Annotated in this window: 46 protein-coding genes; 19 read left to right on the top strand and 27 right to left on the bottom strand. The window is 52.5% G+C overall.

Translation table 11 applies throughout. From position 1 onward, the window contains the following. Both FJ146_10945 and FJ146_10940 read right to left on the bottom strand, forming a co-directional pair. Positions 1 to 2198 (bottom strand): hypothetical protein (locus tag FJ146_10945; GenBank protein ID MBM4252478.1); only part of this gene is annotated, 2198 nt, incomplete at its 3' end. A 14-nt stretch (positions 2199 to 2212) separates the two neighbouring features. Then, positions 2213 to 4930 (bottom strand): hypothetical protein, encoded by a 2718-nt coding sequence (locus FJ146_10940; protein ID MBM4252477.1) that lies wholly within the window; start codon positions 4928 to 4930, stop codon positions 2213 to 2215. Between FJ146_10940 and FJ146_10935 the strand changes: the two genes are divergently transcribed. Beyond that, a complete protein-coding gene (locus FJ146_10935) occupies positions 4653 to 6413 on the top strand; it encodes a glycoside hydrolase family 5 protein (GenBank protein ID MBM4252476.1) in 1761 nt (586 codons plus the stop codon). The genes FJ146_10940 and FJ146_10935 overlap by 278 nt on opposite strands. Before the next feature lie 5 nt (positions 6414 to 6418). Here the strand turns inward: FJ146_10935 and FJ146_10930 are convergent, their stop codons facing one another. Continuing rightward, a complete protein-coding gene (locus FJ146_10930) occupies positions 6419 to 7915 on the bottom strand; it encodes a cryptochrome/photolyase family protein (GenBank protein ID MBM4252475.1) in 1497 nt (498 codons plus the stop codon). Between the two features lie 93 nt (positions 7916 to 8008). On the opposite strand from FJ146_10930, the gene FJ146_10925 reads away from it, so the two are divergent. Genes FJ146_10925 through cobS form a run of 3 tightly spaced genes read left to right on the top strand, consistent with a single transcriptional unit; the run spans position 8009 to position 10852 of the window. After that, on the top strand, positions 8009 to 9022 hold the full coding sequence (locus FJ146_10925; protein ID MBM4252474.1) for a TerC family protein: 1014 nt from the start codon (positions 8009 to 8011) through the stop codon (positions 9020 to 9022). Beyond that, a complete protein-coding gene (gene cobT / locus FJ146_10920) occupies positions 9015 to 10079 on the top strand; it encodes a nicotinate-nucleotide--dimethylbenzimidazole phosphoribosyltransferase (protein ID MBM4252473.1) in 1065 nt (354 codons plus the stop codon). The genes FJ146_10925 and cobT overlap by 8 nt, the downstream gene beginning before the upstream one ends. Further along, entirely contained in the window at positions 10079 to 10852 is a 774-nt protein-coding gene (gene cobS / locus FJ146_10915) for an adenosylcobinamide-GDP ribazoletransferase (protein MBM4252472.1), read from the top strand. The genes cobT and cobS overlap by 1 nt, the downstream gene beginning before the upstream one ends. A 48-nt stretch (positions 10853 to 10900) precedes the next feature. Here the strand turns inward: cobS and FJ146_10910 are convergent, their stop codons facing one another. Beyond that, positions 10901 to 12139, bottom strand: coding sequence for a ferrochelatase (locus FJ146_10910; GenBank protein ID MBM4252471.1), 1239 nt, complete (start codon positions 12137 to 12139; stop codon positions 10901 to 10903). A 246-nt stretch (positions 12140 to 12385) separates the two neighbouring features. On the opposite strand from FJ146_10910, the gene FJ146_10905 reads away from it, so the two are divergent. Then, positions 12386 to 12604, top strand: a complete 219-nt coding sequence (locus FJ146_10905; protein ID MBM4252470.1) for a hypothetical protein — start codon at positions 12386 to 12388, stop codon at positions 12602 to 12604. A gap of 3 nt (positions 12605 to 12607) precedes the next feature. Here FJ146_10905 and bfr read toward each other — a convergent pair whose 3' ends face one another. Next, positions 12608 to 13084 (bottom strand): bacterioferritin, encoded by a 477-nt coding sequence (gene bfr / locus FJ146_10900; GenBank protein ID MBM4252469.1) that lies wholly within the window; start codon positions 13082 to 13084, stop codon positions 12608 to 12610. A gap of 324 nt (positions 13085 to 13408) precedes the next feature. Between bfr and FJ146_10895 the strand changes: the two genes are divergently transcribed. Further along, a complete protein-coding gene (locus tag FJ146_10895; protein ID MBM4252468.1) occupies positions 13409 to 14155 on the top strand; it encodes a nucleotidyl transferase AbiEii/AbiGii toxin family protein in 747 nt (248 codons plus the stop codon). Continuing rightward, positions 14152 to 14766, top strand: coding sequence for a hypothetical protein (locus FJ146_10890; GenBank protein MBM4252467.1), 615 nt, complete (start codon positions 14152 to 14154; stop codon positions 14764 to 14766). Before FJ146_10895 ends, FJ146_10890 begins: the two co-directional genes overlap by 4 nt. Before the next feature lie 979 nt (positions 14767 to 15745). Here FJ146_10890 and FJ146_10885 read toward each other — a convergent pair. The 8 genes from FJ146_10885 to FJ146_10850 form a co-directional block, all read right to left on the bottom strand. Then, positions 15746 to 16480, bottom strand: coding sequence for an ATP-binding cassette domain-containing protein (locus FJ146_10885; GenBank protein MBM4252466.1), 735 nt, complete (start codon positions 16478 to 16480; stop codon positions 15746 to 15748). A gap of 201 nt (positions 16481 to 16681) precedes the next feature. After that, a complete protein-coding gene (locus FJ146_10880; protein MBM4252465.1) occupies positions 16682 to 16999 on the bottom strand; it encodes a hypothetical protein in 318 nt (105 codons plus the stop codon). A gap of 136 nt (positions 17000 to 17135) precedes the next feature. Further along, the gene (locus FJ146_10875; protein MBM4252464.1) at positions 17136 to 18311 is read right to left on the bottom strand and encodes a class I SAM-dependent rRNA methyltransferase; all 1176 of its coding nucleotides are present in this window, start codon (positions 18309 to 18311) and stop codon (positions 17136 to 17138) included. After that, positions 18311 to 19015, bottom strand: coding sequence for an RNA pseudouridine synthase (locus tag FJ146_10870; GenBank protein MBM4252463.1), 705 nt, complete (start codon positions 19013 to 19015; stop codon positions 18311 to 18313). The genes FJ146_10875 and FJ146_10870 overlap by 1 nt, the downstream gene beginning before the upstream one ends. Further along, positions 19012 to 19662 carry a uracil phosphoribosyltransferase gene (locus FJ146_10865; GenBank protein MBM4252462.1) on the bottom strand — a complete coding sequence of 217 codons (651 nt, stop codon included), beginning with the start codon at positions 19660 to 19662 and terminating at the stop codon, positions 19012 to 19014. Before FJ146_10865 ends, FJ146_10870 begins: the two co-directional genes overlap by 4 nt. A 54-nt stretch (positions 19663 to 19716) precedes the next feature. Next, positions 19717 to 20961, bottom strand: coding sequence for a DUF1688 family protein (locus tag FJ146_10860; GenBank protein ID MBM4252461.1), 1245 nt, complete (start codon positions 20959 to 20961; stop codon positions 19717 to 19719). Positions 20962 to 20964: 3 nt separating this feature from the next. Beyond that, positions 20965 to 22242 carry a GTP cyclohydrolase II gene (locus tag FJ146_10855; GenBank protein ID MBM4252460.1) on the bottom strand — a complete coding sequence of 426 codons (1278 nt, stop codon included), beginning with the start codon at positions 22240 to 22242 and terminating at the stop codon, positions 20965 to 20967. A gap of 60 nt (positions 22243 to 22302) precedes the next feature. After that, positions 22303 to 23796 (bottom strand): aldehyde dehydrogenase family protein, encoded by a 1494-nt coding sequence (locus FJ146_10850; protein MBM4252459.1) that lies wholly within the window; start codon positions 23794 to 23796, stop codon positions 22303 to 22305. A 172-nt stretch (positions 23797 to 23968) separates the two neighbouring features. Between FJ146_10850 and FJ146_10845 the strand changes: the two genes are divergently transcribed. After that, positions 23969 to 24619 (top strand): uridine kinase, encoded by a 651-nt coding sequence (locus tag FJ146_10845; protein ID MBM4252458.1) that lies wholly within the window; start codon positions 23969 to 23971, stop codon positions 24617 to 24619. A gap of 27 nt (positions 24620 to 24646) precedes the next feature. Here FJ146_10845 and FJ146_10840 read toward each other — a convergent pair whose 3' ends face one another. The 3 genes from FJ146_10840 to FJ146_10830 all read right to left on the bottom strand — a co-directional run bounded on the left by FJ146_10840 (position 24647) and on the right by FJ146_10830 (position 27349). Beyond that, positions 24647 to 24952 (bottom strand): hypothetical protein, encoded by a 306-nt coding sequence (locus tag FJ146_10840; protein ID MBM4252457.1) that lies wholly within the window; start codon positions 24950 to 24952, stop codon positions 24647 to 24649. A gap of 106 nt (positions 24953 to 25058) precedes the next feature. Continuing rightward, positions 25059 to 26363, bottom strand: a complete 1305-nt coding sequence (locus FJ146_10835; GenBank protein ID MBM4252456.1) for a hypothetical protein — start codon at positions 26361 to 26363, stop codon at positions 25059 to 25061. Between the two features lie 38 nt (positions 26364 to 26401). Next, positions 26402 to 27349, bottom strand: a complete 948-nt coding sequence (locus FJ146_10830) for a hypothetical protein (GenBank protein MBM4252455.1) — start codon at positions 27347 to 27349, stop codon at positions 26402 to 26404. A 124-nt stretch (positions 27350 to 27473) separates the two neighbouring features. Between FJ146_10830 and FJ146_10825 the strand changes: the two genes are divergently transcribed. After that, entirely contained in the window at positions 27474 to 28247 is a 774-nt protein-coding gene (locus FJ146_10825; GenBank protein MBM4252454.1) for a hypothetical protein, read from the top strand. Here the strand turns inward: FJ146_10825 and FJ146_10820 are convergent. Next, complete coding sequence (locus FJ146_10820; protein MBM4252453.1) at positions 28244 to 29122, bottom strand: isoaspartyl peptidase; 879 nt, start codon at positions 29120 to 29122, stop codon at positions 28244 to 28246. The two genes, FJ146_10825 and FJ146_10820, sit on opposite strands and share 4 nt — an antisense overlap. A gap of 95 nt (positions 29123 to 29217) precedes the next feature. On the opposite strand from FJ146_10820, the gene FJ146_10815 reads away from it, so the two are divergent. Next, entirely contained in the window at positions 29218 to 30699 is a 1482-nt protein-coding gene (locus tag FJ146_10815; GenBank protein ID MBM4252452.1) for an aldehyde dehydrogenase family protein, read from the top strand. Here FJ146_10815 and FJ146_10810 read toward each other — a convergent pair. From FJ146_10810 to grxD, 3 genes are all read right to left on the bottom strand, one after another. Then, on the bottom strand, positions 30696 to 32201 hold the full coding sequence (locus FJ146_10810; GenBank protein ID MBM4252451.1) for an FAD-binding protein: 1506 nt from the start codon (positions 32199 to 32201) through the stop codon (positions 30696 to 30698). The genes FJ146_10815 and FJ146_10810 overlap by 4 nt on opposite strands. Positions 32202 to 32216: 15 nt before the next feature. Further along, entirely contained in the window at positions 32217 to 33362 is a 1146-nt protein-coding gene (locus FJ146_10805) for a PLP-dependent transferase (protein ID MBM4252450.1), read from the bottom strand. A 66-nt stretch (positions 33363 to 33428) separates the two neighbouring features. Beyond that, positions 33429 to 33752: a Grx4 family monothiol glutaredoxin gene (grxD, locus tag FJ146_10800; protein ID MBM4252449.1), complete on the bottom strand. Its 324-nt coding sequence runs from the start codon at positions 33750 to 33752 to the stop codon at positions 33429 to 33431. Between the two features lie 135 nt (positions 33753 to 33887). On the opposite strand from grxD, the gene FJ146_10795 reads away from it, so the two are divergent. The 8 genes from FJ146_10795 (at position 33888) to FJ146_10760 (ending at position 46865) form a co-directional block, all read left to right on the top strand. After that, positions 33888 to 35294 (top strand): amidohydrolase family protein, encoded by a 1407-nt coding sequence (locus tag FJ146_10795; protein ID MBM4252448.1) that lies wholly within the window; start codon positions 33888 to 33890, stop codon positions 35292 to 35294. Further along, positions 35291 to 36967 (top strand): hypothetical protein, encoded by a 1677-nt coding sequence (locus tag FJ146_10790; protein MBM4252447.1) that lies wholly within the window; start codon positions 35291 to 35293, stop codon positions 36965 to 36967. The genes FJ146_10795 and FJ146_10790 overlap by 4 nt, the downstream gene beginning before the upstream one ends. Before the next feature lie 83 nt (positions 36968 to 37050). Then, positions 37051 to 37719, top strand: a complete 669-nt coding sequence (locus tag FJ146_10785) for a hypothetical protein (GenBank protein ID MBM4252446.1) — start codon at positions 37051 to 37053, stop codon at positions 37717 to 37719. A 27-nt stretch (positions 37720 to 37746) separates the two neighbouring features. Then, complete coding sequence (locus tag FJ146_10780; protein ID MBM4252445.1) at positions 37747 to 39264, top strand: hypothetical protein; 1518 nt, start codon at positions 37747 to 37749, stop codon at positions 39262 to 39264. 155 nt (positions 39265 to 39419) lie between these two features. After that, positions 39420 to 41726 carry a hypothetical protein gene (locus tag FJ146_10775; GenBank protein ID MBM4252444.1) on the top strand — a complete coding sequence of 769 codons (2307 nt, stop codon included), beginning with the start codon at positions 39420 to 39422 and terminating at the stop codon, positions 41724 to 41726. Further along, positions 41723 to 43990, top strand: coding sequence for an adenylate/guanylate cyclase domain-containing protein (locus FJ146_10770; protein ID MBM4252443.1), 2268 nt, complete (start codon positions 41723 to 41725; stop codon positions 43988 to 43990). Before FJ146_10775 ends, FJ146_10770 begins: the two co-directional genes overlap by 4 nt. A gap of 70 nt (positions 43991 to 44060) precedes the next feature. Further along, complete coding sequence (locus FJ146_10765; protein ID MBM4252442.1) at positions 44061 to 45395, top strand: M20/M25/M40 family metallo-hydrolase; 1335 nt, start codon at positions 44061 to 44063, stop codon at positions 45393 to 45395. Between the two features lie 1167 nt (positions 45396 to 46562). After that, the gene (locus tag FJ146_10760) at positions 46563 to 46865 is read left to right on the top strand and encodes a hypothetical protein (protein MBM4252441.1); all 303 of its coding nucleotides are present in this window, start codon (positions 46563 to 46565) and stop codon (positions 46863 to 46865) included. On the opposite strand, the gene FJ146_10755 is transcribed toward FJ146_10760, so the two are convergent. Continuing rightward, positions 46816 to 47784, bottom strand: a complete 969-nt coding sequence (locus FJ146_10755; GenBank protein MBM4252440.1) for a hydrogen peroxide-inducible genes activator — start codon at positions 47782 to 47784, stop codon at positions 46816 to 46818. The genes FJ146_10760 and FJ146_10755 overlap by 50 nt on opposite strands. 160 nt (positions 47785 to 47944) lie before the next feature. Next, positions 47945 to 48967, bottom strand: coding sequence for a GNAT family N-acetyltransferase (locus FJ146_10750; GenBank protein ID MBM4252439.1), 1023 nt, complete (start codon positions 48965 to 48967; stop codon positions 47945 to 47947). A gap of 306 nt (positions 48968 to 49273) precedes the next feature. Between FJ146_10750 and FJ146_10745 the strand changes: the two genes are divergently transcribed. Then, positions 49274 to 49978 carry a queuosine precursor transporter gene (locus FJ146_10745; protein ID MBM4252438.1) on the top strand — a complete coding sequence of 235 codons (705 nt, stop codon included), beginning with the start codon at positions 49274 to 49276 and terminating at the stop codon, positions 49976 to 49978. 635 nt (positions 49979 to 50613) lie between these two features. Here the strand turns inward: FJ146_10745 and FJ146_10740 are convergent. From FJ146_10740 to FJ146_10720, 5 genes are all read right to left on the bottom strand, one after another. Then, positions 50614 to 51816 carry an ATP-binding protein gene (locus FJ146_10740; GenBank protein ID MBM4252437.1) on the bottom strand — a complete coding sequence of 401 codons (1203 nt, stop codon included), beginning with the start codon at positions 51814 to 51816 and terminating at the stop codon, positions 50614 to 50616. A gap of 251 nt (positions 51817 to 52067) precedes the next feature. Further along, entirely contained in the window at positions 52068 to 52775 is a 708-nt protein-coding gene (locus FJ146_10735) for an RraA family protein (GenBank protein MBM4252436.1), read from the bottom strand. Positions 52776 to 52778: 3 nt separating this feature from the next. Next, positions 52779 to 53861 carry a 4-hydroxy-2-oxovalerate aldolase gene (locus tag FJ146_10730; GenBank protein MBM4252435.1) on the bottom strand — a complete coding sequence of 361 codons (1083 nt, stop codon included), beginning with the start codon at positions 53859 to 53861 and terminating at the stop codon, positions 52779 to 52781. Further along, on the bottom strand, positions 53862 to 54824 hold the full coding sequence (locus tag FJ146_10725; GenBank protein MBM4252434.1) for a hypothetical protein: 963 nt from the start codon (positions 54822 to 54824) through the stop codon (positions 53862 to 53864). It lies immediately after the preceding gene. Between the two features lie 218 nt (positions 54825 to 55042). Then, positions 55043 to 55588 (bottom strand): hypothetical protein, encoded by a 546-nt coding sequence (locus FJ146_10720; GenBank protein ID MBM4252433.1) that lies wholly within the window; start codon positions 55586 to 55588, stop codon positions 55043 to 55045. Positions 55589 to 55727: the final 139 nt, after the last annotated feature.

The following is a 55727-nucleotide window of genomic DNA, read 5'->3' as shown; positions in this document are numbered from 1 at the left end:
TACAGGAAATTACGTTGCGCAGTGCTACTGCCGACGATCCGAAGTCCATGTGTAAACGTACCCTGCTCCTGTCGACTCCACCTAACCTCGACTACGACTGTGCGGAGGAAGTATGCCGCGAGCATACGCTGGAGCTCTATATTGTTTGTGACGAACTCAACTGTCAGCACGCTACGTCGCCCGAATAGTGATCCACTCGTGGCGCGAAAGCCGTAGCGCGAAAAGTCGACGACCGAGAACTCAAGATCTCCGTACATGAGTCTTAGCGACTCGCTAGGCACAACCATGTGGCGCTCGTCGCCGCGTCTGATGCCTAGTTGTTCAAAAAATAGGACTTCTGCCCTCTGTAGGGAATCAGCGTCACCGATACTCGGATCATGTTCAAAGGCGTTATGCAGAGCACTATGGTGCTTGATCGATAATTTAATGGGTTCAAAGAGTTGAGGGGCGATTTTATGACGCGTTAGGTGATCGACTGTTTCGGTGCTTAGATTGATTTTGAAGGGACTGGCAGCTGTCTCAAGACGACTTGCAAAATTGACACCGCTGCCGATCATAGTGAAATCAAGGTGCCGATCGTCGCCCAAATTGCCGATAATCACGTCAGCTGAGTGAATGCCAATGCGCACTGGCATGATTAACTTGTCCGGATGAGTTAATGCGGCCGCGATAGCGTTGCGCTGAATGGTGATGGCCGCATCAAAGGCCGCCACTGCGTGGTGTTTTCTAAGTCCAATCTGATCGTTGGAGAAGTAACATAGGACCCCATCGCCGAGAGATCTATCGACACTGCCGCCCTCAGCTTCGATGACTTTGATGATCTCGCTCAGACGCTCCGAAAGAGCCTTGAAGATGGCCGCTGTCGATCTTCCTGCCGCCAGCAGAGAAAAAGATACGGCATCGATAAACATGATGGTTACCTCCGCCTTTTTGATGTTTTCAATGTTGTCGTAGGACGACGTCAGGAGCCGGTTTAGTTCGGCCCGGCTGTCCCTCTTGGCCAAGGCGCTGCGAATACGTTTACTGCGTGCCTCGATAAGACGCAGGCGCATGCCGCTTGCAATGAGATTGGTCGCGCCCATCCAAACGATGCCAATGTGAGCCATAGATTTATTCAGGAGATTGTCGCTGACGATGTCGAGTACCGTGAGTGCCGTGACAATCATTGCCGTAACACCACCTGATTGGCTTAGGAACGCGATGAAAATCGACCGCAGATTAACAAACCGGATGTACCTTTTAATCATCAGCCCAGAGCCTAGCCACGTCACCACTATCGCATAACTCAAGCCAACGGCAAAAGGCGTCGTGAACACAACGACCGGCGAGATTAGATAGAGTGCTTGAATGGCTCGGTAGCTGCGTGTCAAGTCCTGGAAATTACGGTCAATAAGTAAATGCCGGCGATAAAATGCGGCGATGAAAAATAATGCCATCATATAGGAGCTAATGATCATGCGTGCAAGGAGATCGGGATCGTCACCGATGTTAGGGGTGATGCGCTTATAGTACCCCTCGAGAAAGTAGACAACGACTAGCAAGAAAATCTGAGCGCCGATATCCATCAGGTAAGTGATCGATTCTTGGGATGTGAGTAGCAAAATATTGACGAAAATGATCATGAGCGAGAGGCCGAATAAAGTCCCCATGACCTGATCTCTCAGCTGATTCATCGATGCAAATGTATGTCGGTCGTACAAACGAAATTTAGGTACGCCCGTTCCTGGATTTTTGGCACGAATAAATAGCGATTGATTATGATTCTTGGTGTTTACTGGGAAGTTAAAATATAGTCCTTTATTCCTCTCGAAACTCCCAGGATGGGCATAGCCCGTGTGCCATTCATCTACCAGCCGGCCCTCGTCTACTAGATAAAAGTCGAGATCTATGAGGAGAGGAAACCGGGTCTCAACGTACAAAGGTTCGTTGGTCGCTAGTCCTGGAACTTCGATTTTGGTCCATGTGATTTTGGGGGCTATTTGGGGCAGATTGACCACGAGGTTAGGTCGCGCCTGCCAGGAGGTATGAGAGAGAGCCGCGGCTAAATTGGAGGGCGTTGTATCAGTCGCCACTAGATCACTGATGGGTAGTGAGTTGTCTGACTCGAATACCTGTGTGAAGAAGGCCGCAGCTACCACGATGGCCCCTGGCAATACCGAGAGGCATGTTCTTAGTAGATTTCGTTTGCCAAAGTACATAGGAGTCTGCCGTATTATGCTGTCTTTTTAAGGTCGCTAACGATTGATAAAAACTGCGCTACGCGGAAGTGACATTGCTCCTCGTTTGCACCCACGACTTTGAATCCCTGCATGATTTTCCCATCTTCGAGGTGGCTCCATCGGACCTCTAGCGTGAGCGTGTGTAGGTGTTTGTTGCGCAAATTGCCCATGATCACCGGATCCATTAGGTGTAACTCGGCCTCAAATGAAGCATTTTGACCGAGAATGACATCCGAATGGACGCGAAACCCCTGAAGGGAAAAATCCAAGATTTGATGTTTTCCGTGAGCACTGATCAAAGTCATGGAGCCCGGATCTTTTACTGAAAATCGCCGTTCTCTGTTAAGAACGCCGAGTTGTTGATAATGGAGATTCAGTGCTTCGTTTACGGCACCTTTGTGATGGGCGAAAGGGCTGTGGCGGTACGCGTGAAATAATTGATGCTTGTGTTTGACGGCAATATGGATCGGAACAAATGTGACCATTCCGAGGTCGCTCCGTGTCAACTTATCGTGTACCTCTTTACTGACGACAATTTGAAAGGGACCACAAGCCTGCTCCAAATTGCTGGCATAGTTGACGCCGTTACCGACCATAGTAAAATCAATCTGATAGGAACCAACGACATTGCCAATGATCACCCTGTCCCTATGAATTCCGATGCGCACCGGCATGAGCGCACGTTTGGATTTTCCGGCATTTATGCGCTTGGCATCGCTGATGATAATTTCATGGATTTTGACCGCAGCTAAGAATGCTCTAATCGTGTGGTCTTTTTCGCCCCCAGTGAAGAAGCAAAGGAGACCATCTCCCAGTGAGCGATCGATAGTCCCACCGTAAGATTCTATAACATCAGTAAGTAGGCGTAGGCGCATTGACAAGTCGTTGAATACCGTCTCGCCCCCGAATTTTTCGGCAATAACAGAAAATGACATAATATCAATGAACATAATGGTGACATCGAATTCCTCGTGCTCCCTCATTGGGTTGTGTACCGATGTCTTCGCGTCCTGGAATGCCAGGGCATCGGCACGAAGTAAGGAAACAGCCTGGAGACGTTCCTGATGGAGGACTCTAATGCGCCTTGAAAAGTCTATAACCAGCATCGTGGCAACGATAAACTGACCAGCAATCAGCGCGTTTTCGATGTAGATCGAATTGCCAAAGTTGCCGGTAACGCCAGCAACCGTCAGGCCGAAAGCGCTCCAAAAACTGGAACCAATGAGAGCTATTTGATGCAAGTGGATGCTTGGTTCGGGTTTGGTAGTCAGAAATAAGGCGGCTTCAAGTAGTGATATGGCTATGAGTATCACGACAATCGCGAACTGCAGTGATTCCCGTATATAAGGTAGACTCGCGACGAGGATAAAGACGACTGTAATTTCCCGGATCCAGCGGCTGCGGATCTTTTGCGTCTCGGCAAGGTGGCGTGTTAACTCAACTAGGCAGAGACCAAAAAATTGGATCGCTAGGACAGAGGCGAGGATTACGAATTGTTGGTATAAGTCTGGTCGCCCGGCTAACCAAGGCAAGTAATCGAGGATATCGCCATAGGCTAGCATGACGGTGGTGGCAATGAAGACCTGAAAGGTCACAGAATAGAGATAAATGAGATTGCGTAGGGATACGAGTAGTGCCAATCCGAATACGATGAGGAACGCGCTACCACCTCTGATCAAACCCAAGGCAACGCGAAATGAGTTCTCAAGATCCTGGTGTATCGATTCTGGCTGGATGCGCAGGGCTGTCTTTAGCCCCCTCGTTGGGCGTAGTGCAACATAAACAGTCATGGTCTGATCGGGAGATGACGTGACCTTGAGACTTGGTTGATGTGGATCGTACCACTGGTCCCTAGCGCTACCGGCTAAAGCTAGGTGCAAGGTGCCATTCGGTGAATCCTGGGTATAAAAGTTAATACTTTGCACGAACAGAAGTGGGATACTGAAGATTTTTGCCTGTGGCGCTTCGGTAGGTGGCAGGCGATGACGTAGCCAAATGGTTCGGAGAGTGAGCGAACCACGTATCAAGCTTTCTGGCTTCGACGCGCCTCCGTGCCGCCGCGGATCAACTGGCAACCAGGAATGTTCGGGTAGGTTGCGGATGTCGTCTAGGCTAGGCTCACCTTTTGTATCCGGGAATATGACGTATTCATAGGCCTGCTCCAGTGGCACGCCACCATCAGTTGCCTGGATGTACCACGCAAGCCCCAAAGCTAGGGCTACGGGGAGTAGACTTAGCCAAATCAGTCGGGCCATGGGAGAGCGATGCAGGTGCAAGCGATGTCCTCTATCCTGTTGAGTCCACAAAGCTTTTCGGTAGCAGGTGGCAGAAGTTGAGGGGTGGGGAGGCGTGCAATTTGTTCTTGTAATTTTGGCGGTTTCCGGTTTCCATATAATAAACAAATTTATTGCATAGATTCTCGCGGGGTAACCGATGCGCCAACTCCTGATGACGTCTTCCGTTGCCGCCTTAATTGCAGCGTGTTCCGCCAGCACACCGCCGCTAAAGATGGCATCCATTGCCGATCGTAGCAGACATGCGGTGCAGCTGCTTGATGCGGAGCCGCGAGAGTTGCCCCTTCGGACTTTGGGACGCTTTATTGTGGATGCGCGCGGCAAGCGGCTGAAGCTAGCCTCGGTCAACTGGTACGGCGCCAGTGATACAAGTCTGGTGGTGGGAGGACTCGACAAGGCTCCGCTCGGTACCATCATCGAGCAGATCAAAAAACTGGGGTTTAATTCGGTCCGGCTGCCGTTTGCCAATCTCATGCTACATGCAAGAGAAGTAGACAGTGCAGCGGTGGCAGCTAACCCTGAAATGGCTTCTCTGACTCCACTCATGATTTACGATCGCGTCGTCACGGCACTGAGTGAGGCTGGGATCTACGTCATCATCAACAACCACACGACGCACCCCATGTGGTGTTGTAATTTTGATAGCGACGGTCTTTGGTATACGCATGATTACACTGAGGATGCTTGGCTTGATGATTGGGCGATGATGGCCAGACGCTACGCAGGTAATTCCATGGTCATCGCCGCCGATCTGCGCAACGAGGTCCGTATTGCTAACTTCAAGGGGCGCCTCTTACCTAGCGTCCCCAACTGGGCTAAGGGTGGAAATGATTGGCGCGTCGCAGCTGAGCGGGCCGGAGCTCGCGTACTTGCCGAGAACCCAAACCTCCTAGTCATAGTCGAGGGTATCAATTTCCCACGCGAGCATCTTCAGGGTGTGCAGAGCGATCCGATCCGGTTGCCGTTGCCAGATAGGTTGATCTACGCGGCCCATAATTATGGATTCATTTCACCCAGCACGCTCGGTCAGAAGTACGGTGACATGGAAGAGGCGCAGCTTCATGCTCAAGTGAGCCGCGAGTGGGGTTACGTCGTGTCACCGGCACGACACTTTACGGCGCCCGTATGGGTCAGTGAATTTGGTGAGGCTTACAATGCCAGCAGCCAACGATGGTTTACAAACTTTGTCAATTATCTGCGGGATCAGGATCTAGATTTTGCTTATTGGGCGCTGAATCCGGGGCCTAAAGCCTCGGGCGAGGAGGAGCTGTTTGGTCTCCTGCACGAGAGCTGGCAGGAGCCTCTAGCGGATTGGCGCACGGAGCAGCTACGTAGCATTATGACGCCACGCCTTGGCCCTGGAGTTGAGCCGGGATGGGACAGCGTGCCGCAGCATCATTTCACATCGCTAATATTCAGTGATTTTGATTCTGTGCTATCCACGGACCGTAGTGACTGGATGCCATCAGCATTTAAGGCCCGTTGTCGCGAGGGCGAGCGTATCGTTGGTCTAAGTTCGGCGCAGCGTAGCGGTAGTCGCGCCAATCACGGAGTGCTGTGCTCTGACTACGGACCAAGCCGTAGTGCAACCAATGTGGTTGTCGTACCTGATACTGGAGCCGGGCGCCTCGCGTGTGCGGGTGACCATTATCTCGTCGGGCTGGCGCAAAACCGTGTCAATGGTCGATACAGCGTTGCGGGCGCACTTTGTGCTAGGTCAAGCGTGAGTCTCGGCACGACTTGCCGCGAGGTAAACTTTGAGAAAAAAGACGATCGGCTCTCGCTCATACCAGGTGACTGGGATCCCTTCGCCCTCAAAGGGCAATGCGATCTCAGTGAGTATATTGCCAGTGTGGGCTTCATTAAGGGGATCGCAACGACGCTCACCTGCTGTCAGTAAGTCCTTTACAATGTGGTGTGCGTCGCCAAGAAGTTGTCGGCCGCGGCAGCTAGTTTAGCACGGCGCGCCGGCGCGATCTTATCGTATTGCCGGACCGCCATCGAGGTGCGCGGGTTACGCAGGTAAAACTCTCTCTTGCGATCGATAAACCGCCAGTACAGTCCGTCGACGATATCTGTCCAGTCGCCGCTCTCGTAATCGCTCATCTTGAGCAGATAATTCGAGCCACAAATATAGGGTTTGGTCGCAAAGATACCACCGTCGGAATGCTGACCCATACCGTACACGTTAGGACCCATCACCCAGTCACTCGAGTCGACAAACATCTCCATGAACCACTTGTAGACGTCGTGGGGGTGAATTTCGCTGAGTAGCATCAGATTGCTCAGAATCATCAAACGTTCGATATGGTGGGTATAGCCAAACTGCAGGACTTTTTTGATAGAATCGTCGAGTATGGGAATGCCCGTCGAACCATCATACCAACTCGCAGTGAGACGGCGCTCGTGACCAAAAAAATTAGTCGTCTCCTGTTTGGGGCCGAAGTTTTGGTCGATGCCCCGAATAAATTCCCGCCAGCCTATGATCTGACGAACAAAGCCCTCGACTGAGGCGATGAGGCTTGGGTTGCGTGCGGTCTTAAAGGCCTTGAGCGTGGCGTCAATCACCTCGCGCGGTGTGATCAGACCAAGATTCAAGGCTGGGCTGAGAACGCTATGAAAGACGAAGGCCGACGATTTGGTGATGGCATCCTCGTAAGGACCAAAATCCGTCAGCTTCTCGTCCAGAAACTCGCGTAGCCACCTGAGGGCCTCGGCGCGACTCACGGTGTGAGAAAAATGCTTGAGTGAACCCGGATGATCACTAAAACGCTTGCCGACCAAAGTAAGGACCTCTTGGGTGGTCTTACTGGGCTTACTTGTCGGTACGTCTGGCAGCCGCATGCCCTTGGGGAGGCGCTTGCGATTTTCCGTATCAAAGCTCCAACGACCGCCGACCGGGTCCCCGTCAGTGGTCATCAGGATGTCGAGGCGTCGCCTTTGCCACTCGTAAAAGGTCTTCATGAAGGGCTTTTTAGTGCCCTTCAGATAAGCCTTAAAATCATCCCGCGCGGTGAGAAACATAGGCGACTCGTGCCACTTAATGGCGATGCCAGCCGCCTTGAGGGCCGCAGTGAGGCAGGCGGCAAAGGGGCGGTCCTCAATCTCAAACAGATCGACTTGCTTCAGGGACTCGGCCTTCAGGAGCTTGATGAGACGCGCTTCGTAGCTTTGGTTGTCGTCTCCAAGCTCCTGATAATAAACGGTAAAGACGTCTTCGCGCAGCTCGTCCCGGCGCTGCCTCATGGCTGCGAGGAACAGGGCAATCTTAGCCTTATGGAAACGAAAATAGGTGCAAAGTCCGAGATCCTCGGCCATATAAACGGGTTGATTCCGAAATGCTGCCAAGGCAGATTTTGGAAACAATTGATTACCTAAAAGAACTAGTACACTCTTTGTCATTTGGACCTCAGGTGACGGGCGTCGCGGTGCATACGCCTCCGATCCTCGATGGTATACTCAGTGACCATTCAATATATGCCTTAGGACTAGACGGTGCCGACAGTAATTTTTCCATTCGCTGACTATTGGTGGTTTTACCTAGCCTTCACTGCCTTTGTGCTGATGCTGCTGGTGATCGACCTTGGCGTCTTCCATCGCCATGCGCGAGCCGTATCCATCCGCGAATCGGCCGGGTGGAGTGTGGTGTGGGTGAGCTTAGCACTGCTGTTCAATGCGGGGCTTTATGCCTATGTGCATCATAAGTTTTCTAGCGATGCGGCCATGGCCGCAGCCACGGGTATGACGCCGGATACGGCGGCGAGCCGCGTGGCTCTTGAGTTCTTAACTGGATTCATCATCGAAAAGTCGTTGGCCGTGGACAACATTTTTGTGTTTGTCGTGGTCTTTTCTTTCTTTGCGGTACCGTCCATCTATCAGCATCGTGTCCTCTTTTTTGGCATTATGGGCGCCCTAGTATTTAGGGGGATTTTCATCGCCCTCGGTGCCGCTTTGCTGAAGTTTCACTGGGTGATGATGTTGGTCGGTGTGTTCCTGATTTTCACGGGGATCAAGATGATCTTCAGTCAGGATGAGGATCCAAATCCGGCAGATAATCCGATCATCAAGTGGGTCCAGCGTGTGCTGCCTGTCACTCCGGAGATCCATGGCCAGAGCTTTTTTAAACGGATAGATGGCAGAATTTATGCCACCCCGCTACTACTCGGCCTGATCTTTATCGAGGTGTCAGACATCGTTTTTGCGATCGATTCCGTACCGGCCATCTTTGGCATCACCAGAGAGCCGCTGATTGTTTACACGTCGAACATCTTCGCAATCCTCGGACTACGCTCACTCTACTTCCTGCTCGCTGGCGTGGTGGATAAATTTCATTACCTCAAATATGCCATCGCTTTGATTCTCGTATTTGTGGGATCGAAGATGACCTGGATCAGCAAGGTCATTGGTGAGGAACTGTCGATGGGATGGTCGCTGAGCATTATAGGTGGTTTCTTGGCTGGTGGGATTGTCGCGTCATTATTGGCTACGGCGCGTCAACCTAATGAGTAAGACACCCGGTCACTCGCTACCAAACCTGCATGCATGCGACACTTTACTGGCAGAGAAGACGATGCCGGCGGGTTCTCTTGGAGTGATCGAAGACATAGCGCGACGTCTTGCCTTCATCCACAATACGTTGAAGCCTGAGGTACTGCGCCCGACCATCATTGTCTTTGCTGCTGACCACGGCATTGCAGCGGAGGGGGTCAGCGCTTATCCGCAAAGTGTCACGGCGTCTATGGTGACCAATTTTTTGCGCGGAGGTGCGGCCATCAATGTGCTGGCGCGCCAGAGTCAGGCAGAACTTTTGGTGGTCGATGCTGGCGTCAATGCCAAGCTTGCGTCCCACTCAGGTCTGATCAGCGCCCGCGTCGGTAGTGGCACGCAAAACTTTCTCCACGGCCCAGCGATGAGCAAGGCTCAGCTTGAGACGGCTATGCTACATGGGCGCACATTGGTTAATGAGGTCTATGAGCAGGGGTGCAATACGATAGGCTTCGGCGAGATGGGCATCGCCAATAGTTCAGCAGCCGCTGTGATCATGAGTCAACTGTGTGGTGTTCCGTTACGCCAATGTGTGGGGCCGGGGACTGGTCTTGATGATCGGGGCTTGCAGCACAAGATCGCGGTGCTGGAGACGGCTATGGCCCGTGCTCCCAAGCTGAGTAAGCCCGAAGACGTGATTGCTTATTTTGGTGGCTTTGAGCTGGCCATGATGTGTGGCGCGATGCTTCGCGCAAGTGAGCTACGCATGGCGCAACTCGTAGATGGGTACTGTTCCACGGCAGCGTTCTTAGTGGCACACGCCATCGATCCGCATCTTGTTGACTACAGCTTTTTCTCCCATCTCTCGGCAGAGCCCGGGCATGCCCTGGCTTTGGAGCATCTAGGCGTGAAGGCTCTATTGCAGCTATCCATGCGTCTCGGTGAGGGCACCGGATGTGCGGTTGCCTTGCCGCTCCTGCGGATGGCCACGGCACTGGTGCGTGAGATGGCAACCTTTGATGAAGCGCAGATTGCGAAGGTATCACGCGCGGCAAAAGATGCGGGGAGCCAGCAAGACTGATGGTGACTTGGCTCCATCGCCAATTAGTATATCTCGCAGCTGCGACGATGTATTTAACGCGCCTGCGCATGCCTCGTCGCTTGACTGACGTCAATCCTAGCCTAAATCTTCTTGCACCATATTTTCCCCTCGTAGGCATGGTGGTCGGCGCGATCGCTGCCATAGTCTACCGCGCTACTGCAGTGGTCCTGCCAATTGATGTGGCAGTGATGCTCAGCATGGCTGCCACCATTTATGCGACTGGAGCCTTTCACGAGGACGGTTTTGCCGATGTGTGCGACGGCTTTGGTGGCGGCTGGAGCAAGGACAAGATCCTCATGATTATGAAGGACTCGCGTATAGGGGCCTTCGGCGCTGTTGGTATGGTAATCATTCTCGGACTTAAATATCAGGCGCTGTCTCATGTGAGCGATCACGAGATGGTATGGACTCTAGTAACAGCCCACGCATTGAGCCGCGCGATGCCAGTAGCGATGTCCCATTTTCTTATCAATGCGCGCGAGGATGCCGCACGTGTGGATTTGAAGCCTAGCTTTCACAACCAAACTTTTGGCCAAATGCTATTAGCACTGGCCTTTGGTTTGTTGCCCGTGGCAGCGAGTGGTCGGTGGCAGTTTCTGCTTCCGTTGCCGCTCATGGGGCTTATGACGTGGCATATGGGACGGTTTTTCAAACGTTGGATCGGTGGCTACACCGGCGACTGCTGCGGGGCTGTGCAACAGGTGACGGAAGTTGTCTTTTATTTGACGATTCTTGCTACGGCTAACTTGTAAAAAAAAACGCGGCCCGAGTGGCCGCGTCTAAATAAATTTAGTTTATAATCAGAGTCTTTTTGATTGGCACCACTCTTTGACAGGCGGTTTAGGATAGACTGGTTTGCCACGTTCTTTAATGATCTCCAGATCACCTTTACGCGCCAACGTTTCTTTAGTGAGCTCAGTGAATAACTTCGCAAGGCCTGCATCGCCATCAAACTGATTAGCGAGTTCCACTTTAGGCTTGGTCCACGTGAGTGATGCTTGCCAATTTTGCTTGGGGTCTTTGGTCTCGAAAATTTGGCGTGCCTCGGTATCAAGGTCAAACTTGGTGGCTCTGTGGTTGACTGTAAAAGACAGGCGAGAATCCATCAAAATATTGCGGCAACCGTCGCTGCGCATTTTCTTGGCCGCCTCAGAAGCCTCGGGCTGCGCCCAGGTAGCACCGGGGATAAAGTCATCGTTAAGGAATCCGTGATAAAAGCGGTAGGGCTTACCCTTGGCAGCGACATAGTCAAAGGCATCTTTCATCTGCTTGATCGCTGGGTCGCCGTCATTAGTCATGCGGGTTGGTAGCCCGTGGGACGCCATGAGAACGCAGGTAAGGCTAGAGGGTTTGTCACCAAATTTGTCTTTGACGTCGCGTATGATGACGTCGTGCAATAGGTCGCGAAATCTGGTGTCATTAGAGTACTCACGGTAGCCGATCACGTCGGCATCAAATTCTGGATGCTCCATCAAGTAGTCACGAACGTCTTCCATATTCTCGCCTTGTGAGGCCCAAGAGCATTGTGCGCCCTGGTTAAAGACGATGACTTTCTTGATGCCGTCCTTCTTGATTTGCTCCATGGTGTCTGCGATGAACGGCGTGGTGAAGTTGAAGCCGTAGTAAGTCTTGGCTTTGATACCCGCTTCCTTGAGAGCTGTGGCTAAAGCCTCAATTTGTTTTTGCGAGTTTTCGCGGTACTTGGTGGCGCCAATGATCTCGTACTGAGATCTAACTTCACCAACAGACAATTTGTATGCGGGATCACTGATCGCCGGGCGCACCCAGTAGGGCAGCGGTATGCCTACATTCTTCTGAAACGATACCTTGATGTAAGATTCGAGCTCACTGATGGAGTCGATGTCGCCGTGTGAGGCCAGCATGACAGCGATCGTTTCGTCCCCATCTGTAGCCGAGGCGACGCCGCTTTGGCCGGCATTGTTAGTGGTTTTGCAGCCGATCAGTCCGGTAGTGCCCAAGAGCGCTGCCATACCAACGAGCATGGCCCGACGCCTGAGTCCAAATGACAGAGTTCTCATAAGAGCCCCTTCTGACTTGTATGCGAAATGATGGTTTCCACTAGCATAACCGGCATTCGGGATAATGAGAAGGTTTGGGGTGAGCTAAAAATAAGTCATTGATTACGGATGCTTAGTGATAAATCTGGGGTGTTTGCAGCAAATAAATGTACATCGTATTGAAAATGATTCTCAGTTTTATTATAAAATAGACCGATAAGGAGATAGGTAGGTCTTAGGCCTTAAGTCTTCGCAGCGGAGTCACCTATGGTCGTGTGTCTGTGCAAGGGTGTTTCAGACAAGAAAATCAATGCTTTACTCGAAAACGGGGCAACCTGTCTCCGGGACGTGATGTCGTCATGTCAGGCGGGTAGCGACTGCGGCTCGTGCATCTGTCAGCTGAAAGAAATGGTCCAAAAATCCCGGCAGCGCCACGGTGGCTCCGGTGGCGGCGCTGCGGGAGATGTAGGCCAGAGCAAAAAGTGAGGCTTACTCGCCCTTTTTGATCTGCTCGCCTAGGTACGCCGTGCGACCCAGGTCTTTAATCAGACCGAGTTGAGCCTCGAGCCAGTCCACATGAGCCTCTTCGTCAGCCAGGATGTGCTCAAAAAGCTCCCTGGTAGTGTGGTCGGCGGCTTCAAAGCATACCTTGATGGCAGCCTTGAGGTTGGTCATTGCCTGGAACTCGAGCGCCAGGTCAGCCTGAAACTGCTCCTCAATCGTCTCACCGATGTTGAGCTTGCCCAACTTCTGCAGATTGGGGATGCCCTCAAGGAAGAGAATACGGTCGGTCAGAGCCTGGGCGTGCTTCATCTCGTCGATGGACTCAGCCCACACTTTGGCTGCGATCCGCTCGTAGCCCCAGTTTTTAGCCATACGCGCATGGAGAAAGTACTGATTGATGGCCGTGAGCTCCCCGGTCAGGATCTCGTTAAGGGCATCAATGACTTTGGAATCACCTTTCATCGTGTCACCTCTCAATTCTTCTAAGAGCTAGTCGGAGGCGCTTGCAACCTACCGTTGACAAAAACAATCGCTCACCTGCGGGATTAGTTCAACGATAAAGCTGATCCACTTAATTGTTGGTCGATGAAAGTTTTGATAATCGTCCCGGACTGTTACAGGCTAGCGTCGGAGGTTGCCTGGATTGTCGAGTGATTCATTAGTAAATGCTGGGGGTTCTGAGGCAACACCAACAATTAAGTGGGTCAGTTATGGTCTGATCAACCGCCGCATTTTTAATATTCCTTCCAATTGACATATATGTCGATTCAATGGAATATATAAGATATGAGCATACGTGCTGACATTGAGCTGTTCCATCTGCTCTTCATCAAGTCGTTCCTAACTACACAGGACAAATCGCTCGTTGTACTTAAGGGTGGCTGCAATCTTCGTTTCTTTATGGGTAGTAACCGATACTCTGAAGACATTGATTTTGACGTGGCAACTATAGGTAGAGAGCCGCTGAAAAAGCGTGTGGACAAGATACTAAGCAGCCACTCACTGCGCAATTCCCTGGCTACGCGTAAGATCCACATCATCGCTCACTCAGCACCCAAGCAGACAGACACCGTACAAAGATGGAAGGTCATGATACATGCCCATGGGCTCGATATTCCGACCAAGATCGAGTTTTCAAGGCGCGGTATTGATCGCGAAGGTACGGTATTTGAGTCGGTAGACCCTATGATACTTGCTGAATATCGGCTTACTCCCAGCTTTATCTCGCACTACAAAGCAAGTTACGCCGTCACGCAAAAGATTGAAGCCCTTGCCGGCCGGCCAGAAACTCAGGCTAGAGATATTTTTGATCTGGCGCATCTGTTTAACCGTAACCCGAATTTGGTTGTGAAGGCGCAAAAGTCTTTGATTGAAAAGGCTATTGATGCAGCCATAAGTGTCGACTTTGATCAATTTAGGGGACAGGTCGTCGAGTTTTTAACAGCTGAAGCCCAAGACTACTACGGAAGTGGGGAGGTTTGGGAAACTTTGCTGCATCAAGTTGTCGCCAAGGTACAGAGTATCTCAGCATGAACCTAAATCTAGCACTTGCTAAACTTCGTACCCTGGAGACCCCGGTGCTGAAGACCAACGACGTCGCCGCACACTTGGGCGTATCACCAGCGTCGGCCAGCAAGATGCTCGGGCGCCTGGCGGCGACCGGGCATCTCACGCGACTACAACGCGGCATGTGGCTGACACCGAACCAAATTTCGCCCTGGATTTTGCACCCATACTTGACCGATCCATCGCCGAGTTATCTGTCGCTTCAGAGTGCTCTCTTCCACCACGGTATGATCGAGCAGATTCCTACAACAATCCATGTCATCTCAACTGCCAAGACCAGAACTATCAAAACTCCAGTAGGCATCTATGCTGTCCATCAGGTGGCTCCACCATTTTTTTGTGGTTTCGAATCTTTTGGTGATGGACCTGCACAAATGGCCACACCGGAAAAAGCCTTAGTGGATTTCTTCTACTTTCGGCCAGCAAAAAGCCGCGCTTTCCGCGCGCTACCAGAAATCGAGATCCCAAAAAGTTTCAAGTTTAAGCGCATCGAGATGTACACAAGATCGATATCATCACCAGCGCGGCGATCACTGGTAATCGCCGCGTTAGAGGAGCTTTTAGCGCGGGTACGCTAAGCGTTTTAAGTGAACACTCCTGACCGGCTCAAAACAAGTACCGCGGCACCTGTCGAAGGCTTGGTTTTCCGGTTTTTTACCTAAGCTGAGGCCGTGACAAGCAAGCCTTGCTAGTGATGTGAATTTTGTTACCACCACGCACAAATTCTTTACTTGCATCGTTCAATTTACTGATCACAGTGCAAATTACCGATATGACTTGAATTTGCTGGGTATTCAGAATCAGCCTTGCCGCTATTTGCAGCTTGTTGTCGCGCGACAGTGCTCAGGGTGGTCATAATTTGTTACCAAAATCCTGGCGACATGCTTAGTCTGCCGTAAAAATTGAGATTGCCACCAAGTGCGATAAGCCTCTTTAAATAAGAACAAAAAAGCAAGATCAACCGCGAAACATCTGGTCTGGCACGTTTCCTGCCTTACTCCCTTTTGAGAGCATTAAACAAGATGTCGCTCTTCAGAGGAGTGCCCATGTCATTCAATCCCTACCTTCATCACGAGTATCTCCGGAGAACCATTCCCGGCGTGCATAGTCGCTGCCGTCGCTGCGGTGGCGGCCCAGTGATAAATTCTCTCACAGGGTCAGACCACTGTCTAAATTGTAGAAACCACCTTGTATCACAGCCGTTCTTCCGCTTTGGTGATGTTGTAAGTACCATCAAACGCGTGATCAAAAAATTCACCTCTGTATTCCGAGGCATGCTAACTGTCACGTCCCAGGTATCCAGCTCCACCTAGTCCCCAAGGAGTTCGGTCCCTCGGGAATTCATGGAGATTATGGTCGCTGCGCCGTCGCAACAAAACAAAGTGTGATTATCAGATGGCGGCTTTGTGCGCTAAGCAGGATAACTGGCTTGCTATGCGCACATGGCTTTAGATGTGGCGCGATCATGACTCTTGATTATGACTTCTGATTGATTGGAATATTTCATGGCGATACTCAAAAAAAAACGAAGAAGAAGCTAAACGATTATCTACCGCATCAGGTCGGCCAAGGGATCGGACGCTGCGCCGCGATAAAGTCCGTCACATAGGCAGCAGTCGGATGCTTAACGAGGTCAGCAAAACTACCTTGCTGCAATATTTTGCCATCGTTCATCATCACAATCTGGTCGCCAAGGTAGGCCGCCTCGGCTAGATCGTGGGTGACGATCACGACCGTCTTGTGGAGCATAGTGAATGCTTCCTTTAGATCTGTCTGTAAGTCAGCGCGGATCATAGGATCCAAGGCTCCCATCGGCTCATCGAGCAGAATAACAGGGGCATCGAGGACTAGGGCGCGTATGAGACTAATGCGCTGCCTCTGACCACCCGAAAGTTCCGATGGGAAGCGGTCCATGAGATCGGCCGTCAGTTTTGTAATCTCTAGTAGGTGCGGTAGGCGCGCCTCTGCAGCGGGCTCCTCTTTGAAGTAGCGCGCTGCCAGTAGGATATTTTGCCGCGCCGTCAGGTGAGGGAATAAACCACCGTCCTGGGTGACGTAGCCGATCTTGCGGCGTATCGCTTGAACAGATGCCGGGCTCAAAATCACACCATCGATCTTGATGTGACCCTGAGTCGGCCAAATTAGACCCATAAAAAGACGCAGCAGCGTCGATTTACCGCTACCACTTTGGCCGAGCAAGATGGTGGTCTTACCCCGCGGACAACCGACGCTAACAGGTCCCAATACATTGTTGCCGTTGAAGGCCTTGGTAACGGCGATGGCTTCGATCATATTGACGCCAGTTGGAGCGTCGGGGGTTGGGATCGCCATGGGGTCCTCGCGAGCTTGTGTCAAAACGTCAGTTCAGTGAAGCGATTAGATACGCATAGCTGGCTGATATTTTTACCAGATCTTGGGCCGATCACCTAGTGATTGATCCCGTCGCTGATCCGCCACGGCGGTCCCGCCTGGACCGTGCCGCGTGAGCGCCGCTTAGTGGGCCACGGTGGCTTGATTTTCCCCATAAAGCACTTGAGGCCAGCTAGCCGATGTGGCGCCGCCGCAGCCCGGAATGGTTTCGCAGTGTCCGCGCTCGTTATCTGCGTACCAAGTCGCGCAGTGGCCGCAGTCGTAGCCATAGCCTTCCGTGTAGCCGTAGCAATCAGGGGCGTCCTGACAAGAGCGGGTTCCGGGGTCAAAGTACTTGCAGGTACCGCAAACGATATACCCGTCCATAGCTAGGCTGGCGGATCCTAAACCTGCCATGAGTACTGTGGTCAATACGACGATTCGACACAATAAAGTCTTCATAAAACCCTCACGTCCTGTTGCACTAGAATCACTTTTCTAGGTTCGACACATCTGGGTGGCCCTTAAATCAGGGTTCCCAAAACGGTCAAGCAGTAAACAGGAAACGCGCCTGTGGTCAGCCGGTTAGCTGACTCAATCACAGGATGCGGGCCCAAACCGCCTTCAAATACCTACCCTCGCTGACATGGGCCAGGAATGGGTGATCCGGCGCAGCGCCACTGAGACGGAAGATTTGCGCTTCCCGTTGCTCGTCACGCGCCGCATTTTTAATAGTGGCGATAAAGTCGTCTTCACTGATGAGACCACTGCAGGAGCAGGTGAGCAAGATGCCGCCAGGTTTCACTAGCGGTAAGGCTAAGCGGTTTAAACGCCAATATTCATGCAACGCTGCGTCTACCTTGTCAGCCGAGCGCGTTTGTTTGGCGGGATCTAGGATCACGACATCGAAGCGATCACCGCGCTTGGCCGCCTCGCGCATATACTCGCTGGCATCGGCGGCAATAAAGTCGATAGCGACACCATTGAGCGTGGCATTGGCGCGCGCTGTGGTGAGCGCCTCGGCCTCGTCCAAGTCTACTCCGATGACACTTTTGGCTTGGCCAATCACTTTGGCATAAAGCCCGAAGCCACCTGTGTGGCAACACACGTCGAGTACATCTTTGCCCGCGCATAGACGCGCAAGCTGCAGTCTGTTCTCGCGCTGGTCGGCAAAGAAGCCGGTCTTGTGTTTAGAGCCAACAGCTACGTGAAAGCGTACGCCTTGCTCCTCGATCACCACGGGATCCGGAGCCGGCATATCCCAACAGTCAAAGGACTCCTGTTTTTGGATACGCTTCTCGGCAAACCAGTAAACGCACGCCTCAGGAAAATGAATGAGAAGTAGGGATTTTATGAGCTCCCGCTGACGAAACATCCCCGCTGACGTGAATTGTATCGCCAGCACACCGCCCAAAAGGTCAACGATGAGGCCGCTGAGTCCGTCACCCTCGGAGTGAATGAGACGCATGCCCGTGGTTTTCTCAAAGAGACCTAGCTGACGCCGCCACTCGATAGCGCGCTCGATTCTTGCGGCAAAAAATCCAGCGTCCACCTGCTCCGTCGGATCCGTCGTTAACAGGCGGACGCCGATGCGTGAGTGCCCGTTATAAAAACCACGGCCTACGAATTTACCGTCGACCCCCAAGACCTCGACCAAAGTGCCAGGAGGAATACGCTCCGTGGGCTTAGCCACTGCGCGCGCGAAGATCCATGGATGCTGAATCTTGAAGGGTTGCGTTAAGCGCACTGTTGGTAGCGGGGCAGACTCTGTCATCACTTATCCTCGAGGCCTAGAGACTCCCGCAACCTAGTCGCAGCCAATGCCCGGGGCAAGCCGAAATCCCCAGCCCGTGGGCATGAAGTCAGGTCAAGTCGTACGCAACGCAGCGCAATGCCCAGAGAATATGAGCGATCCGACCCATAGAGGTGGTCGCCGATGATGGGGAATCCGTGGCGGGACAGGTCAAATCTAAGCTGATGGGGGCGGCCCGTGTGGGGGGAAAGTTCCCATAGGAGGGCCGGACCGTCCGGTAAGGTGACCAGGGCGCGTGGTGTCGCCGTGGTCACCGAGGGCTTACCGTGAGGGCTTAGGTACGCGCGCTTTTTGCCGCGCATCATGACGCACTCCCACTGGAGTGGGTGGTTGAGTGGTAGCGCGTCGCCAACGGTCGTGAAGGCCTCGTAGGTCTTGTGGACTTTGCGCTCTTCAAACCACAGATTGGCCACCTTGTGGGCAGGAGCATCTTTAGCAAATAATAAAAGCCCCGTGACCTCTAGGTCGAGCCTGTGCACGGGCCATAGGCGCACGCCTAGCTGCGTCTCCAGCACGCGGCCGACACAAGGCCTCGCGTCGGACTCCCCGAGACGCGAGGGCACGCTGAGCCATCCCGGCGGCTTATCGACGGCAACGAAGTGCTCGTTGGCAAAGGCAACACTAAGGCTAAAGTCGGTCACGCGCCTAGTCTCACATCGTCTCAAAGCGTTCCAAACATCCGGTCACCGGCGTCACCAAGACCGGGGATGATATAAGCCTTTTCGTTGAGTCCCTCATCGATGACGGCCGTATAGATCGGTACATCGGGGTGATGCTCTTGGACGAAGCTCACACCCTCGGGGGCGGCGAGTAAACAGACGTATTTTATGGACTTGGGTTTTTGCTCTTTCACACGGTCAATAGCCGCAACGGCCGAGTGACCAGTGGCGAGCATCGGATCGACGATGATGACGTCGCGCTCAGGCATATTGGGCGGCATCTTAAAATAGTATTCCACAGCCACCTGCGTCTTTGGCTCGCGGTAAAGTCCGATGTGCCCGACATGCGCCGATGGGATCAGTCGTAGCATGCCGTCGAGAATACCGTTGCCTGCTCTCAGAATCGACACCAAGACGATCTCTTGGCCCTTAAGTACAGGCGCTCTCATCTTTGCTATCGGTGTCTCGATATCTGCCAGGGTCATGGGCATATCGCGCGTGACCTCATAAGCGAGTAACATGGCAATCTCGCCAGCGAGGCGTCTAAACTTACTGGTGCTGGTCTCCTTCTTGCGCATGATCGTCAGCTTATGCTGGACCAGCGGATGCTTGATGACAAAAACGTTACTACCCGCTGCCGCTGATTGCGTCATAGATTCACTCAGCTCCCAAATAAGCCGTAACATAGGCCATGAGATATGTTCGGACTAAAACACCGTCCCATCACTAGCCAACCGGATAGGTGGCTCGGCGTCAGCGCGCAAACCAGCCGCCAACTTACGTCCGGCACTCCAAGTACCACCCTGCATAATTTTAGCAAGCGGTAAGTCGGCAGCCGCCTTGCCAAGCTTGTCTCTAATCACAACAGCAAGCTCATCGAGTAGCGAAATCGTGAGCGCGCGCCACTCAATGATCACCTCGGAGTCGGCCTTGTGCGTCTTGCTCGCAAGCTCCGCGTCTTTGATCCCGATGACTCCAGTATCGATCAATAAGCCGCCGTTACGGTATTCGGCAAGACCAGTCAACTCATCGAGACCACCGATCTCCAGACCAGCGTCTTCTAGAGGCTCAACCAAAGAATAGGTAAGCCACTGCGATAGCTTATGAAACGGCACCAAACCGTGGCCGTGATCTGTGGTCGGCAAAGCAGCATGGTGCCAGACGTCACCGAGCATCACACCACCGAGCGAGGCGCGGCCTGGCCAGATATTGCCTAGGCCCTCTAACACAACCGACAATACTTTGCGTGCCGGTAGCTTGTTGTTACCTGCATGCGTGACTAAATAATCGTAGGCATTACCCAGACGTGGTTCAATGTCACCAAAGTACTTTTTGTTTACAGACACGGCGTGCTCAAGTTTATGCAATAAGTTGAGACGTCCGTCGAGACCTAGCAGACGATTCTGTGGCGTGACCTGAAAGTATTTTTCAAGATCACGCTTGGTAATGCTACGCAACGTCGGATTATCGACCACCAGCGGATTTTCCGGATCACTGGCAAAGCCGCCATCCATAAACATATCAAAGCTCGCCAGGGCGAGTCCCTCGGAGCGCCCTACCGCCTTACCGGTCAACGGGTCCGTGTAGCGCCACGTCGGACCAGCGCCGGCGTCGAGCAGTACGCTGACTATTGCCAATTCGATCCGACTTTTGGCAGCAGCGTCTGGATCTAAAGCGCCCAACTTGTCGTTGAGCATCTTCAGTCGCTCGTCACCAAAATGGCGCCACCGGCTGTGATACGGAATACTTAGATCGGGATAATTCGACCTCATCTCCTGCACCACCAGGTCGGCCGCCTTCTCTAGCTTGGAACGCTCGAGTTTGAAGTGTGGCGACTCTCCGGTTAGCACGCGGTCAGTGATCTTCGCACACTGCTCGCGAATGCCTTTGGGGGATCTGAGATACGTTACGCTTTCTTTGCTCTCGCTTTTGACTTCTGTTGTATGCGACATGACTCACTCGTCGAGACCGCGACCTTTTTTAACACCCAGGTCTTTGGCCTCAGGCACTTGGCCTGGGGTATAGTATCCGGCTGCCACCTTGGCATCCATCTCCACCTTAGCATCGGCAGGAATTAGCTCTTTCGGAATCTCGACCCGCTCTTTGATGGTCACTCCTGCCCTTACAATCGCCTCGTACTTCATATTGCTCATTGAGACAAATTTATCAATTTTTGAAATTCCCAACCAATGTAAAATATCTGGCATCAGCTCCTGAAACCGCATGTCGGTGACCCCGGCGACACACTCAGTTCGCTGAAAGTACTTGGCCGCGGTGTCTCCGCCCTCCTGCCGCTTGCGGGCATTATAGACTAGAAATTTTGTGACCTCACCTAGTGCTCGCCCCTCTTTGCGATTATACACGATGAGACCCGCTCCGCCCTCCTGAGCGGCCGCAATGCAGACCTCGATGCCGTGAGCGAGATAGGGACGACAGGTGCAAATATCTGAGCCGAACACATCCGAGCCGTTACACTCGTCGTGGACGCGGCAGGCCAAGACTTTTTTAGGATCGGGCATCGTTGTGACGTCGCCAAAGAAGTAGGCTGTCATGCCCCCAATCGGCGGCAAGAAGATCGGCATATCGGGGCGGGTAACTAATTCGGGAAACATGCCGCCGGTGTGTTCAAAAAGGGAACGACGCAGCTCGGCCTCATCAACCTGGAAGCGCTCGGCAATCCCTGGGAGGTACCAGACTGGATCGATGGCCGCTTTGGTGACTAACACCTCGCCGTTTTCGCGCAAGATGTGGCCGTCCGGTTTAAGGCGGCCAGCGGCAATAGCGTCGCTAAATTCTGGCATATTGATATGGGCGCGCGTCACAGCGATGGTCGGGCGGATGTCGTATCCCTGCTCGAGTAGCGGTCGGAACGAGTCACTGATGAGATGCCCCCAGGGATCAAGCGAAACAATCCGTTTTGGATCATGCCACTGAGGGTAGGGGCCGATACTTGCGGCCGGAGATGTATTGGTGAGATCGGGGATGTGCACGGGATCCAGCGAACCGGCAGCAATGGCCAAGGCACGGTAAACGGCATAGGAGCCTGAATGCGCGCCGATCACATTGCGTTGATTTGGATTAGTTACCGTGCCAATGATGGGACCGCGCTCGGCGGCGGTCGCTGCTCCCCAATTGACGGGAATATGTTTGGCACCACGCTCGGGGTGCGACGTGAGCTTGATGTGCGTGAGTTTCTTTTTCTTGTTGGTCTTCGGTTTATCGGCGTCGGTCATGACTCGTCCCTTAGTCGCTACAGTGTGATTCTTCCGATTGAGTGCTTGAGTCAGTTGCTCTTAGCTCATCCAATTTTGCGCCGCAGTGGCCGACCACTTGCTAGTCAGCTTGATGAGATGGGTCCAAAAATCGAGCGCGCTACGCCCCGTGATGTCGCCATGCCCAAACTTAGATGCTTTAGTGCCACCAAACGAGAACGGCTCCCGCGGCACAGGCACGCCTATGTTGATCCCAATCATGCCGCTGGTGGCGTGGTCGGTTACCGTGCGCGCGACGCGCCCGTTGGTGGTGAATACGGAGACGGCGTTACCGTAGGCGCTGGTAGCCTCGAGAGCGAGCGCTGCCGAGAGATCAGGTACACGGACTATAGTGAGCACTGGACCGAAGATTTCCGTCGTCGCGCATTCCATGCCGGGGCTTGCGTGATCGATGATGGTTGGTGCCAGCCAATGGCCCGCCGCACTGCCACTGGGCGGCGTGACGCGGCGTCCGTCGAGAATGATTTTGGCGCCGTCTTTTTCGGCGCGGCCGATGATGTCGGTGATACGCGCCTTAGCCGCGGCATCGATGATCGCACCCATTTGCTGATCTTTACCAAGTTTGAGAGAGGATGCCCGTTTGACCACGGCGTCGATGATGTGATCGACCTTGCCTACGGCGATGAGTAAACTCGCTGCCATGCAGCGCTGGCCCGCACATCCCGTAAACGAATCGACGATACCCTGCACGCTAAACTCTGGGTCGGCATCTGGGACCACGATGACGGGATTTTTGGCGCCGCCGAGGGCGAGCGCTCTTTTACCTAAACTAGTTGCACGCTGGTAGACGGCCCGCGCCGCTGGGGTCGACCCGACAAAGCCAACCGCCGCCACTTCTGTCGCGTCAATCAAAGCCTCCACCGTCTCCTTACCACCGTTGATGACGGAGAAAACGCCGGCGGGATATCCCGCAGCGATAAAAATCTCCCCCATTTTTTGTGAGGTCAGGGGGACTTTTTCCGATGGTTTGAGGATGAAGCAATTACCAACCGTGAGGGCGATTGGGATCATCCAGAGGGGGACCATCGCCGGGAAGTTAAACGGCGTGATGCCGGCCACCACGCCTAGGGGGCGACGCTGTATTTGGCAGGTGACACCCTGACTCACCTCCATGGAGCCACCGTCATCCAGGTTTTGCAGGCTGAGGGCAAACTCGGCGACCTCAATGCCTTTGAGTATACCGGCGCGCGCCTCGGCCACAGTCTTGCCAGACTCACTCGCGGCCAAGGCTGCTAGGTGATCCAGGTGGGTGAGCATCAGCTCGCGCCACCGAAACAAGGGCGCCGAACGTTCCTTGAGTGTCAGGGCCCGCCAGGCCGGAAAGGCGGCAGCCGCAGCGCGGGCGGCCTCCTGCACTTCGCTAGGCGTACTCATGGGCACATGGCCGATGAGACTGCCGTCGTGGGGGCTATGGAGCGCCCGCATCGGCCCAGTCGAGGGGCGCCAGCTCCCACCGATCAAGTTGCGACAGGTGTAGGGCTCGCTGCTAGCGGCAACGGCGGCATCATTGGTCATGACGGCTCCCAAAGTCCAAAGTGAGGCTATCTTAGGCTCTCAATGCACACTGCGTACCAAAAGCTTCGTAACTAAAAAATCTGCTGGAGTTTCCCTATTGTTGTGATAAACGCCCGGGCTCGGCAAGAACATTCTATAGACCGGCCGCGCGAGGCCAGGGGACAGTCGGCTCATGTCTAACCAACAACCTAAGATTATTGGCGTCTCAGGGGGATCTGGATCCGGCAAAACCACCCTGGTGCGGATGCTGCGTGAGCGTTGCCGCGAGCTGCTTGGACTCGACTTGCTCGTGCTGCAAGTGGACCACTACTACAACGACATGGCCCACCTACCGGAAGACGAGCGTGATGCGCGCAACTACGATCATCCCGACGCCTTTGACACCGCGCTACTAAGTCAGCATTTGAGCCAACTCCTGGCCGGAAAGTCTGTGGCGCGCCCCACCTATGACTACGCTACCCATACAAGGACAGCGGATACAGTCGAGATCAAGCCGGCGCCGATCATCGTCCTCGACGGTATCTTGACACTGCACTGGCCAGAAATTCGCGACCTCCTGACCCTATCGGTCTATGTAGATGTTGATGACGACGTACGCTGTCTGCGCCGCTTGCGCCGCGATATTCGCGAGCGCGGCCGTAACGTGGACGGCGTCATCCATCAGTATCTGGCTACCGTGAAACCCATGCACGACAGTTTTATCGCACCGCAAAAGCTGGTTGCCGACATCATCGTCAGCTGGATGAACTATAACGAGCGGGCTGTGGCTATGTTAGCGGGAATGGTAGCTGCTTGGGGCGGAGGAGGAGCGAGCACCCGGTAGCCAGATGCTCGCGATTCGTCGTCTAAATCAAAGTGCTTTAGCTTTCACTTGACCTGTCAGTGCGTCGCGGCACTGAGGGCCGGCTTTGTCTTTGTTAGCTTTGAGACAGCTGTGTAGCTTAGCCGGATCGCTCTTGTCCACTTTGCAGTACTTCTCGGTCTCAGCCTTGCAAGCGTCGGTGTAAGGCGCTGCTTTAGCTTCGAGCTTCTTGCCTTCAGCCTTAACTTTGTCGAGGGTAAGGCCGCTTTCGCCTTCCTTCTTGTCACCACCGGTAGAGGTACATGCCGCAACGCCAAGTACAGCCGTCAACATCAGGGACCAACCCATACGCATACTCGATCTCCTTGGTTTCACTAGTCGTAACTGGGATTTATGTGTCCCTATGATAGCAGAGAGCCGCGGCTTTGCCAAAATTTGGCCCGGTCATGGGTACCCGCATTCACCCGCGGGAACACGGCTGGGTACGGACCTTTGCCAGCTTTTTCTTGAGGGTAGCGAGCCAGCTATCAGCGCTAATTGGTTTGGTGTTGATGGGGCTAAAGGGCAGGTACTTAAATGGGGCAGCCCAGGGCTGCATCTTGGTGATGCTGGCCCAGATCTGATCAGTCATCGGTTTGGTCGTCTCGCGCTCGCCGAGTTTGGCGTAGTTGATGAGCTGCTCCAGCTGCTTATCACTTAGTTTAGCTAGGAGGTCGGCCAGGAATTTGCGGCCTGGTTCTGAAATTTGCACGGTCTTCAGCGTGGCGGGCTCGATGGTGTCAAAGGCGATCACCTGGACCGTGCAGTCGCTGCGTTCAGGTCCGGCCCAGTTTTTCCAAATCGGCGCATGATCCCAGAAAAAATGACTGAGCGACGGTGGTACATCGACGCCGCCGTCTTCAAGAGCCTTCGGCAGCTTGAAGGCGCCCAGGGTGGCTCCTAAGTCGGAGACAAGCATAAAGCGCTGGTCCTCGGGACATTCAGCCAAGGTCTTGGCCTTGATGCCGCAGTGAAGGCGCTGGTTGCTGCGCCTATTGTCGACGTGTTGCAAGATAGCCATTAAGAGGGTCAGCCCCTCGCGCGCCAGCATCTGCTCGCGATCTTGTGAGATGTAGGCGGCAGTTAAAGCCTCGTCAAAGCCCCAGCCCTCGATCTCCTTGCCGTCCACCGCAGCCACAGCGTCGGTGTCGCTGAAGCCGATTTCAATCATCGCAGCATCAAACTCGCGCCTGGCCATGACCTCGCTGGGGTTCTCGGCAGATCGACGGTAAGCGTTACCGTAGCCAAAGGGATCTTGGGGGCAGTCGTCACAGATGACTTTTTTAACTGGATAATCGCAGTCGGCGTAGTACCCAAGCGCCTGCAGTAAACGCGCGGTAAAGGGTTCGTGATACACCTCGGCATTGGTGCGTCCGTACTTGACCTTAAGTGATCTCCCGGTGGCATCGACACACTTGAATTTAGGCGTCCAGCCGGCGCCGCCACCGTCGCGTTTGGGAGGCGCGAATTTACAGGTGACGATGTCGTCCGGGGCAAAATCCCGACAGCGGGGCCCAGGTCGTGTCAAATCCTGACCCTCGATCGCGACCTCAGGTGACGACCAGATTCTGGCCGTTTTGATAAACTCTTGCCGCTCAGCCTGTCCCTTAAGATCGACGGAGCCCTTAGGTGCCGCGGCGCTTTGGCGGTCGAGTGATTTGCACGAGGGGAGCAGAGTCATGGCACTTGCCAGTAGTGATCCCACTAAACTGAGTCTCATAAGCATCAGTCACTGCTCCCTGTGTGGACATTAATTTTCTGGCCTTACTTGATCTCGTAGTTATACAGCACTTCGCTCTTTTCGTTAATAAAGCTGAGCTGGATCGCATCATCAGTAAATGTTGCGTAGCCGAAACCAAGTTCATTAGTCGAGTAGTAGCGTAGGGTGTCCTTTTGGCTGGCGATCTTGTCTTTGTAGGGGATTTTACGCTCAGCGGCTGCACCAGCGACTACCGTAGTGATCCCGCAAGGGAGCTGATTCACTTGCATGAGATGCTCATGACCTGCGAGATAAAGAGCTTTATGCTTGCACAGGAGTGGCTCTAGTGCCTTGCGCAGTTTCTTTTGCGACTTGCCCTCAATAAAATCGAGGAAGCCATGGTCACCGACGCTGTAGATGGGGTGATGACCAAGGACGACACGCCAGCGTGCCTGGGAGTTTTCAAGAGCTTTGGCTAACCACTGAATCTGTTCCTGATCCTTGCGGTACGTGTTGGTGTCGAGCGCGAAGAATTCGACGTTACCCTCGGTAAAGCTATAGTACCGGGCGGGCATGCTCCACTTTTTCGAAATCTTAGAGTACTCAATCTGAGCCCGCATACCTGCAGGTCCGGAGTGCATATCGTGGTTACCGAGAATCACGTTAAACTTGAGGTCAAGATTGCGCAGCGGCTCTTCAAACTTGGATTGAAACTGCGGATCATCCACCGAGGTGACGCCGTCTGGATAGATGTTATCACCGAGCATGAGCCCAAAATCGCAACGATACTTAGCACAGTGCTCCGTCATCGCAGCGGCCGTGGCTCTTTGCTCGTCATTGCCCTTACCGGAGTCGCCAAAGAAGAGCACTTTAATACCGTCATTTGTCGTCAGCACGTGATCTTGGTGCGCAAGCTCGAGACTCGCACCGTCGTGCCCGCCGCAACCGAGTAAGGTCAAGCCAGCTGTCGTTAACAAAACTTTGCCGATGCTGCTGGAACTCAAGTACCGCATATTTGACCTCAGTAGTTGATAAAAGTTCTCATTTTGAGTGACACTAACCAATATTGGCCGCGAGTCCAATCGCAAATTGGATGGTGGCACTGGTCGCGTTAGACGGAAGAGGCGGGGGCACGTTATGAGGCAGAGTCGAACTCAAATGACGCGCATAGTGATCCTTACGACGAGCTTGTTTATGGCGTGTAATACCGTGAAATTCGGTGGCAATAACGAAAAACGCCAGGCTAACCCACCGACTTTACCACCAGCCTCCGTAACGGCCCCTCAACTGCCACCCCTTGCAAGACCGGCGCCTTGTAGTAGGGATTACGAGGTCCCGGCGACCGCCAATCCTTACCTAGCGGGTGCCGCATCGGGTACGTCAATGACCTATACACTCACCAATGGGGACCCTCAGTCGCCAACCGATCGTGCTCCGGAGCAGGCGCCAGTTTTGGTCACGCCTACGGATCCTAGTTGCTTTAAGCCAGGCGCCATCCTCGCCTTCACCGTAGCAGGCTCGATCACCCACAATCAGTCCAGGGAGCAAAGTAGCGCCGATGGCAATACGGCTGTCATCGTGTCGCATCAACTCGGTGCGGTGAATGGCATCTCCGACATCAAGGCACCCATCGATTCTCTGGTCGGAGTGTTCCTAGGGGCGAGCGATCCGCGTGGCAGCGCGGCGCCTTCGAAATTAGATTTTTCCACGGTCGCCAGCCGGGACTATCTGACCATTGAACCCAAGCTCGGTCAGCTATTCTTTATTGGCAAAGGTAAAACGGCGACCGGTACCAATAGGCAGGTGGTGGTGCCGTTGGGAGCCACGCGCCTTTATTTCGGCACGATGGACACTTATCAGTGGAACAACAACATCGGTGGCTTGCGCGGTGCCATCATGACGGTGCGCTAAGATCGTGCCACCTCGCCAGCGTCTGCACCGTGAATCACGAACGACATAGCAGGTGTCGTATGCGCAGCGGACCACGCTCCGTCCTTTGCTAGGGCAATCCAGCCGTAGGACCGGCCACGCATCTCAGCCTCGCTAAAGGTCGTTTGCGCTGCTGTCTCTAGTGACATACCGTCGCGGCATCGCGTTTCGATGCGCGCTGCCACCGCATCATCGATAATTTGCTCGCCGATGCCAGTCGCACTGATAGCCGCACATGCGGAGGCGTAGGTACCTGCGACCGTGGCTGAATCGCTGACGCGTCCCGGAGTTTCAAAGCCGCGGCCACCGGTCGATGTGCCCGCATAAAGTTTGCCGTCGGCGGTTAAAATCAAGCAGCCGACGGTGTCGCAAGTTGCAGTATTTTTTTTACTAACCCACTGCGTGAGCCGGGCTGGTGTCACCGGTGATGCGACCGGTACGCCCAGCTCCCTTGCCAGGAGTTCCACTCCGGGGGACGCCAGGACGCGCGCATCCGCGTGTTGCAGCTGATGCGCTAGTACCGATGGATGGAGCATATCTGTGGCGCCGATCACGCCAGAAAAAGTTTGGCTCGCACCAGTCATAACAGCGGCCGTCATGCGCACACAGCCGTCTGCCTGCAGGGCAGAGCCGCGGCCGGCATTGAACTGCGGATCGGCCTCCATGGCTTTTAGACAGGCGAGCAAGACGTCCGCGGCACTTGTCCCGCTGAGTATCGATGCTCGTGCAGTCCGAGCGATCTCTACGAGAGCGGCTGTGGCTCTAGCAACAGCATCTGGACTTTTGGGATCCTGGCCTCCAGCGCCCCCGTGCAGCGCGACGATAGGGGCATGAAAGGTACCGTGAGCGATGTGCATTGTGATTTGCCTCCCTCTGTCAGGGGTTATAGCATGCTGTTCAAAAGGTCTAGAGTCGACTTGGGGCGCGACGGTAGTTTTTAGGGAGACGAGTATTGAAGCAGATATTCAACGATGCATATGCAGCCTATGTCCAGCAACGTGGCCTCACAACGCGTGAGCGACTCGATCAGATCAATGCAGTTAAGAAAGCGATCTTGGCCAATCGCGAGACCATCGTGGAACGGGTGATGGCTGAGGTCGGTAAATCCCGAACCGACGCCCTCATCGCTGAAATAGTCGGCACAGTAGATTGGTTGGACTGGCTGGAGCGGCGTGCCGTCCGCATATTGGCTGATGAGAAAGTACCGACACCGATTACGCTACTTGGCAAGAAGTCGCGTCTCTACCATGAACCCTACGGCGTGGTTCTCATCATCTGTCCCTGGAATTATCCCTTCCACAATGCCATCACTGGCATTGCAGCTGCCTATGTGGCGGGTAATGCCGTTATCTATAAGCCCTCGGAACATGCTCCTTGTCAGGGCCTGGTCGAGGACATGTTGGCGGCGGCGCCTTTAATGAGGGCTGCGGTCAAAGTTGTTTATGGCGACGGTAAGGTCGGCAGTGACCTCATCGACCAAAAACCAGGCAAAATCTTTTTCACCGGTAGCTGCGCTACGGGAGAAAAAATTATGACGCAAGCCGCACGGCATTTGATCCCTGTTGAGCTGGAGCTCGGTGGCAAAGATCCTATGATCGTGTTTGCCGATGCGGGACTCAAACGGCCGGTGGCCGGTGCCCTATGGGGGGCCTTTACGAACGCCGGTCAATCCTGCAGTGCAGTCGAGCGGCTCCTAATTGAAGACAAAGCGCATGACGCTTTTGTCGCTAAGTTGGTCGAAGAGGCGCGTAAACTCCAGGTCGCCGAGGGCGACAGCAAAGGCAACGTTGATATCGGGCGGATGACGGTAGGATTTCAGCGCGACAAAGTGGTGGCCCACGTCAAAGACGCGCTGGACAAAGGTGCCAAGCTCGTGTTTGGCCAGCTGCCGACCACGGATGATTTGTTGGTGCGCCCGATTATTCTCACTGACGTGACACCTGACATGCAGGTCTGGCGCGACGAAACCTTTGGGCCCGTGCTCCCCATCATGAGGTTCGGTGATGAGGGTGACGCGGTGCAGCTAGCTAACGATAGCGACTACGGACTGTGTGCTAGTGTGTTCACTGCTGATCAAGCGCGTGCAGATCGGATCACGCGGGCTCTCGAGGTGGGTGGCGTCTCAGTTAACAACGTCAACATGAGTGAAGGCAATCCGGGTCTGCCATTTGGTGGCTATAAACGCAGTGGTTTTGGTAAATTGAGGGGCCCTGAGGGCTTACGCGGATTTACCCGTAGCAAAGCCGTTTTGATAGACGCAACTGGCGATAAAATAGAGGCTAATTGGTATCCCTATACGCCGGGCAAGTATGACCGATTTGTGCGCTTTATAGGGGCTCTCTACACAGCGCATTGGGGGCGACTGGCACGCATCGCTTGGACGGGTCTCCGGCTCGAGGCTTTTGCGCAGAAACCGCGAGAACCGAAAAACTAGCCGATCTCGATCACCATCTCACGACCGTCGATCAGACGGTCGACATAGATATTGCGGAACTTGCCGGTTGGATCCCAGAGGTCGCGGTAGGCTAAAAATTTGGCCCATTCCGGATAGAGTGATGTCGGATTTTGATAAAACATCTTGCCCCAATGCGGTCGCCCACCAAGGGCGAGGAGTTGCGTCTCCATCGCTCGGAAAAACTCCTCGTAGCCTTTAAATGCGGTATGCGACATGACGGCAAAGTAACCAACATCCTGGCCCTGACTGGGACTTAAAAGGTTGCCGCGGTCACCGCGTACAAAGCGCGACTCGGTCGGGAAGTTGGCAAAGTAAGGACTTTCGGCGCGCATGGCAAAGGACTGCGTCAGTCTATTAAAGCGCTCGTGCGCCTCGGGCATCGCAGCAACAGGGAGCGCATATTCCATCTCATTGACGCGGACGAGGCGCGTGGATGCCATAATCTTGTCTGACCGGTCGATACGCGATTCATCAAACACCAGATTGGTGAGTGCATCGTAAAGTCTGGGCATCAACCGCGGCCTGAGAGAAGCCGCAGTAAGCAGTCCTCCTAGCGCGACGTTTTCAAGTAGGATTTTGTCGACGAAGGTCCGGACACGCTGCTCGTCACGTGGTTTATCCGTGCGATTGCGACTGATCGCCTTTACTTTATCGGTAAAAGGAAAGCGGAAAAACTCGAAGTGATCGTTGTCTCGGTAATGGCGCGGATCTAAGGCATCGCTCAGCGTCGTGAGCCAGCTCCGCAGCTCCAGATTATGTGCTAGCACCACTTGGAAGGTGATTGCGTAGATGATGCCGAGGGAACCTAGACCTAAACGAGCAGCGGCGAGTGCCTCGGCGTCTTCAGGACGGTCCGCACTGAGGCTGACGAGAGATCCATCTGCCTTAACCAAATCGATCGCGTGTACCGCTGCAGCATCGGCAAATGAACCCCACTGCATCCCTGTACCGTGGGTGCCTGTGGATACGATGCCGGCAAGCGACTGCCGATCGATATCGCCTATACTAGGGAGCGCTAGACCAAGCTCAGCGAGGGCCTCGTTGAAGGCATAAAGTTTTTTGCCAGCCTCGACCTTGACGCGCATCGTCGCGCGATCGACCTCCAAAATTTTATCGAGTTTATCGAGACTCAGGATCACCAGATCTGAGTGTACGCAAGGACTATAGGAGTGACCCGAGCCTACTGCTCTTACCCCTTTAGCCTTGCTCACCACTTCTTGCAATGCGGCCAAAGTGGTCGGGACGGCGATCTCTTGCGGCCGCGCATGAATATTGCGGGCCCAATTAACGAAGGTGGGTGCCGTGCCGGAGCCACCTGGTTTGATACCATAGTCAGCGCTCACGTCCGCGCCTAGCCCGTCAGCGCGTGCCGATCTCGCGGCTGTGGATCCTGCAGCACCAAGGGCCGCCGCACCTCCAATAAAGGAGCGGCGCGTAAACTTATTTACCGCCGATGGCTTAGCTGATCCGCACGACGTCATCGCAGCCTCGTGGCGTCAAAGAGCTTGAGTTAAATCGTTGATCAGATCGTCGGCATGCTCGATACCAACCGATAAACGTATGAGCTGCGGCCCGATGCCAAGTTTGCGCCGGAGATCTTCCGGCACCGATGCATGCGTCATGCGTTCGGGATGGTTGACGAGAGACTCTACGCCACCGAGGCTTTCTGCTAGCGAGAATACTTTAAGCTTTTGTAGGAAAGCGACGACCTCGGCATAACTCCCGCCGTGATCAAAGCTGACCATACCGGAGTATCCACTCATCTGCTCCTTGGCCAGCTGATGTCCCGGATCATGGGTCAGTCCAGGGTAGTAAACCCGTTTGACTTTAGGATGTGAGCTAAGCATCGTCGCGACGATTTGCGCATTGCGCTCGTGTTGCTGCATCCGCACAGCCAGCGTCTTAATACTACGGTGCAAGAGAAAGCATTCGAGCGGGGCCGGCACAGCTCCCGCGGCAAACTGGATGAACTTTAACTGCTCAAAGAGGCTGTCGTCGCTAGTCATGAGGGCGCCACCGATCATGTCCGAGTGGCCACCAATGTATTTGGTCGTGCTATGGACCACAATGTCCGCACCTAGCTTCAGGGGGGACTGAAATATCGGTGTTGCAAAAGTATTGTCGACGACCGTCAGGGCACCCGCCTTTTTAGCAAGTGCGGCGACATGGCGGACGTCGATGATCTTCATCGTCGGATTGGACGGCGTCTCTACCCAGATCATCTTTGTAGCTGGAGTCATCGCTGCCGTTAAGGCAGCTTTGTCGGCAAGGTCGATAAACTGAAAGTCGATGCCATACTTGGCGTAAAGGCGCCGGAACAGTCTGCCCGTCCCACCGTACACGTCATCCGACACAATCACCCGAGCTCCGGGAGATAGGAGCTGAACAATGGCTTGTTCCGCCGCTAGACCTGAGGAAAAGGCGAGTCCGTATTTAGCGCCCTCAATCGTCGCCAGTGCTGCCTCGTACGCAGCCCTAGTCGGATTGTCGGCACGCGAGTAATCATAACCCTTGTGAACTCCAGGCTCCTCCTGCACGTAGGTGGACGTCATGAAGATTGGCGTCATGATGGCACCCGTGACGGCCTCAGGTTGGGCTCCGGCGTGGACTACATTGGTAAAATGCTTCGAATCAACAGCCACGGCGGCATCCCTCCCTGGAACATCATGTCTGAAGTATTATCTCTGGAGTATCATAACGGAATTTTGTTACTTCTGTGTCGCGCCCAATACTTCGGCCAATTGACCTTTGCGGTGAAGCTCGGCGGTGATGTCGCAGCCACCAACAAACTTGCCGTTCACATAGAGTTGCGGAATCGTCGGCCAGTTGGTGTACTGCTTGATGCCCTCACGGATGTCCCAGTCAGCTAGGACATTTACAGCGTGGAACTTGACGCCGTAGGAGTTCAGGATGTGCACGACTTGCGCTGAGAAGCCACACTGAGGAGCGTCGGGGGTACCCTTCATAAAGAGGCAGATCGGGTTGGTTTCGATGTCAGTTTTGATTTGTTGTAATGCGTCTTGAGCACTCATGAGAATTCCTCCTATGCTGCCTTGCCTACCTCAACCACGATGATTCGGCAAGGTGCCCTTTTCTCGCTCAACTCGGTAGGTTGAAGGTTGTACTTAGGTAGTCTTACACCTTGCTCACTCGGATTGTCTAAGGTTATGGTGGCGGCTCACGACGAAGCAAGCAGTAAGGGCCACATGGTTCGACTCATAAACGCAAGACAGGCAAACGGTGACGGGTTCGCGATGGAGATCGCAGCGGGGCGCATCGTTAGTGTCACTACAACAGATAACAAAGAGAAATTACAGGATGTTTCGAGAGCCTCGCTGATGTCGGTCGGCGACTTTGCGGCGCTGCCTGAGGCGACCGTGGTTGATGCTGGGGGGCGCATACTGCTTCCTGCAGCAATCGATGTTCATGTTCACAGCCGGGATCCCGGGCTGACGCATAAAGAGGACTGGCATACGTTGGCGCGGGGCGCCTGGCGTGGTGGCGTGATAGCCGTCGCTGATATGCCAAACACGCTGCCGCCCATGATGACCAGATCATCCGTCATGGAAAAGGCCGCACGGGCGCGCGCCTCGGGCCTGGAGCATGCATTTTTCTTGGGTGTCGGACTCAGCAACATCAATGACTTGCGCGGACTACTGCTAGACCCGGAGTTGCCGCTGTGTGGTCTCAAGGTATTTTACGGGCGGACCACGGGCGAGCTACTTTACGACGATTTAGAGACCTTGGCCCGGGTGCTACCCGATCACGGCGAAAAAGTTGTGGTCTTCCATTCTGAAGATCAATGCACCATTGACTGTAACCATCAAAGGTTCGGGCGGCAGCTGCACGAGACCAATAACGCGGCCTTTGCAGTCCACTCCGCTATTCGGAGTAGTGACGCTGCCCATACATCGACGCGCGCCATTCTCGAATGGGCGCGGACCACCTATCGTCGCCCCATTCATATCGCGCACATCAGCACCGCGCTTGAGGTGGAATTGGTAGCCGAGGCCAGAGCACGCGGTGTGCCTGTCACCTGCGAAGTGGCGCCGCACCATCTACTGTTCTCAACAGCCGACTACGAGCGCCTTGGACCGTTGGTCAAGATGAACCCCCCGCTACGTGCACCCGAAGAGGTCGAGGCCCTGAGTCGCCTCTTTGCGCAAGGGGCGATCGAAATCTTTGCCACAGATCACGCGCCCCATACGCTGGCGGAAAAATATGCGGATGTCGCGCACTCACCCTCGGGTGTGCCTGGAGTCGAGCTTTTCTACCAACTACTGATTACGTGCAGTAACCGCTTTGGTTTGCCCCTAGAGCGCGCAGTGGCCATGGCCAGCGCCGCTCCGGCTAAACTACTGGGCTGGCACCATAAGGGATCGTTGGCTCCTGGCAACGATGCCGACTTTGTGGTCCTTGGCGACGAGGAACATACGATTCTCTCACAAGATGTCGTCAGTAAATGCGGCTGGACGCCTTACGCTGGATGGCATGTACCCCGTGATGTACTGGCCACCTGGAACCGTGGGCGCCAAGTATACTGCGGATCTCATCACGAAACTGGAGTGTCATGAATCAGTCGAAGCGCCCCGACCATAGGCGGCATCAGCAAAAGCGGCGCCACAGTGGTAAGAAGCGTGCTCTTCTCAATATTCCGCGGGTAAGTGGCCATATCAGGACCACTGTGGAGCGTCCGCTAGGCGAAGGCCGCTACATTGTCTTTGACATTGAGACCACAGGTGGAAATCCCGAGCGTAACGGCATTACCGAGATCTGTGCACTCCGGTACGAGGGCGGCAAGGTCGTCGATAAGTTTTACTCCATGGTAAATCCCGAGATACCGATTCCGCCGATTGTCCGGCGCATGACTGGTATCAATAACCAGATGGTGCGTGGCGCTCCGAAAATCGGTGAGGTCATGCCTCTCTTCTTGAGTTTTGTCGGTGACGACATCTTGGTTAGTCACAATACGATCGGCGATATGAAGTTCATTCGTCACTTTGCCAAAGTGGCGGCCAACGTTGATATGGAAAATTTCTATATCTGCACTCATCTTTTGGTCGAGAAGTTGGCGTCCGAGGCTCCCGATAAATCACTGCGTGGGCTTGCCAAGTACTTCGAGATCCATGCTGGTGAGCTCCATCGGGCTGAGGCCGATGCGGTTGTGACTCTGGACCTCTTCAAAGTGCTGCTCGGTCGCCTGGCTGATCACCAGATCGCCACCATCGATGCCGCGATTAGGTTACAAGGCGATATAGAGTCCAGTATGCGTCTTGGGTGGCGCCTGCAGCCGCAGGTTTTGGCTGCGGTCCCGTCGGGACCTGGCGTTTTTTCGCTATTTGACCAGCAAAATCGACTGATGTTTACCAGTAGTGCGATCCATCTCCACCGAGAGGTTGGTCGCCTCAAGGTGTTTGATCAGCTACCGAGGCCGCTTCTAAAGTTGGTGCTGAAGGCCGCCGACCTAAAGGTCAGCCGCACGGAGAATAGTTTTGCGGCAATGCTGGCAGAATGTAGCGCAATTCAGGAGTCAAAGCCGGTATTTCAAGCGGTACTGTGGCATCAGCGCATCCTCCAAACCATCTATGTGGCGGCAGACGGTGATGGGTTAATGTTAGGGGTGGGGGCACTCGTTCCTGGGACCATTCAGGCCTTTGGGCCAGTGCGTGATCGCCGCATTGCAGCTGAGCTTATAGACGCCATTGGCCTTGCCTGTGGCGTTGAAGCCACGCGCCATGGGCTGAAATTGCCAGGCCATATGCTACCGATTTTAGAGGCTTTTTTCCGTGGGGAGCTCGATAAACTGAGGGCGGATAAACCGGCTTGGCGACAGGCCCTGGTGCGCATCTTTAAGCCAGCGGCGCGTCGCAGTGACGACGTGTTGCGTGAAACCAGTCAGAAGCTCCGCGAGACAAGGATTCCAGCCAAGCTTACTCCCATATTCGATACGACTGGTCTCGTCATCGTTCCTGGCAGTGATGGTGCCTGGCAGGCTCATCACATCGTGCGCGGTCATCCTCATGCGGTCACGCCGCTTAGCCTCGACCTGGACGACGAAAACTGGCTGGGCCACCTCGCCGGCAAGTTTGCTGCCACTTTAGAGCGTGAGCACCAAAAAATTCAGGCCAAACCACTGAGCGAACACGATGCCAATCGGGTCAATGCGACTTTGTGGTGGATCTATAACGGAAGATACGAGGGGCGCTTTGTATCATTAGCAGATTTGCTAGCAGGCCGCAGCACCTAGTCCTACGGAACTACCGGTGCATTTTCCTGGGTTTACATGCTATCCTGTCACTAAATCATCAAATTTAGGTACACGGGGTTAGTATGAAGAAGGCAATTCTCGGTCTCGTTGTCGTCGCAGCAGCCTGCAAGAGTACCTCTGATGGTGCCAGCCAGGATGGCAAAGGCTCGCAGTTAACCGCCGCAGCAGCCCAGTGCGAAGAAACCTGCGGTGGGGCTTTCGCTGCTTCGAGTTTGGTCGGCTGTGTCACAACTTGTGATGACTGGGGCACCAAAAGGATGACCGTTATCAAAGGGAAGTCGCTTTACGCTCTTCGTAAGCCTGCTTATGGATGTTCGTTTAATCACATGCGACGTGATGCCAATAAGGTTCGACCTGGAAGTGTCAGCGAGTCGTTCTCATTTGGGTTTCAATACAGCGAAGGCATCGGTGACGGGGGATTCCTCATTACTGGAAGCGGTAATGTGGAGCCTGGCAAAATTCTTGATTACACCTTGCCCGAAGATAAGAAGACGCTGGGGACCAAAGAGCAACCTGTGGATGTGACCTTTATTCGTCGTGACGACAAACACGAGGGTAAACCGACGGTTTTTATGACTACGAAGGCTAAGTACAGCGGAGAAAACAAAGAGCTGCTCGTTATCCTCAGCGACAAATTTGATACCGCGAGACCATTTGCTCAGATCGTGGAAGCACGCTTCCTGGCGACTAAAGATTCTGAAACTAAGCATGAGATCGCTTGCGGTAAATAATGTCATGGCAGGATAGGGTCGAGAGATATGCGCCTCAGCTCGCGATCATTTTATCTGATACTTGGCCTATTCTTCCTGTTTCAGCTGATGACGCAGCCGTTCTTCGTCTTTGCTGGTGATCCCGTCGCCATCAGGCACGAGGCTCGGTATTTACTCAAGCATCATACTTTGGGCGTTCCTTTCGCGGACAAGGAGGAGATTCCAGCCAATCTCCTACCACCCCAAAGTCAACCTGATCAGTACTTTTGGGAAAATCAGGAGCGCCAGGCCTACTTTTCGCGTTGGGGCCTCACCAACACCCTCTCGTTTTTAGCACCAATGGCCGTGGTGGGGCCGGATGCTCAGCCGTTGCGACTGATTTTAGCGTTAAATACGTGGAACGCGCTTTTAGCGACACTATTCCTCGCCGCATTACTCGTGATTGCCCGGAAGTCCCAGGCCGCGCTGTGGGGCGTTGTATGCATATTCGCTTACCTTTTTGCGACTGCAATCTCCTTTTATTTAAGGGCACAGAGCTCAGAACTATTGCAGATGGTGCAGCTTGCGGGGATTTTGTGTTTATTTAGATATCTGGATCACTATTTGGCTCATCCAGAGACGTTGGGGAAGTCGGCTCGACCGATGCAGCTGATGATCCTGATCTCGGTGCTTTTGACGACGCTAGTTCATACCAAGGTTTACTACTGTCTTTTTTTCGGCTTTGTGTTGCTAGCTCTCTTTTGGCGGCGCCTCGATGCGCGTGAGTCGCGACGTCTGGCATACTGTGGCGTATTTTTTATGACGCTGTGCGGTATCCTACAATTGGCACTAAACTACTATAAATTCGGTAGCGTTTTGCAGATGGGGCTAGGACCGGCTTTTCCGCGCGTACGCAGTGACTGGTATGATCTCGCTCATTTTAAGAACTCGCTACCTGATTATTTCATCGGGCCGACAGGGAGTGTATTTATATACTTTCCGGTTGTAGTGTTTGCGCTTTTGGGTGCAAAAATTCACGCCAAGATCTATCCGCGGGAGAGCTGGCTTATCTGGCTGAACTTGCTCGTGATTGTCATCGTTGCAGGCGGATGGAAAAATAGCCGCGGGGACTGGGGATTTGGACCGCGCTATCTCGTTCCTGCCATCTCCCTCACCTTAATTCCGGCGCTATTTGCCTACCGCCAAGTCGCCGCGCGTGGCATGAGAGATACCCGACGGGCTTTGTTTACACTTATATTCGGTGCTCTGATGTTGTGGGGGACCAAAAGACAAATTGTTGTGGCGCAACTTGACTTTTTTGCGGCGCAACAAGTATCTGGGTCGCTACGGGAAATCAACGACCAGCTCTATGCAGATCAATATTTTCAGAAGGCCACGCAGTACAAGGTTACTGAGGAACTCCTCACCTTTTGTCGCGGAGGAAATTCTGGTCGCTTTTATATTTTGGATCGTACCATCAGAACACTTTATCCCGACCTGGGAGAAAAATTGACCCAACTTTGGCAAGATGAGTGCACATACAACGTATACTTCCTGGCTTTGGACAGGTCTCGCTGGTTTTCCTAATACTTTCCCATTTTTAAAAGCCCTCAGATAATACGGCTTATTTTCTTGGATTTTGTCATTCCTTCAAAAAATCGGAATTAGCTACCTTAAACTTTGCGACGTCTTTTCCCGATTAGTATGCGGGTTATCTTACGTATACTAAAAGGCTCTGCCCGGTGACTCTCGCAACTAAACAATTTCTACTCAAAACGCTAAAAGCATGGGCGGCAATTCCGTTTTTTCTGCTGCTAGTGCCCATCTTAAAGGCAATCCCGGCGGCGCCGCGATCGCTATTTAAAGTCGAGATTCTCAATGAAGGCTTAAGTGACCTTAATGTATACGATGTCGATCAATTGCCTAGCTCTGATTGGGAGCCCAAAACCCTCCATGCGATCCCTCTTGACAATTTTTCCGACAGGACCGCTTGGTTTAGGATCAAAATCCCAGCGACCACCGAAGAGTCGCCACCAGAGTACGTGGCTGATGTTGAGTTTTATGCGTTACGGAACGTTGACTTTTACGTCATGCGGGACGGACATCTGGTCAAATGGTCATCGCAAGGACTCGACGCTAGTGACGGAGAGTTCCAAACTAAGGGGCTAGCATACACATTCGCCTTCCATGGATACCGTGACAAGGAAATCACTCTGTTTGTTCGGATTTCTACGCGCGGATTTTTGGTGACTCCTTTGACCGTCTTGAGTCGCAGTACATTCGATCGCTATCACCGGATTCGCGAGTTAATCACAGCGATCCTTATCGGTTCAGCAATTGGGTTATTGCTCTTTAACGCATGTCTTTACCTTTCACTGCGCTATAAATCCTATGTTTATAATTCAATATTCCAGCTATCGGTCATTCTTTTTGCTCTTATCGGCACTGGTTGCTTTCATACGATTTGGCCATCCATCGCAATAAAATTTGACACGATGATTCGGCTCTTGGCGGATTTAGTGTTGGTGGCAATCATTACGCAGACGATGTTTGCCAGTCGCTTGATGGAGCGGAGATCCGACCTGCCGTTGTCGGACCAGATCCTGACCTTTGCCCGCATAGGCGCGATGGCGGTCGTCTTGGCTGCGCCAATTCTGCCGTTATCGGTCATGATTGTGGTAGCTGTTGTGTTTCTTTTTATTACGGTGTTTCAATACAGTGCCTTCAAAATTTTTCGCAGTAATCTACAGTCATCTTACTACTATAACATTGCGGTCCGCGGCGCTGCTTTCGCTGGAATCATCAGCTTTGCAGCTTGGTCGGGATATATAAAGTCTAATATCCATGTCGATAGGATGTATGTTTTAGGTATGATATGGGCCGGTCTTTTCTTTTCTGTTTCCGTAGCAGCTAGGGTGCGCGAATTGCATAGCGGAAACCTTTCGGCACAAGAGACCATTAGGTCGCATGGTCCTAAAAGCCGCCTAAATGCCATTTTACGTGAAGAGTTTCGTGACCGTAGAAATGCCGCTGATGTAAACGTATCAATCATGTTTATCGATATCGTGTCATTTGCGCAAATTGCTGATGCACTCGATTCCGGTGCCGTTTTAAACAAGTTGACCAGGCGATTAGATGAGATGACAAAAGTGATTCACTCATTTGGTGGGACGGTCGATCGATCGGTTGGTGATGGGATCATCTGCTTTTTTGGCGGTGGCGCAGGGAGCAAAAATAACCGTCATGTCGTCGATGCTTATAATGCAGCCGCAAAAATTCAGCAGGACACAGTGGCATCGGCGCTGGCCATTTACGAACGTTACGGACTAGACGCCGATGACTTTCCACTGCCTGTACGGATAGGGATCCACACGGATCAAGTGACGATAGGCAATATCGGAAGTGATAAGTTGGTGGACTTTACTATGGTAGGGTCAGGCGTTAGTTTTGCTGGCCAGCTTGAGACCGCTTGTGCACCATTTAAGATCATGATCAGTGAGTCGTCGCGTCAGAGCCTCATTGCAGAGGGTGTTGATAGTGAAGCATTTCAGTCTATTATGTTCTCGGTTAAGCACAAGTCAGACTTAGTGAGGGGTTACGAGGCTAACCCTTTTGTCCAGGACCCTGAAGCGCTTAATATGGCCACGAAAATGTATCGCAATCGCCTAAGCAGTAGCCAGCGTCAGGATCGAGTGCGTCCTGATGGTCAGCCTAAAATCGCTCTCTTCGGGCCCAGTGGAGCCTTCAAAGTCATCGATTTTTCGCCCGGTGGATTCCAGTGCGTCGGTAATATGTTCTTAGCGCAAAAATCTATAGTCGAACTCAGGGTTGAAACAAATGTACCCGATTTAGATGCTGTGCTTAACGACATGTTCATGCGTGATATCACGGTAGAGGTGCGGTGGAGTCGGCGTGACGGCAAAGATTTCTTGCATGGGATGAAGGTGCTTGGGGCGAATGATCATCAGCTTAAACTGCTTAATGATATCCTCGTCAAGGCCACTAGTGTGGTGCCAGTGTCGCTTGCGGCGATGGAGATGGCCTCATGAAAATTATACAATATGAAGCAATTTCAAAATTTAAGAAGCGTTTTCTAAAGCGTAGCTTGCTTGTTAATATCCCGATTTTTTCGGTGGTCGTGATTATTTTAGTCGGAGCAATCATGCCGCGAGGCCTAGAGAGCTCAGCACCTTTTGACCAGTATGTTAGCGGGGCGCATGATCCAGGCATTGAGGCAATCATAAACCTCGACGAGAGACTGTGGAATTCTCAAGATCAATCGTCTTTACGTCATACAAAAATAGCATATGAATACCGTTGGAGTCGGCTGAAAATAAAACCAACCGGTATATTGGTGGCGAAGCTGCGTGCCGTGGTACCAGATGTTTTTCTTGAAAAGATTGACTATTTTCTGGTGGAAGGTGGGCAGGTCATAGATTCTAGGCAATCTGGATACGGTCGCCACCTAGGTCCAAAGTACAGACCGTTGATAGATGGTTTTCGGTTTACATCGTCGCCAACTTCGATGCGGACTTTGTATGTCAAGACAGTGGCAAAAGGGTCATTGCCATCAACGTTGACCGTGACTGATGAGGCTGAATTTGAAGCCAATACTACAGCTACTAATATCATCGTTGGTATCCTGATTGGGTGCGCTTTTGGTATGGGTGTCTACAATATATTTCTGTTTTTAGTGACGCGGCAGCGTGTTTTTTTTAGTTACGGTGCATTCCTCTTTGTGATCAGTGCGGAGGCTCTGTTCCTTACGGGCACTATGGCGACTCTTTGGCCCAGACTTGGTCGTAGTTTGGTGGGATTCTCACTCGGTATACAGTATCTATTTCTTTGCGCCTGCAGCCTCCTAGTGCTTTTTCAGAACGATTATTGCAGATTTGCACGTAATCATCGACGCATCAAACGTGGCAATGTAATGATCTACGGCAGTCTTCTCGGTGTGGGGTTAGCGATTCCCTTTTTGGCCCCTCAGGTTGGCTCTGTGTTTACCATCGCAACTGGGACAGCGCTTTTATTTTTTAGACAGCTACAGATGCGCCGTTACTTGCGCCATATTCGCGCCATGGAATGGGCGGTATTGAATTCGGGGTACTTAGCATCTTGGCTGGTGTCGTGTGCCTCATTGTTTGGCGTCATTGGTGGTGATGTCTACACAAATAACACCTACCTTTTGGCTAGTGTGGGACTTAGTTGTTTTTTCTCGACGCTGTTGGCCGTGCGGCTCCGAGAAGTGGAAGCAGAGCGCCGCAAGATTATCAGGCACCACGGTGCTATCAGTGAGTCAACAGAAGTGTGTGTCATGTTTATCGATATTGTGTCGTTTTCGCAAATGGCGACACCATTGCCGTCGCGTCGTGCCTTCACGGAGCTAGCCGACAGAATGCGCGAGATTTCAGCGGTTGTCGCGGGATTCGGTGGGTCTATCGATCGGGCATTGGGCGACGGGCTCCTTTGCTTTTTTGGGACCGAGGGGGGGTTGCCACTGACGGAAAGCGTCATGAATGCCTTCCGCGCTGGAATCCGGATTCAAGAGATGACAGTCTCTGAGGCTAGAGGCGCGATGGCCGGTAAAAATGCAAATCGAATCATGCCTGTACGCATAGGGATTCATTGTGCTTCCGTGAGCGTCGGTAACATCGGTGGCGAGGCGCGCATTGATTTCACCATGGTAGGGTCCGGTGTTAACTTCGCCAGACGGCTTGAAACGGCGTGCACACCGTTTAAGATAATCGTTAGTACAGAGTGTCGCGACCAGCTCGAGCGGATCGGGGTCAGCGATGCCGGATTTTCTGATATCGCGATTGCCGTTAAGCACCAGACAGGGCTCGTAAGGGCCTGCGAGTACGACCCGTTTTTCGATCGTCACGAGATTCTGTTCGAAGTGGAGCGGCGTTACTTGGATCAGATTGGGGTCATGTCCTTTGATCAAATCGTCGATGTTAAGGAGTCGGGCGCTGTGCGACTCGAGAGTCCGTACGGGACTTTTGTCGTTAAAGATTTGTCACTTTTTGGGTTCCGTGTCGGGGGTGCGGATCTGTTTGGGCAAAGGTCAGTCATCCCAGTCAAGGTTGTTACCAGTGACCCCGATGTGAACAAAGCCCTAGCGGATAAGTTGCTCGATAACCTGAGCGTAGAGGTGCGTTGGGGCAAGGCCGTGGGTAGCGGATTTGAGCATGGTCTTAAATTATTCGGCGGTAATAAAGCTCAACGTGGCTTTATCTATGACATACTAAAGGGCAGGTTTGGGGCCCTTAACGAGGTGAATGGGGCCTTGGATCCCATGCGAGATATCGCTTAAGATCTTCGTTTTTGCCGCGAAATCATGTATGGTCGTCGTAGCAATCTAAACTCAGATGTGAGGACTTAGGATGATGCGCGTACGGCTATTAAGGTCACTTCTTATTGGCAGTGCTTTGGCATCGAGCCTATGGGGCCTAACTTTTGCCCTCGGCGACCGAGGCCTAGCCGGTGATACGAGCCAAGGGGTCTATTTTTCGCTGGTTAAAAAGGGGGCTGTGCATAGGTATCTGAATCGGCTCGCTGATGATTCCTATCATTTTGTTGCCACCAAAAATCCAGTCTCAGCAGCCGTAGCTACTGCTATCCTGTTCCCTAATGATGGAGAGCAATTAGTTGTAGCTGAAGTGCAGAAAGATAGTTCCAATAAGCTAAAAGGGGAGCTGAGGCGCTTTGGTAACTTTGCCGTCCTATCACTACCCCATAACGCCGACCTACATCTCATTGACGATCAGCCAACCGTCTACGGTGAGGTCGTGGCGGAGAGAGAGCAGGAGTCCCCTCCTAGTGATGGGCTAGGTCATGTATCGAAGTTTATCGCCGCGGGACCGAGTGATTTGGATTTGCAAGTTCCCAAGGTGGACATTGACCAGGTCTATCTGCTCGATCGACTACGCACCTTAGCGGGTGAGCAAAAAGCGGAGATCGCTGGACGCGAGGTGTTGATTCGCGAACGCCGCCAAGGCGAAATGAAGCAGTACGCTCGTGACTGGTTGAGACAGGAGTATGAGGCTCTTGGCTATACGGTTCGCGAGGAGAGTTACGCAGGTCTCAGTTTCACCGGCAGTGCCAACTTTGTGGCAGAACGCGTAGGTGAAGATCCGGGGCGGGTGCTTATACTGTCATCTCACTTAGATTCCGTCGGTAATGCAGGAGCTGATGATAACGCCTCAGGAACGGTCGCTGCACTTGCCATTGCTAAGGCCCTCAAGGATCTACCACTCAAGGTAACGCTACGCGTGGTGGCGTTTGACGAGGAAGAAATTGGGCTCGTGGGATCAAAAGCTTACGTTTCCGCACTTCGTTCTCGTGGTGAGCTCTCCCAGATAGTCGGTGCGATCAATCTCGAGATGCTTGCCTATCAGTCGCGCGAGGACGGTGCATTTCATGTCATTGATTGCGCGGAAAACGAGTCTGATAGGTTAGCCCAGGTTTTTCGACGTATTGCCGCCTCTGATGTTGAATTGCGCCTGCGACCTGAGCGTGCTTGCACCAACCGCAGTGATCACGCGAGCTTTTGGCGCGCAGGAATCCCAGCCGTCGTGGTGTCGGAAAACTTCTTTGGCGGGGACGGTAACCCCTGTTATCACCGCAGCTGTGACCAGTTTAAACGGATCAATGCGGACTACTTAACGCGGATGACGCGTTTAGTTGCGCGCGCTGTAGCGGTACTTACGACTTTCTAGACACCGATGAGCCTCTGCTCCGCCCTTACTTTAAGGGTGTCCACGGCAGAGGCACCTTCAATCAGTCCCTAGTGGCTATGACTATGACCGTGTCCATGGGAATGGGGCGTTCCAACGTAACTCCCATCGTGGGCGTCGATGACCTTAGCGCTCGGCTCACGTCTTACCGACTCAATCCAAGCCAGAACTTTATTCTACGTGCCTTATATCTCCGCCGTTCACGGCGGAGATATAAGGCACACGCCCGAGCGAGCACGCAGTAGCTCGCGAGTCTACCCTGGCGTGTTTTGCCCCTCTATGTATCGCTTCACTGCAGCCAATGGCGCTCCGCCGCATGATCCTGCAAAGTAGCTAGAATTGGTGATACCGCGAAATTCAGTAAACATGATGAAATCCCCTCATGCCGGTTTTATTCATATTTTGATGTTTAGCATTTACTTCGTGATCACGCTTTGTTTACGAGCCATCGATCGGCCTATGAACTCATGGTTAGTGTCTATCAGTAGGAGCTAGGATGATCGCTGCTAATTTTGGGGTTTAAAGTTTAGTCGCAGCACCGGAAGTGGGACTAAAGCTCACTTGGGCGATGAATACCGCTGTGTAAACGTGTGAATTGTTCCGTCAGCAGTGGTGATCGATAGTTTACCGCCGTAAAGCCGATAGGACTTCCAGCACGACGATGGGTAAGACGACAAGCCTTGAGGCCAAGGATCGCACAGCATCATATCATAAACGATTTGCGCATTCTGCTTGATTGTCCCATCAGGGGCGAAAATGAAATATGCTTCTCCTTCATTCTCTTCGATTTGTCCAAATCCGTTGCAGCCATCGGATCCTTCTACGGAACTACGGTTGATTTCAAAAAATGCCTCTGATGTACCTTTTTGACTCCATGTCGTACCTACCAAACTTTGAGTGGTCTCGAGGGGCGACGGAGCTTGCCTCCCGTAGCGGTTAAATAAGGTTATATATCGCACCAAGAGGGTACCAGTTCCGGCTCGTGGCGTCTCATGGCTCTGGTCGCGCCAGTGATGCAGCTTAATGGTGCCTCCTCAGATACCAGTGATCGCAAGTACCGCGTTAGATCCGACGAGATATCGATACTGAAAGTTGGTCAGATCGTCTTTGAATCAGCGGTGGAAGTTGTGAATACAGCCCCGAGCGCCTATGGCTCGGCTAGAGATATTCACACGCAGGTGGGATATTTTTTACCGTGAGCTGAGTGATGAGGGGCGCGCTAATTTAGTTGTAAACATCGCGAGAGGTCTGAGTGAAGCGCAGCATTCTGTCCAGACCTGCATGATCCAACAACTTAGCTGCGCAAGCCTTGATTTGGGTTATCGGCTTGAGGCTGAATTAGATGCTCTTAGCCGACGGAACGTTGGCACGGAGTCCGTTGCTCTAAAATGGAACCAACTAGCTACACTTGCTGAAAATGGTCTAACGACGGTTCATGCACGTTGCCTTTAGGCGCTGACAAGGAGACGGAATCTGGCAATTTGCAGGACCGAATGCACTGAAAAAGGGCCTCCATTAAGCGCTTGCGTACCTGGTTGCGGTTATAAACGATACTGATACGACGATACGGTGTTTTAGCTACGACGGGTCTCACTCCGCGCCGTCGCTGGTCGGGACTAAGTATAGACTCAGCTAGTTTAGGAATAAGGGTGTAACTGCTCTCGGCATCGACCAATGAGATTAGGGCAGGGATACCGCCGTTGCGGAGCACCCCACTGTCATTTGGATTGTCTAACTTGCCGCATGCGGCGAGGACTTGCTCCCTCATGCAATGGGCTTCATCGATAGTGATGAGGTCGTGCTTGGCGAGGACGGGGCTTTTTACCTCAGTCGTCGCAAGTAGGGGGTGATCGGGGCTAGCATAGAGCACGAACGGCTCGTAATAGAGCAGCTTCTCGATCACGAAGTCGGGAGCATCTTTAGGCGGCGACATGATCGTGATGTCAACGCGCCCCGCTCTTAGACCCTCCATAAGTCTCTTGGTGGGCTCTTCGTGGAGTTCCAGCTTCACGTGGGGATACTGCTTGCGAAATGCCGACCAAAATAACGGAATCAGATAAGGACTCACCGTCGGCACGATCCCGAGACGGACGACTCCACTTAACTGCACATTGTGATCGGAGCAGATGCCCTCTAGTCGATTCGCCTCATTCACGATCACCTGCATTTGCTCAATTGCGCGCAGGCCCACCTCGGTGACGGTGACTCCGGTATTGGTGGATCTCTGAAAGAGTTTGACCCCGAGTTGGTCCTCAAGTTTTTTGACTTGTGTACTCAGGCTAGGCTGAGCGACATGGCAGGCTTGCGCAGCCTTTTGAAAACTTAGGAATTTGGCCACGGCAATGGCATATTCGATCTGCGTGAGGGTCATAAGTATCTGGAATCGCTGTTTTTTAGTTTATAGGCTTCAGCTCTGTGATTATAGCTGAAGCCTATAAATGATGCCAGTGTGTTGACCTATTCCGAGCCTTGCGGTGGACTTTATTAGAGTTAGCTCCAGCCTCATCCGACTTTTTTGCCTGGCGTAAAGCCTAGCCAAGTTCAAGCGTAGTTATGCCGTAGACTTGCTGCCACCGTACCGCGGGGCGTGCGTCTCCGAAGTACATACGGCCAAATGTTGAGTCGACCTCCATTTGGTACGAATCAGCCAGTTCCATAGCAGCGTTGTTGACGTTAGGTACGTCGATATAGACCTTGTCGCCAGCGGGCACCTCTGCCCTGTAGCAAAGGTCATGGAGTAGCAAATTAGCGGCTTCGGTTTCTGTCGCGAATAGGGGTCCAACGCGCCAGCCACGGACTGCCTTACGAATCACTCCCATCGCTTTGATGGCTCCGTCGGCTCCGACGACGGCACGAGCCGCACCCGACGACGGCCAGATCCACTGCTTCAAAAAGTCACTACGCAGTGCACCAAAATGCTGACGGTCGAAAGCTTCAACCATGTCAAACGGCAGTACAGAGAGGTCAAGGATTGCTTCGTGACTCAAGGTCGGATACTGGGCCCAGGCTCCAACAGTGCAACAGAATCTGGTTTGCTGATGGGCAAATTGGAATCCGTTGGCCGCATAAAACCGCTGCATCTCTGGAGCAGCATCCATACCGATTACTGGAGCCTCACGCGAAGGCCCTGCCGCGCGGCGACTGACGACGCGACGCCAGTGATCAAAGCCCCGGCGACCGAGTCCTTGGCCCCTGAGATCAGGGCGTACGATGAAGAGACCAAGAAAGTAGGTGTTCGGCTGGTAACGCGCCACAGATCCTGTGCCAACGATCTCCCCATCAACCTCGGCGACAAAGAGTCCGTCGCGCTCAGTTGACCAGAATACTGACGCGTCGTCTAAGCCTGGGTTCCACCCCTCCTTGGCGGCCCAGCTGAGAGTCAGATCGAGTTCTTCCCTGGTCATACTGCGGACCATTAGCTGTTTTTGGAGGTCCGTCCGCTCAGCACTCCCAGTGCGCGCGATGGTAACAGGGTCGCTGGACCGAACTGGTTCGACATTTGCCAGTAGCGGAAAAGAATCAGTTGTATGGCGGTATAGATAAGCGAGATTCATACTGGACTCCTCTTAATTGATTGAGGCGGGATCTTCCGCCCTACAGATCCAGTATCGAACGGATTACCGTCGGAATTAAGTTCGCGTTCTCTATGGGTTGATAGCCTGCGGCTATTGAGCGTGAGAGGCGCGCTAAAGTCCAATATCCGAAGATTTCACCATATGCCATGCCGCAATTGGCCAATAGTTTTAAGCAATAATCTGATCGCTTCGAGATATTTCACTTTCTCCTAGATCCGCTCGATCATGAAATTGTCATGCTTAAGTTCATCGCCGGAATAGGCGCTCTCCGAAAGCTAAGAACCCATGCAAAAGAAATACCGATATTACGATTTTATTATGGCAGCATTTGTCGCCACGATGCTTTGCACTAATCTTATCGGCGCCGAGAAGCCCATCACCGTTCTTGGTCTGACGGTTAGCGGCGGCAGTTTATTTTTTCCGTTAAGTTATCTATTCGGGGACCTACTAACTGAGGTCTACGGGTATGCTTATTCGAGGCGCGTTATATGGGCTGGCTTCGCGTCATTAATATTCGCCAGCCTCATGTCTTGGATAGTCCTAGCTATGCCGTCTGCAGCAGGATTCACCGGGCAATCTGCCTTGGAGTCAGTATTTGGCTCAACGCCTCGGCTTGTTGCAGCATCAATCCTGGCATTTTTTGTCGGTGAATTTGCGAACTCATTCGTACTTGCTAAGTTGAAGGTATATACAGACGGTCGTTGGCTTTGGACCCGAACCATCTCGTCCACCGTTGTCGGCGCGGGTGTTGACTCATTTATTTTCTATCCAGTCGCCTTCTTGGGCCATTGGCCAACTTCATTATTGGTCAAAGTTATGCTTGGTGATTATGCCTTCAAAATCATCTGGGAGATCTTAGCTACGCCAGTGACTTACAAAGTAGTGAGCATTCTAAAACGCGCCGAGGGAGAAAACTTCTTTGACCGCGAAACTAACTTTAATCCCTTCAGTCTGGTTACAAGAAAACATCCAGCAACTGGGCTGATATAAAGAAGCGCAGACTTGCGCATGACATGGCCCCGCAAGAATTACGGGTCTAAGTTTACTTAGAATGTATCATGTATCAGGCAATGCGGGCTCTCCAATTTGAGAGCCCGACATGGCCATACTCAGGACGGCGGGTGCGTTAGGATTGTTTTCACTCTGCGGACAGCTGGAGGGCCCCATAGGGCCGGAGTCTGTCGGCGGCGCAAACCTCAGCACCCGCAATAAACTTCCGTGTAGGCCGGGTTGCGGATGGCGACTTTTACCTGATCCAAACGGATAGTTTAGACTTTTGTGATTACTGCCCACTCCATTGGCACTCATCACCGCGTCCACATTCCGAGTATCGAATGGTTCGCAAGCCTTGTTAAATACGCACAGGCTATCCATTTATCGATCTGAGCTATCAACTCTAGGATAACTCTCGGATGCGCCCCCAACCTGCACTTTCATCCAAATTCAAGTGAGATGATGTGAAATATTTGGCGTCACGAAATTGTAGGTCGTGCTTGTCTTGCGGACAGACATCCGTAGGCGAGGTAGCTTTGCAAATCTAGTCCATCAGCCGATGCGACTGCGGCCTCGTTGACCTCGGTAATATCGAAGTAAACGTCATAATCCTTTAGTGACCAAAATTCACACTAGTCTTTAAATAATTGCCTAGGTGAAATTGAAAAAAAATGTTCCAAATTCATTCCCCCGGAACCAACTGTAAGAAATCTTGCCCGTGGGTTTTGTTTAGCAAACTGTTCTATCGCGGATAGCTTAGCTGACCTTCGTCCACTTTTGACCTCAAGCGCCAGAACTTGCTCCCGATAGCATAATATATAGTCGATTTCCTTCTCGCCCACATTCCAATAGCTGAGTTTGATGGAGTCGCTGCGACTTGCGTTCAGGAGATGGGCTCCAACAGCACTTTCTACTAGTCTCCCCCAAAGCTCTGGGTCAGCCTTGGCCTGCTCTAGACCTTTCCCTTGCCAAGCTGTCAGCAGAGCATTGTTGAAAACTTGAAACTTTGGACTAGAGGCCTTACGTCTAGGCTCAGCATTCGCAAACTTCAAAATTCCAGCAAGTAACCCAGCTCCCTCCATTAGATGAAGATACCCAGCTAGTGTGCTTGCATTCCCTGCTTCTTGAAGTTGGCCCATGATTTTTTGGAAGGAGAGAATTTGTCCCGAAGCGAGGCAACCAAGTTCAAATAGTTGGCGAAAGAGTGCTGGCTTGTCTATGCGAGCCATCAAAAAAATGTCACGGGACAAAGTTGTCTCGATCAATGAGTCTAAAATAAATCGCGACCAACGTTCGCGGTCATTAATAATGTCATGGGATCCTGGATAACCACCAAAATAGATGTACTGGTCTAGGTTCCATCCGAAAGCCTGATGCATTTCCTGAAAGGTCCAGTGCGTGACAGGAATAACCTCAAAGCGCCCTGCGAGACTTTCACTCAGACCTTTTTGCATCAGTAAGGGGGATGAGCCGAGAATGACCACACGAAGTTCAGAGGCCGAGGCCTTTTCTTCATCCCAAAGTTTTTTTACTATTTCGGACCAATTGGGTATTTTTTGCACCTCGTCTAAGATGAGCAAAGCGGGTAATGAGGGCTTTAGCCCTTGGAGCTGTCTCGCTTGCTCCCACTGCGATATGAGCCAGGGTGTCGTCGCGGTCCCAACTGCATCGGCTGTCGCAAAGTGAAAAGGCCAAGTCAGACTTTCAGCAACTTGACGCGCTAGAGTCGTCTTGCCGACCTGTCTAGGGCCAAAAAGGACCTGAAGGCGGGATGAGCCGGAGCGAAGCCTCTCCTCTAATTGTATGACATTATTCCTGAAATATACTTTTTTCATAAATCTTCAGTATCATGAACAAATTTCTTCAATGTACTGAAGATACGTGGATGCTGAAGTATTTGTCAACAGATCCGCATACTTTTGAGCGGCGAGACTGAAAAAAGACCAACAAAACTGGGCTGTCAGTATAGTTTCCCAGCATACAAATTGAGGATAAGTGCCTGAATATTTACGACAAAATCTCAGGTGAATTTTACTGAGTCTTAGCGGCTATCTCACCGCTAAGATTGATACTTGAGTCATCTGGCTTATCGGATGCTGCTATCAAATTCGCGGAGCTGAGCCATCAGCTCTTGCGGAATCATGTCTGGTACGTCGAAGTACTTCTTCAGAGCGACCGTCTCGTAGGTACTCCATTTGAGAGTATTGACGCAGTAGTGCCACACGGCCTCTTGAGCCTCGATAAAGGCAAGCTTTTGCTCAAAGTCCGGAGTCATCCAATTGGGAGTCAGCATAGCAACGCCAGAGTCATCGCAGATCAGTATCGATTCCTCGAACAGCTTGCGGCGTTCTTCAACCAATGCGGCGGTAGCCGGAGGCACCGGGACATTGACGTTATGGCAGCCAATTGGGGTGCCGCCATGGCACCAAACTAAACACTTCTCGCGGATCAGATCGTTCACATCGCGCATATATCCACTCGTGACGATGGCCCGAGCTCGACGATGTTCCAGCAAATATTGCGTGACTATGTCACCAAAGACAGCTCGCTCATCACAATCGATAGCGTCGACGTAGATGATTTTATCCTCTTCGATATTAGCCAGCTGTTGGTGCAGGTGATAATTAGTGCCAGAATGGGCGAACACGTACCTTACTTCGCCAGCAGCAAAGCAGCCGGGATTGATAGGCTTAATTTGGGGCAAGTACCCCGTCTTGTTCATGACATCGCAAATCATGGTCGTGGTAATTTTATCGTTGACGATCGTGTCGATTAATTTACTGCGAACATTCATTTCTTAAGACCTCAGGACCTTTAGGCTTTTCTGAACATTTGTCACTGCTACGTTAATCAATTGTTGATCGGCTTTCTGGCGATCCAATTGACAGAGCTCAATGATGAGGCGTCTCACATCGATATCATTTGCATCTGCTGCTTTCTGAACTGCACCAAGAAACCCCGAGTGAAACTGAGCCAGTCCAGCGGTCACGTCTATCGTATCGATGCCAATATTTCGTACCAAGGGACGAGCTAGTTCCTCACTCGATGCCATCACATCAATCAGATCAAATCGGTGAGAAAATCCCATGCGCGTGAGAACTGCCAAATACTGACTGATCGGGGTGTTGCCGGCCGATCTTCCTAAACCCTGAAGCGAAGTATCGATGATATCGACTCCGTTTAGAGCGCAGTGTAGAGAGTTGGCGACAGCGAGCCCTAAATTGTTGTGGCCGTGGAACCCAAGTGTGCCTTTGGGATTAACCGTCCGAAATGCCTCTATGTACGCCTGTATTTCGATAGGCAGCATACCGCCTGCACTATCGACGATATAGACGGCGTCAGCTCCCATCTCAAAACATATTGCTGCTTGAGCAGCAAAATACTCGGGAGTGGCGACGTAGGTCTTCATGAGGTTGCAATGTACATAGAGGCCAAGTTTCTTAGCGGCATCAATCAACTGCCTGCCTTTGTCTACCGAGGCCACTTCGGTCCCAATCCTGACAAAATCCATGCCGTAAGATGCTGCCAACTCCAAGTGACGCACTTCAGCGATACCGGGAATAGCAAACATGCCCCATTTGCCTTTGTCGACTGCCTCTGACCCTGCCTTTAGGTACTCTTCATCGGTTGCCGCCGCCTTGCTCAAATTCTTCTCGGACGACCCTAGCCCGGTCCCATGCCCTATCTCAATCAACTCAAAACCGAGATCATCAAGTTTTTTTGAGATCCTGAATGTCTCGCTCGCTGAAAACTGAAAATCGATTACATAAGAGCCGTCACGTAAGGTCGTGTCCAAGATGGTTGGCGTTTTCAAATTGCTCTGGGTGTTAGTGAGAGACTTCAAGGTAGCTCCTTTTTTGTTTTCTGGAGAACAGGGGATCTAATTAAAAATGCTTAAATTCGCCATCAAAGTTGGCAACGAAAATGCTCCGACGATCGCAGTCGATGTGACTAGGATAGCAGCTAGCCTAGAATCGCATTTATAGCGTATTGCGAAGGCTATCGTTGAGTTTGCCGATGGCATGCCTGATAAAATGAACGATATCTGTCGGTCGCGTAGTGGGATGTCAAAAACCTTGCCTAATCCGTAGACTAAGAGCGGCTCGGTCAATAATAGGCATAAGACACAGGTGCCAACGACGGCCAGATTTTGCCTGAGCGGAATGCGGTCTAACGATAAGCCGTTAAGCAGAGCCACCATAAGTACCAAGCCCATCCCGATGAAATTAGCCGCATTAACAAGAGGGGTGACGATCAACCCATTGGTAGGTAGCTCCAGCGCACTCCATCCAAGTCCAAATATGATGGCAAGTACAGTGGGGGAAAAAAGTATGTCTCTAGCCCTGACCCATGACGATTCCTGTTGTCCCGATGATTCTCCGAAGTGACTCGAAATAAGCGGGAAAAGTATGTAAGCCGGTACCCCGGTCGAGATTTGACTGATGACCAGCGCATAGGCAACGGCGGTCTTGTCCTGGTCAAATACGGCCGTGATAAATGCGGATCCAAGGATGGCGGTCGAGCCAAAAGTACAGCAAAGTATAAAGACACCCAACGACGGTCGCGGCAACTTCAGAACATGTAGTCCGATCAGGTAAGCACTCAGGCCAACCAAACATTCAGCCACAACAATCAGCGATGACACGAAAAGTACGTGTGGGCTTAACTTGATAAAAATTAGCTTACTGACAAGTAAAGCTGGCAAAATGAAATTGACAGTAAGGCGCGCGATTAAAGGCGCATCGCTCTTGCTAATGACTCCTCGATATCTCAAAAATAAGGTAGCAAATACCAGTAGTATAAATGATCCAGTGAAGCTGGCTGCGTTGGCATAAAGATTCATGGCTATTTGGTCACTCTCTTTTTCAGCAGATGTCCGCTGTTTTTCACTAGTATCGAGATAACTTGATTTATCAGACGTCTCGAGCCTTTAGCTTATAGTTTTTTGCAATAAGCTGATCTCTTCCAGGTATTTGTTGTCGGCGTCGATCAGCGAGCATCTCCACTCAAGGGCGATGCTCGGATATTTAGCATTAGGGGGCAAAATTGATTACCAAGTTATCATTTGGCAAAATCGCTCGTTTTGTTCAGGCTAACACCCAGAATCGGAGTTTGCTGTGTGACGTCCCTTGCTTTCGTTGCCGCTGCTGTCTGGCGACTCCTCATTTGCGTGGGCACACTAATGACGACTACGCCAGGGCGAAATAAGAGCGCGGCTTTTAGACGCAGTGCCGTTTGATTGTGTAGAAAATTCTCCCACCAGTGCTCTGGGATAAATTCAGCTAGCACAACGCTGACAACGACGCCGCGTTCAGTGTCTCTAGTATCGTCAATCGCACTAAGTAGAGGACCAATCAATGAACGATATGGCGACTCAATTACTCGAAGCTTTACGCCTTTCAGCAGAGGATATTTAGCAACATAGCTATCCCACTCTTTCTGGAAATCAGCTTTTGTAGCTGACTCCTCAGTCACATGAATGGCCGTGACTTCTGAATTTGGTATCGAAAGGGCGTAGGCAAATGACTGCAAGGTTGTTGGCCACAAATCAGCAACTGGTACCAGAAAACGGTGTCTGACCTCAGTCGGTTCAGTCGGTAGGGCCACAACCATGCTCCTCCGTACCCGTGCGTAGTGACCGCTTATTTTACGAAAGATCATGACTTGCAGGGGTATCAGGACAAGCACAATCCAAGACCCAGCATGAATGCTTAATCCAAATAGAGTGAACATGGTCTCACCGCTA

This window comes from Deltaproteobacteria bacterium (assembly GCA_016874735.1).
GTDB lineage: Bacteria > Bdellovibrionota_B > Oligoflexia > Oligoflexales > CAIYRB01 > CAIYRB01.
This window is presented reverse-complemented; position numbering and strand designations above follow the sequence as displayed.

Excerpts from the sequence above, each read along its gene's own strand:
- cobT (MBM4252473.1), top strand. The coding sequence starts at position 9,015 with ATGAGTAAGACACCCGGTCACTCGCTACCAAACCTGCATGCATGCGAC.
- FJ146_10765 (MBM4252442.1), top strand. The coding sequence starts at position 44,061 with ATGATGCGCGTACGGCTATTAAGGTCACTTCTTATTGGCAGTGCTTTG.
- FJ146_10785 (MBM4252446.1), top strand. The coding sequence starts at position 37,051 with ATGAAGAAGGCAATTCTCGGTCTCGTTGTCGTCGCAGCAGCCTGCAAG.
- cobS (MBM4252472.1), top strand. The coding sequence starts at position 10,079 with ATGGTGACTTGGCTCCATCGCCAATTAGTATATCTCGCAGCTGCGACG.
- FJ146_10855 (MBM4252460.1), bottom strand. The coding sequence starts at position 22,242 with ATGACCGACGCCGATAAACCGAAGACCAACAAGAAAAAGAAACTCACG.
- FJ146_10760 (MBM4252441.1), top strand. The coding sequence starts at position 46,563 with ATGGCTCGGCTAGAGATATTCACACGCAGGTGGGATATTTTTTACCGT.
- FJ146_10735 (MBM4252436.1), bottom strand. The coding sequence starts at position 52,775 with ATGAATGTTCGCAGTAAATTAATCGACACGATCGTCAACGATAAAATT.
- grxD (MBM4252449.1), bottom strand. The coding sequence starts at position 33,752 with ATGAGTGCTCAAGACGCATTACAACAAATCAAAACTGACATCGAAACC.
- FJ146_10890 (MBM4252467.1), top strand. The coding sequence starts at position 14,152 with ATGAACCTAAATCTAGCACTTGCTAAACTTCGTACCCTGGAGACCCCG.
- FJ146_10810 (MBM4252451.1), bottom strand. The coding sequence starts at position 32,201 with ATGACGTCGTGCGGATCAGCTAAGCCATCGGCGGTAAATAAGTTTACG.
- FJ146_10930 (MBM4252475.1), bottom strand. The coding sequence starts at position 7,915 with ATGACAAAGAGTGTACTAGTTCTTTTAGGTAATCAATTGTTTCCAAAA.
- FJ146_10740 (MBM4252437.1), bottom strand. The coding sequence starts at position 51,816 with ATGAAAAAAGTATATTTCAGGAATAATGTCATACAATTAGAGGAGAGG.
- FJ146_10755 (MBM4252440.1), bottom strand. The coding sequence starts at position 47,784 with ATGACCCTCACGCAGATCGAATATGCCATTGCCGTGGCCAAATTCCTA.
- FJ146_10860 (MBM4252461.1), bottom strand. The coding sequence starts at position 20,961 with ATGTCGCATACAACAGAAGTCAAAAGCGAGAGCAAAGAAAGCGTAACG.
- bfr (MBM4252469.1), bottom strand. The coding sequence starts at position 13,084 with ATGAAAGGTGATTCCAAAGTCATTGATGCCCTTAACGAGATCCTGACC.
- FJ146_10905 (MBM4252470.1), top strand. The coding sequence starts at position 12,386 with ATGGTCGTGTGTCTGTGCAAGGGTGTTTCAGACAAGAAAATCAATGCT.
- FJ146_10875 (MBM4252464.1), bottom strand. The coding sequence starts at position 18,311 with ATGACAGAGTCTGCCCCGCTACCAACAGTGCGCTTAACGCAACCCTTC.
- FJ146_10865 (MBM4252462.1), bottom strand. The coding sequence starts at position 19,662 with ATGACGCAATCAGCGGCAGCGGGTAGTAACGTTTTTGTCATCAAGCAT.
- FJ146_10745 (MBM4252438.1), top strand. The coding sequence starts at position 49,274 with ATGCAAAAGAAATACCGATATTACGATTTTATTATGGCAGCATTTGTC.
- FJ146_10780 (MBM4252445.1), top strand. The coding sequence starts at position 37,747 with ATGCGCCTCAGCTCGCGATCATTTTATCTGATACTTGGCCTATTCTTC.
- FJ146_10795 (MBM4252448.1), top strand. The coding sequence starts at position 33,888 with ATGGTGGCGGCTCACGACGAAGCAAGCAGTAAGGGCCACATGGTTCGA.
- FJ146_10850 (MBM4252459.1), bottom strand. The coding sequence starts at position 23,796 with ATGACCAATGATGCCGCCGTTGCCGCTAGCAGCGAGCCCTACACCTGT.
- FJ146_10845 (MBM4252458.1), top strand. The coding sequence starts at position 23,969 with ATGTCTAACCAACAACCTAAGATTATTGGCGTCTCAGGGGGATCTGGA.
- FJ146_10885 (MBM4252466.1), bottom strand. The coding sequence starts at position 16,480 with ATGATCGAAGCCATCGCCGTTACCAAGGCCTTCAACGGCAACAATGTA.
- FJ146_10910 (MBM4252471.1), bottom strand. The coding sequence starts at position 12,139 with ATGAGAACTCTGTCATTTGGACTCAGGCGTCGGGCCATGCTCGTTGGT.
- FJ146_10825 (MBM4252454.1), top strand. The coding sequence starts at position 27,474 with ATGAGGCAGAGTCGAACTCAAATGACGCGCATAGTGATCCTTACGACG.
- FJ146_10880 (MBM4252465.1), bottom strand. The coding sequence starts at position 16,999 with ATGAAGACTTTATTGTGTCGAATCGTCGTATTGACCACAGTACTCATG.
- FJ146_10895 (MBM4252468.1), top strand. The coding sequence starts at position 13,409 with ATGAGCATACGTGCTGACATTGAGCTGTTCCATCTGCTCTTCATCAAG.
- FJ146_10820 (MBM4252453.1), bottom strand. The coding sequence starts at position 29,122 with ATGCACATCGCTCACGGTACCTTTCATGCCCCTATCGTCGCGCTGCAC.
- FJ146_10750 (MBM4252439.1), bottom strand. The coding sequence starts at position 48,967 with ATGAATCTCGCTTATCTATACCGCCATACAACTGATTCTTTTCCGCTA.
- FJ146_10770 (MBM4252443.1), top strand. The coding sequence starts at position 41,723 with ATGAAAATTATACAATATGAAGCAATTTCAAAATTTAAGAAGCGTTTT.
- FJ146_10830 (MBM4252455.1), bottom strand. The coding sequence starts at position 27,349 with ATGCGGTACTTGAGTTCCAGCAGCATCGGCAAAGTTTTGTTAACGACA.
- FJ146_10725 (MBM4252434.1), bottom strand. The coding sequence starts at position 54,824 with ATGAATCTTTATGCCAACGCAGCCAGCTTCACTGGATCATTTATACTA.
- FJ146_10835 (MBM4252456.1), bottom strand. The coding sequence starts at position 26,363 with ATGCTTATGAGACTCAGTTTAGTGGGATCACTACTGGCAAGTGCCATG.
- FJ146_10935 (MBM4252476.1), top strand. The coding sequence starts at position 4,653 with ATGCGCCAACTCCTGATGACGTCTTCCGTTGCCGCCTTAATTGCAGCG.
- FJ146_10840 (MBM4252457.1), bottom strand. The coding sequence starts at position 24,952 with ATGCGTATGGGTTGGTCCCTGATGTTGACGGCTGTACTTGGCGTTGCG.
- FJ146_10940 (MBM4252477.1), bottom strand. The coding sequence starts at position 4,930 with ATGATGGTACCGAGCGGAGCCTTGTCGAGTCCTCCCACCACCAGACTT.
- FJ146_10790 (MBM4252447.1), top strand. The coding sequence starts at position 35,291 with ATGAATCAGTCGAAGCGCCCCGACCATAGGCGGCATCAGCAAAAGCGG.